This window comes from Pseudoalteromonas sp. T1lg24, assembly GCF_002964745.1.
Lineage (GTDB): Bacteria > Pseudomonadota > Gammaproteobacteria > Enterobacterales > Alteromonadaceae > Pseudoalteromonas > Pseudoalteromonas spongiae.
Window position 1 is genome coordinate 870887 of sequence record NZ_PQCB01000033.1, and the last position, 57671, is coordinate 928557.

Annotated in this window: 63 protein-coding genes and 1 pseudogene (2 of these 64 running past the window's edge); 13 read left to right on the forward strand and 51 right to left on the reverse strand. The window is 39.8% G+C overall.

The window, feature by feature from the left end:
• Both C2M30_RS16110 and C2M30_RS16115 read right to left on the reverse strand, forming a co-directional pair.
• Positions 1–688: the 5' portion of a hypothetical protein gene (locus tag C2M30_RS16110; RefSeq protein ID WP_105172419.1), read on the reverse strand. It extends 929 nt beyond the left edge of the window; 688 of the gene's 1617 nt are visible here — the first part of the coding sequence; its start codon is at positions 686–688; its stop codon lies beyond the left edge, outside the window.
• 227 nt (positions 689–915) lie between these two features.
• The gene (locus tag C2M30_RS16115; protein ID WP_105172420.1) at positions 916–1284 is read right to left on the reverse strand and encodes a hypothetical protein; all 369 of its coding nucleotides are present in this window, start codon (positions 1282–1284) and stop codon (positions 916–918) included.
• A gap of 181 nt (positions 1285–1465) precedes the next feature.
• Between C2M30_RS16115 and C2M30_RS22080 the strand changes: the two genes are divergently transcribed.
• The 4 genes from C2M30_RS22080 to C2M30_RS16140 all read left to right on the forward strand — a co-directional run bounded on the left by C2M30_RS22080 (position 1466) and on the right by C2M30_RS16140 (position 4739).
• Positions 1466–2248, forward strand: a complete 783-nt coding sequence (locus C2M30_RS22080) for a LexA family protein (RefSeq protein ID WP_325050773.1) — start codon at positions 1466–1468, stop codon at positions 2246–2248.
• Positions 2236–3492 (forward strand): Y-family DNA polymerase, encoded by a 1257-nt coding sequence (locus C2M30_RS16130; protein WP_105172421.1) that lies wholly within the window; start codon positions 2236–2238, stop codon positions 3490–3492. The genes C2M30_RS22080 and C2M30_RS16130 overlap by 13 nt, the downstream gene beginning before the upstream one ends.
• Before the next feature lie 113 nt (positions 3493–3605).
• Positions 3606–4388, forward strand: coding sequence for an endonuclease (locus C2M30_RS16135; protein ID WP_105172985.1), 783 nt, complete (start codon positions 3606–3608; stop codon positions 4386–4388).
• Positions 4389–4460: 72 nt separating this feature from the next.
• Positions 4461–4739: a hypothetical protein gene (locus C2M30_RS16140; RefSeq protein ID WP_105172422.1), complete on the forward strand. Its 279-nt coding sequence runs from the start codon at positions 4461–4463 to the stop codon at positions 4737–4739.
• A 98-nt stretch (positions 4740–4837) separates the two neighbouring features.
• Here C2M30_RS16140 and C2M30_RS16145 read toward each other — a convergent pair whose 3' ends face one another.
• The 5 genes from C2M30_RS16145 to C2M30_RS16165 form a co-directional block, all read right to left on the reverse strand.
• On the reverse strand, positions 4838–5152 hold the full coding sequence (locus C2M30_RS16145) for a 3'-5' exonuclease (RefSeq protein ID WP_325050774.1): 315 nt from the start codon (positions 5150–5152) through the stop codon (positions 4838–4840).
• Between the two features lie 146 nt (positions 5153–5298).
• On the reverse strand, positions 5299–7047 hold the full coding sequence (locus tag C2M30_RS16150) for a hypothetical protein (RefSeq protein ID WP_199775899.1): 1749 nt from the start codon (positions 7045–7047) through the stop codon (positions 5299–5301).
• 287 nt (positions 7048–7334) lie between these two features.
• Complete coding sequence (locus C2M30_RS16155) at positions 7335–8102, reverse strand: DUF1883 domain-containing protein (protein WP_105172424.1); 768 nt, start codon at positions 8100–8102, stop codon at positions 7335–7337.
• Between the two features lie 70 nt (positions 8103–8172).
• Positions 8173–8859, reverse strand: a complete 687-nt coding sequence (locus tag C2M30_RS16160; protein WP_105172425.1) for a hypothetical protein — start codon at positions 8857–8859, stop codon at positions 8173–8175.
• Between the two features lie 474 nt (positions 8860–9333).
• Positions 9334–10224: a bacteriophage abortive infection AbiH family protein gene (locus C2M30_RS16165; RefSeq protein ID WP_105172426.1), complete on the reverse strand. Its 891-nt coding sequence runs from the start codon at positions 10222–10224 to the stop codon at positions 9334–9336.
• 893 nt (positions 10225–11117) lie between these two features.
• On the opposite strand from C2M30_RS16165, the gene C2M30_RS16170 reads away from it, so the two are divergent.
• On the forward strand, positions 11118–12170 hold the full coding sequence (locus tag C2M30_RS16170) for a flavin reductase family protein (protein WP_234004757.1): 1053 nt from the start codon (positions 11118–11120) through the stop codon (positions 12168–12170).
• A 65-nt stretch (positions 12171–12235) separates the two neighbouring features.
• A complete protein-coding gene (locus C2M30_RS16175) occupies positions 12236–13228 on the forward strand; it encodes a fatty acid desaturase family protein (protein WP_105172988.1) in 993 nt (330 codons plus the stop codon).
• A 216-nt stretch (positions 13229–13444) separates the two neighbouring features.
• On the opposite strand, the pseudogene C2M30_RS16180 reads toward C2M30_RS16175, so the two are convergent.
• Positions 13445–14544 (reverse strand): annotated as a pseudogene (locus C2M30_RS16180) (alkene reductase).
• A gap of 13 nt (positions 14545–14557) precedes the next feature.
• Positions 14558–14974: a VOC family protein gene (locus C2M30_RS16185; RefSeq protein ID WP_105172427.1), complete on the reverse strand. Its 417-nt coding sequence runs from the start codon at positions 14972–14974 to the stop codon at positions 14558–14560.
• A 97-nt stretch (positions 14975–15071) separates the two neighbouring features.
• Here C2M30_RS16185 and C2M30_RS16190 point away from each other — a divergent pair, with 97 nt between their 5' ends.
• Positions 15072–15995, forward strand: a complete 924-nt coding sequence (locus C2M30_RS16190; RefSeq protein WP_105172428.1) for a LysR family transcriptional regulator — start codon at positions 15072–15074, stop codon at positions 15993–15995.
• 157 nt (positions 15996–16152) lie between these two features.
• On the opposite strand, the gene C2M30_RS16195 is transcribed toward C2M30_RS16190, so the two are convergent.
• From C2M30_RS16195 to C2M30_RS16210, 4 genes are all read right to left on the reverse strand, one after another.
• Positions 16153–16344: a hypothetical protein gene (locus C2M30_RS16195; protein ID WP_105172429.1), complete on the reverse strand. Its 192-nt coding sequence runs from the start codon at positions 16342–16344 to the stop codon at positions 16153–16155.
• Positions 16345–16394: 50 nt separating this feature from the next.
• Positions 16395–16565 (reverse strand): DUF1328 domain-containing protein, encoded by a 171-nt coding sequence (locus C2M30_RS16200; protein WP_082428442.1) that lies wholly within the window; start codon positions 16563–16565, stop codon positions 16395–16397.
• A gap of 34 nt (positions 16566–16599) precedes the next feature.
• A complete protein-coding gene (locus C2M30_RS16205) occupies positions 16600–17046 on the reverse strand; it encodes a ferritin-like domain-containing protein (protein ID WP_010558577.1) in 447 nt (148 codons plus the stop codon).
• A gap of 139 nt (positions 17047–17185) precedes the next feature.
• Complete coding sequence (locus C2M30_RS16210; protein ID WP_234004758.1) at positions 17186–18079, reverse strand: mechanosensitive ion channel family protein; 894 nt, start codon at positions 18077–18079, stop codon at positions 17186–17188.
• Positions 18080–18352: 273 nt separating this feature from the next.
• Here C2M30_RS16210 and C2M30_RS16215 point away from each other — a divergent pair, with 273 nt between their 5' ends.
• From C2M30_RS16215 to C2M30_RS16225, 3 genes are all read left to right on the forward strand, one after another.
• Positions 18353–18922, forward strand: a complete 570-nt coding sequence (locus C2M30_RS16215) for a BON domain-containing protein (RefSeq protein ID WP_054977894.1) — start codon at positions 18353–18355, stop codon at positions 18920–18922.
• 161 nt (positions 18923–19083) lie between these two features.
• Positions 19084–19503, forward strand: coding sequence for a hypothetical protein (locus tag C2M30_RS16220; protein WP_105172430.1), 420 nt, complete (start codon positions 19084–19086; stop codon positions 19501–19503).
• Between the two features lie 212 nt (positions 19504–19715).
• Entirely contained in the window at positions 19716–20153 is a 438-nt protein-coding gene (locus C2M30_RS16225) for a GNAT family N-acetyltransferase (protein WP_105172431.1), read from the forward strand.
• 80 nt (positions 20154–20233) lie between these two features.
• Here the strand turns inward: C2M30_RS16225 and C2M30_RS16230 are convergent, their stop codons facing one another.
• The 6 genes from C2M30_RS16230 to C2M30_RS16255 are packed head-to-tail and all read right to left on the reverse strand — an operon-like array spanning position 20234 to position 27386.
• A complete protein-coding gene (locus C2M30_RS16230) occupies positions 20234–22183 on the reverse strand; it encodes a response regulator (protein WP_234004759.1) in 1950 nt (649 codons plus the stop codon).
• Between the two features lie 8 nt (positions 22184–22191).
• Positions 22192–22638, reverse strand: a complete 447-nt coding sequence (locus C2M30_RS16235; RefSeq protein WP_105172433.1) for a response regulator — start codon at positions 22636–22638, stop codon at positions 22192–22194.
• The gene (locus C2M30_RS16240) at positions 22625–24121 is read right to left on the reverse strand and encodes a sensor histidine kinase (RefSeq protein WP_105172434.1); all 1497 of its coding nucleotides are present in this window, start codon (positions 24119–24121) and stop codon (positions 22625–22627) included. The genes C2M30_RS16235 and C2M30_RS16240 overlap by 14 nt, the downstream gene beginning before the upstream one ends.
• Before the next feature lie 5 nt (positions 24122–24126).
• Positions 24127–24333 carry a hypothetical protein gene (locus C2M30_RS16245; protein ID WP_010558585.1) on the reverse strand — a complete coding sequence of 69 codons (207 nt, stop codon included), beginning with the start codon at positions 24331–24333 and terminating at the stop codon, positions 24127–24129.
• A 20-nt stretch (positions 24334–24353) separates the two neighbouring features.
• Complete coding sequence (locus tag C2M30_RS16250; RefSeq protein ID WP_105172435.1) at positions 24354–25736, reverse strand: sigma-54-dependent transcriptional regulator; 1383 nt, start codon at positions 25734–25736, stop codon at positions 24354–24356.
• A gap of 36 nt (positions 25737–25772) precedes the next feature.
• On the reverse strand, positions 25773–27386 hold the full coding sequence (locus tag C2M30_RS16255) for a diacylglycerol kinase family protein (protein WP_105172436.1): 1614 nt from the start codon (positions 27384–27386) through the stop codon (positions 25773–25775).
• Between the two features lie 215 nt (positions 27387–27601).
• On the opposite strand from C2M30_RS16255, the gene C2M30_RS16260 reads away from it, so the two are divergent.
• Positions 27602–28321, forward strand: a complete 720-nt coding sequence (locus C2M30_RS16260) for a hypothetical protein (RefSeq protein WP_105172437.1) — start codon at positions 27602–27604, stop codon at positions 28319–28321.
• A gap of 118 nt (positions 28322–28439) precedes the next feature.
• Here the strand turns inward: C2M30_RS16260 and C2M30_RS16265 are convergent, their stop codons facing one another.
• The 16 genes from C2M30_RS16265 to C2M30_RS16340 all read right to left on the reverse strand — a co-directional run bounded on the left by C2M30_RS16265 (position 28440) and on the right by C2M30_RS16340 (position 44500).
• Positions 28440–30623 (reverse strand): OsmC domain/YcaO domain-containing protein, encoded by a 2184-nt coding sequence (locus C2M30_RS16265; RefSeq protein WP_105172438.1) that lies wholly within the window; start codon positions 30621–30623, stop codon positions 28440–28442.
• A 327-nt stretch (positions 30624–30950) separates the two neighbouring features.
• Positions 30951–33167, reverse strand: a complete 2217-nt coding sequence (locus C2M30_RS16270) for a hypothetical protein (protein WP_105172439.1) — start codon at positions 33165–33167, stop codon at positions 30951–30953.
• 14 nt (positions 33168–33181) lie between these two features.
• Positions 33182–34186 (reverse strand): phosphatidylinositol-specific phospholipase C domain-containing protein, encoded by a 1005-nt coding sequence (locus C2M30_RS16275; RefSeq protein WP_158683501.1) that lies wholly within the window; start codon positions 34184–34186, stop codon positions 33182–33184.
• Positions 34187–34217: 31 nt separating this feature from the next.
• Positions 34218–34574 carry a hypothetical protein gene (locus tag C2M30_RS16280; RefSeq protein ID WP_105172441.1) on the reverse strand — a complete coding sequence of 119 codons (357 nt, stop codon included), beginning with the start codon at positions 34572–34574 and terminating at the stop codon, positions 34218–34220.
• 229 nt (positions 34575–34803) lie between these two features.
• The gene (locus C2M30_RS16285) at positions 34804–35421 is read right to left on the reverse strand and encodes a class I SAM-dependent methyltransferase (protein ID WP_105172442.1); all 618 of its coding nucleotides are present in this window, start codon (positions 35419–35421) and stop codon (positions 34804–34806) included.
• Between the two features lie 111 nt (positions 35422–35532).
• On the reverse strand, positions 35533–36330 hold the full coding sequence (locus C2M30_RS16290; RefSeq protein WP_199775900.1) for a hypothetical protein: 798 nt from the start codon (positions 36328–36330) through the stop codon (positions 35533–35535).
• Positions 36331–36568: 238 nt separating this feature from the next.
• Positions 36569–37930, reverse strand: a complete 1362-nt coding sequence (locus C2M30_RS16295; protein ID WP_105172444.1) for a nucleotide-binding domain-containing protein — start codon at positions 37928–37930, stop codon at positions 36569–36571.
• 3 nt (positions 37931–37933) lie between these two features.
• The gene (locus C2M30_RS16300; protein ID WP_158683503.1) at positions 37934–38476 is read right to left on the reverse strand and encodes a Pycsar system effector family protein; all 543 of its coding nucleotides are present in this window, start codon (positions 38474–38476) and stop codon (positions 37934–37936) included.
• 383 nt (positions 38477–38859) lie between these two features.
• Complete coding sequence (locus tag C2M30_RS16305) at positions 38860–40296, reverse strand: ankyrin repeat domain-containing protein (protein WP_105172446.1); 1437 nt, start codon at positions 40294–40296, stop codon at positions 38860–38862.
• A 163-nt stretch (positions 40297–40459) separates the two neighbouring features.
• Positions 40460–40831: a hypothetical protein gene (locus C2M30_RS16310; RefSeq protein ID WP_105172447.1), complete on the reverse strand. Its 372-nt coding sequence runs from the start codon at positions 40829–40831 to the stop codon at positions 40460–40462.
• 56 nt (positions 40832–40887) lie between these two features.
• Positions 40888–41190: a hypothetical protein gene (locus C2M30_RS16315; RefSeq protein WP_158683504.1), complete on the reverse strand. Its 303-nt coding sequence runs from the start codon at positions 41188–41190 to the stop codon at positions 40888–40890.
• Positions 41191–41287: 97 nt separating this feature from the next.
• Positions 41288–41806 carry a YcxB family protein gene (locus C2M30_RS16320; protein WP_105172449.1) on the reverse strand — a complete coding sequence of 173 codons (519 nt, stop codon included), beginning with the start codon at positions 41804–41806 and terminating at the stop codon, positions 41288–41290.
• An 84-nt stretch (positions 41807–41890) separates the two neighbouring features.
• Entirely contained in the window at positions 41891–42247 is a 357-nt protein-coding gene (locus tag C2M30_RS16325) for a hypothetical protein (RefSeq protein WP_105172450.1), read from the reverse strand.
• 304 nt (positions 42248–42551) lie between these two features.
• On the reverse strand, positions 42552–42977 hold the full coding sequence (locus C2M30_RS16330) for a VOC family protein (RefSeq protein ID WP_158683505.1): 426 nt from the start codon (positions 42975–42977) through the stop codon (positions 42552–42554).
• 453 nt (positions 42978–43430) lie between these two features.
• The gene (locus C2M30_RS16335; RefSeq protein ID WP_105172452.1) at positions 43431–43889 is read right to left on the reverse strand and encodes a GNAT family N-acetyltransferase; all 459 of its coding nucleotides are present in this window, start codon (positions 43887–43889) and stop codon (positions 43431–43433) included.
• A 23-nt stretch (positions 43890–43912) separates the two neighbouring features.
• Complete coding sequence (locus C2M30_RS16340; protein ID WP_105172453.1) at positions 43913–44500, reverse strand: MarR family winged helix-turn-helix transcriptional regulator; 588 nt, start codon at positions 44498–44500, stop codon at positions 43913–43915.
• A 169-nt stretch (positions 44501–44669) separates the two neighbouring features.
• On the opposite strand from C2M30_RS16340, the gene C2M30_RS16345 reads away from it, so the two are divergent.
• Positions 44670–45260: a carboxymuconolactone decarboxylase family protein gene (locus tag C2M30_RS16345; RefSeq protein WP_105172454.1), complete on the forward strand. Its 591-nt coding sequence runs from the start codon at positions 44670–44672 to the stop codon at positions 45258–45260.
• Between the two features lie 36 nt (positions 45261–45296).
• Here the strand turns inward: C2M30_RS16345 and C2M30_RS16350 are convergent, their stop codons facing one another.
• The 15 genes from C2M30_RS16350 to C2M30_RS16420 form a co-directional block, all read right to left on the reverse strand.
• Entirely contained in the window at positions 45297–45992 is a 696-nt protein-coding gene (locus tag C2M30_RS16350; RefSeq protein WP_105172455.1) for an aspartate/glutamate racemase family protein, read from the reverse strand.
• A 3-nt stretch (positions 45993–45995) separates the two neighbouring features.
• Positions 45996–46283: a GNAT family N-acetyltransferase gene (locus tag C2M30_RS16355; RefSeq protein WP_105172456.1), complete on the reverse strand. Its 288-nt coding sequence runs from the start codon at positions 46281–46283 to the stop codon at positions 45996–45998.
• Positions 46284–46294: 11 nt separating this feature from the next.
• On the reverse strand, positions 46295–46537 hold the full coding sequence (locus tag C2M30_RS16360; protein ID WP_105172457.1) for a hypothetical protein: 243 nt from the start codon (positions 46535–46537) through the stop codon (positions 46295–46297).
• Position 46538: 1 nt separating this feature from the next.
• On the reverse strand, positions 46539–47012 hold the full coding sequence (locus C2M30_RS16365) for a hypothetical protein (RefSeq protein WP_010558603.1): 474 nt from the start codon (positions 47010–47012) through the stop codon (positions 46539–46541).
• Positions 47013–47039: 27 nt separating this feature from the next.
• Positions 47040–48161, reverse strand: coding sequence for an alkene reductase (locus C2M30_RS16370; RefSeq protein ID WP_105172458.1), 1122 nt, complete (start codon positions 48159–48161; stop codon positions 47040–47042).
• Positions 48158–48592 (reverse strand): YtoQ family protein, encoded by a 435-nt coding sequence (locus C2M30_RS16375; RefSeq protein WP_010558605.1) that lies wholly within the window; start codon positions 48590–48592, stop codon positions 48158–48160. The genes C2M30_RS16370 and C2M30_RS16375 overlap by 4 nt, the downstream gene beginning before the upstream one ends.
• Positions 48593–48662: 70 nt before the next feature.
• On the reverse strand, positions 48663–49124 hold the full coding sequence (locus C2M30_RS16380; protein WP_105172459.1) for a hypothetical protein: 462 nt from the start codon (positions 49122–49124) through the stop codon (positions 48663–48665).
• A 1-nt stretch (position 49125) separates the two neighbouring features.
• The gene (locus C2M30_RS16385; protein ID WP_105172460.1) at positions 49126–51822 is read right to left on the reverse strand and encodes an Ig-like domain-containing protein; all 2697 of its coding nucleotides are present in this window, start codon (positions 51820–51822) and stop codon (positions 49126–49128) included.
• Between the two features lie 120 nt (positions 51823–51942).
• A complete protein-coding gene (locus C2M30_RS16390) occupies positions 51943–52170 on the reverse strand; it encodes a DUF2798 domain-containing protein (protein ID WP_010558608.1) in 228 nt (75 codons plus the stop codon).
• A gap of 118 nt (positions 52171–52288) precedes the next feature.
• Positions 52289–52828 (reverse strand): isochorismatase family protein, encoded by a 540-nt coding sequence (locus C2M30_RS16395; protein WP_105172461.1) that lies wholly within the window; start codon positions 52826–52828, stop codon positions 52289–52291.
• Positions 52829–52857: 29 nt separating this feature from the next.
• On the reverse strand, positions 52858–53259 hold the full coding sequence (locus C2M30_RS16400) for a hypothetical protein (protein ID WP_010558610.1): 402 nt from the start codon (positions 53257–53259) through the stop codon (positions 52858–52860).
• Positions 53260–53290: 31 nt separating this feature from the next.
• Positions 53291–53596 carry a Fis family transcriptional regulator gene (locus tag C2M30_RS16405; RefSeq protein ID WP_105172462.1) on the reverse strand — a complete coding sequence of 102 codons (306 nt, stop codon included), beginning with the start codon at positions 53594–53596 and terminating at the stop codon, positions 53291–53293.
• 133 nt (positions 53597–53729) lie between these two features.
• A complete protein-coding gene (locus C2M30_RS16410; protein WP_105172463.1) occupies positions 53730–54458 on the reverse strand; it encodes an SIMPL domain-containing protein in 729 nt (242 codons plus the stop codon).
• A gap of 79 nt (positions 54459–54537) precedes the next feature.
• On the reverse strand, positions 54538–56061 hold the full coding sequence (locus C2M30_RS16415; RefSeq protein ID WP_105172464.1) for a carotenoid oxygenase family protein: 1524 nt from the start codon (positions 56059–56061) through the stop codon (positions 54538–54540).
• 11 nt (positions 56062–56072) lie between these two features.
• Entirely contained in the window at positions 56073–56492 is a 420-nt protein-coding gene (locus tag C2M30_RS16420; protein ID WP_105172465.1) for a DUF2141 domain-containing protein, read from the reverse strand.
• Between the two features lie 60 nt (positions 56493–56552).
• On the opposite strand from C2M30_RS16420, the gene C2M30_RS16425 reads away from it, so the two are divergent.
• Positions 56553–57488 (forward strand): LytTR family DNA-binding domain-containing protein, encoded by a 936-nt coding sequence (locus tag C2M30_RS16425; RefSeq protein WP_105172466.1) that lies wholly within the window; start codon positions 56553–56555, stop codon positions 57486–57488.
• A 4-nt stretch (positions 57489–57492) separates the two neighbouring features.
• Here C2M30_RS16425 and C2M30_RS16430 read toward each other — a convergent pair whose 3' ends face one another.
• Positions 57493–57671, reverse strand: partial view of a sensor histidine kinase gene (locus tag C2M30_RS16430; RefSeq protein WP_105172467.1) — the end only. The gene runs 1087 nt beyond the window's last position; the window shows 179 of its 1266 coding nt (coding positions 1088–1266); the start codon falls outside the window, past its right edge; it ends in the stop codon at positions 57493–57495.

Here is a 57671-nt window from a genome sequence, read left to right on the forward strand (position 1 = left end):
GGCTACCGTCGCTAAGTTCTCTTAATTCATTTATTAAGGAGTCCGAAGTGAGTTTTGTGTCTTCAGAAATGTCACTCACATAATCTAAGATTTCATTTCTCGCTTCATCAGAAAGTTGGAGTCGAGTTCTTAAAAGCAATATTTCGGACAGTTCGGTGGCGTCAATATTCTTATCATCTTCATAAGTCATGTTAACAATAATTTTCAGATAGGCTTTTTTGAATTCATCGGACATTTCTGTCAAAACAAGGATTTGTAGTTCTTCCTTAAAATCTGAAAAGTTGGTAACAATTTGATTTAGGAACTGGGCTAGTTTTTTTTCATTGATCCCATGCATTGATTTTAATGTATGGGTACTAGAAGAAGTTTGTATCACTAAAGATTTTTTAGTTGATTCAATACCAAAACTATTATCAGTTTCTTCTTGGAAAGTAACTTTTTGAATATCTGAATACATAAACTCACCATGTTTATGATGGATCATTCTTTCCCCAGTAAAAATAAAGCCTTCATCACCTTTACCGAATCTGGTGCCATCTTGAATCGCGATAATCGAATTAACTAGAGATTCGCATTTCATTGCTACAGTAGCGTTGTTCAGTTTTTTTTCTGGTATATCAGGAGCTAGGTGAACGTAATCACCTATAGACTCAACATTTTCTCTGATGAAGCTATTAATACTGCTCATGTAGTTTTTCCTTATTTTTAATTGAAAAGACCTGTTGTTGGGAAGTTCCAATTTCTATGATTTTAGATCTATTTAAATATCTAATCTTTTATATGCTCTTCTTTAATTTTTCGATTTCACTTGAAAATAGTTCTGACACAGTGACTTCCTTTCTTAATTTAATATTAGATTAAACTAGAGTTTGAGATATGATCTATTACAAGTTATTTCATGTTGTTGCATGGTTTTTAATCAAAAATTCTGTTTAAAAGTCTTGATATAATCTGAATAAAGCTTTGTTCATCTCTATTTGGTATTGTTTGGAAATATTTATAGATAGCAACTAACGCGCTTGCTATGAATGAAGTTTGACCAATCCAAGTGAAGATGTTTTTCAACCTCTCAAACCTTGCTTCCATAATTTCATGAAATTGAGACCCAGCTTGAGATGCTATTTGGTGTTCTATGAATCCGTGTAAGAGTGTGGCGAACAGAACATAAGTAAATGACCCAACTAAGAGGGCCCCCCACCAAGGTAATTTAGATGAGATTTGAATGACATCACTAATAACGGTGAATAAGCTTTCACTTTTCTTTCTACGATATCGTCTGCCCATAATAAATAACCTCCTTGTTGGATAGGACTTTATAGTAATTAAATTAATTGGTTAGTTAAAGTGTGTGAAATGTCACCTGTAAAGGAACTTTACACCCCCTTATATCAATCAGCAGAAGGTACTATTAAAACTAGAAAAATAAATTAAACTGTATAAATATACAGTTTAATTTATCGCAGTAATGAACGTTATACCTATTAAAGCCGAAGCCGGTATCACTGGTTTTGAATCACCCGCAGCAGAGTATCAAGAACTAGGTCTGTCTCTAGATGAGTTTCTAGTTGCGCATCCAGCGGCAACGCTTATCGGTAATACCGCAGGGGATTCCATGGTCGGAGTTGGAATTTTTAATGATGATCTACTAATTGTCGATAGCGCTGTGGAGGTATTAGATGGCGATGTAGTTATTGCCAATTACAATGATAGCTTTATTTGTAAAATCCTCGATAAAGAACGAGGGTTACTCCTTTCAGCATCTCAATCTTACCCGCCTATAGTTATTAATGAATTGGATACACTTCAGCTGGAAGGTGTCGTTGTAGAGTCAATACGTCAACATCGTAAACGGATTAAGGGGTTTTCATGTGCAGGCATTGAGTCGCTAGGGACAGAGTATCAAGAATTAGGTCTGTCTTTAGATGAGCTACTTATTGAACACCCAACCGCAACTTTTATTGGTATTGCATCGGGGGAGTCAATGGTTGGGGTTGGAATCTTTAGTGGTGATTTATTAATTGTTGATAGAGCTCTAGAAGTGCGTCACGGTGATATTATTGTTGCGAATTATAATGGGAGTTTTACCTGTAAAATTCTCGATAAAGAACGTGGACTACTCCTTTCAGCGTCTCAGTATCACCCCCCCGTTGCTATTAAAGAATTAGACACATTTCAGTTAGAGGGCATTGTTAGCCGCTCAGTACGTTTACACCGTAAACGCAAAGAGGTGTTTTCATGTTTGCGTTAGTGGATGCTGTAGCTTTCTACGCAAGCGCAGAGAAGGTATTTGACCCTACGATAAGGAATAAACCTGTCGTTGTGCTGACCAACAACGACGGCTGTATTTGCGCAGTTTGCCCGATTGCGAGAAAGTTAAAAATCCCTAAGTTTGAACCTTACTTCAAATTAAAGGAGTTCCTCGAAAAACACAATGTAGTCGTGCGTTCGTCTAATTATGAACTCTATGCAGATTTGAGCACGCGCATGATGACTGAGATAAATCGATATAGTGATAATCAATACATCTACTCTATTGATGAGTCTTTTTTACACTTTGAAGGCTTTAATAGCATTGTTAAGGATTGGCATGCATATGGCCATGAAATTAGGCGAAGTGTGTGGCGTAAAACTAAGATACCCGTTGGTGTTGGTTTTGGTCCAACAGCAACATTGTCAAAAGCAGCAAATCATGCCGCAAAAAAACTACTAGGTTTCGATGGGGTTGCAGTGATTGATAATGAAGCATCACGCAAACATATTCTTGGCATGATGGATGTTGGCGATGTCTGGGGGATAGGTAGACGTATCAGTAAAAAGCTGAAAATAATGGGCATTCACACCGCACTCGACTTAGCTAATCAACCAGCAAGGAGAATGCGTAAACAATTTAGCGTTGTATTGGAAAGGACCATAAATGAGTTAAATGGCACCACATGTTTATCTTGGGATGAAGTAAAGCAAAAGAAAAAAGAAGTGTATTCAACACGTTCATTTGGAGAGCGCATTACTGACATACATTCACTCAAATCAGCGTTAGCAGCACATTGCTCTATTGTATCCCGCAAGCTAAGAAAACAAGGTTCTTTAGCAAAGCGGTTAGTGGTTTTTGCGCATAGCTCACCACATGAAAACAATTACTATAAACGTGCATTTATCCATGAGTTTCCGGTCGCATCAAGTGATGCTACTGTTTTCGCTAACGCTGTAAAAAACGTCATAGTGTCGATATATGAACCTGGTGTCCGTTTTTATAAATGTGGCATTGGTGCCATAGAACTTGAAGACGGAATGCATCATCAAGGAGATTTGTTTAATCAATCTCAAGATAAACCAGAGCTAATGAAGTGCTTAGACGAAATAAACAACCGCTTTGGGAGTCATACGCTCAAAATCGCAAGTGAAAAGCAAACTTCATTTTGGAAAATGCGACGAGACTTTTTGTCGCCACGTTACACGACACGTTGGTCTGATATTCCAGTTATTCATTGCTAATCACATTGTAAACAGCAGGAGTGTAAAAACCTTAACGATAGCTGATAGACTCAACTTGTTGCGTTTGTATAATGAATTTTAAATTAGTCCTACACAAAAAAAGGGATTTAGACATGAAAAAACTGCTGACAGCATTGCTACTTTTAGTATGTAGTAATGTTTATGCTGGTTATCCAACTAGTTTTTCAAATGCTAAGACAAAAGCAGAAAAGGAAGTTTACTTTGACCGCTCGACAACATTTTACTGCCAATGTGATTTTGTATTCGATGATGTAAAGGATGTAGACAATGATGGCAACATCACTGAAACCAAAATAGACCCGAAAGCATGTGGATATGAACCACGAAACCCCATCACCAAAAAAGGAAAAGAAAATAAGCGTGTGTCTCGCATAGAGTGGGAGCATATCATGACTGCAAATATGATTGGTGGTCATCTAGACCAGTGGAAAAACTATAAAAACTACCAAATATGTAAAGACAAGAATTACAAGACTAGAGAGTGTGCTTATTATCTAGTGCCTGAATTTAAACGTGCTCATGATGATATGAACAATCTTGTACCTGCTGTGGGAGAATTAAACGGAGACCGTTCCAACTTTCGTTTTGCGAATATCGAGGGTGAGAAACGAGCATATGGACAGTGCGATTTTGAAGTTGATTTTGAAGCTGATACAGCAGAGCCTGCAGATAATGTGAAAGGTAATATTGGGCGCGTTTATCTACATATGATTAAAGAGCATAAGGTTTTGTTACCAGAAGAGACTATAAAAATGATGATGGAATGGTCTGATTTAGATCCAGTTGATGCATGGGAGTGTGAGCGCAATGAGCGTATTAAGAAGTCTCAAGGCCTCGGTAATAGCTTTGTAGAAGCAGCCTGCGGGAAACGCTGATAACAAGATAATATTTGAAATTCGTGCAATCTTGTCAATACTTTAAGTATCAACAGGACGTTGGAGAGCAGCATGGAATTCAAAATCGCAGAATTAGTAACAGCGACAATATCAGGTATGACGCTTTGGACTTTCAACAAAGTCCAAAAATCAAACATTCAAGCTCATCACCTAAAAGCCAATCAAGAATATGCAAAGCTTTTCAACTACCTTAAAAGTATGCCCGAAAACATGGAGTCAATTAAAACAACTTGTGAGAAGTTAAATTGGTCCCAAAATCAATTGAAAAGAGTAGTTAAGCGAACGCCATTTCGATTCTGTATTAAAGGAAAGTGTATTAGGGTTGATTAGAATGAGCCTAAACTAAATCTGTAAGTTATGATGTAAGGCTTTGGTCAAATTTGACCAGTCGGATATGTGTCAAGCTCGGCCGTTGGTAACGCCTTGGCTTAAAGTTGATTAGTAGGTGAGTAAGGTGCTCCATTAGTCGTTTTGTGCCCACTTTCAGAAATAAGATACAAGTGCTTTCTCGCTCTAGACGAAATCACATAAAGTAATCTGCTCGCAACATAGTTCTGATGTGACCTACTGCAATCGAAAATATCATTCCAATGCGGGACTTTACCGTTAAGAAGGCCTGTACAGATAACAACATCATATTCGTCGCCTTTCGTTGAATGGCATGTAGTAATTTTTACTCCATTCGAAGATGAAAAGAATCTTCTCAAGTCTGACGCCTTGTAATCCATCCCATACTTAGTCATTCGCTCCGTAGTAGCATTTAGTATGCTTTGTTTAGCTTTATAAGCTTCAGTTGTCTCATAAAGATCAATCTCTAGATTTTGTTAGCTTAGCAATAGTACATCACAACGCAAAACATAGGAGGCCAAACTCCCCACTGAAGCAATAACTATTGATTTACCGGCTCTTCTTTTTTAGGTAGTAAAACTTTAGTCCATTCTATTGGGTGGTTATCTAGCTTAAAATCAATCTCAAACTGTCTAAGAGAGGTGTGTTCTGGGTAGTTCTCTACTGCCATTTCAACCAAATCAATTGAGGTAGAGTAATCCCCAGATGAGCGATAGCGCTCTGCCAATTGAAGTATGATTCCCGCTTCAAATAACTTGGGACAGCGGAATTTTAGTTTGTTATCCCTCTCTCTGAAATACTTTTCTAAACATTCATAGTGAGTTGTCATTTCCCAAGCTGGAACAACATTTAAAATAAGGTTCACGATTAACGCTTCAGCACTTGGGTCTGATAATAGCTCCTCATGGGCGGAAATGAAATTATCAGAATTCTCCATTCGCTGGGATTCTGAAATTAAGCCATTATAAATAATATAAAGAGCTATGAACGACAATTTGTCATCTTTTTTAAGCTCATTTATTTTCCCCTCAACTACCGTTAACAACTCAGTTAAATCTGTAACCACACCTTTAGGATCTATGGCCATTCGGTGAGATAGTTGAGACAAAAATCCTTCTAGTTTCATGCTACCTGCGCCTTGATATAGGTTAGCTCTTCCAACCCAATATTGAGGTGCCATCGGCATTTGTACTATTCCAGACCTCTCAAGAGAATAATCATATACTTCACTTTCAACCGTGGGTTGCTGCATAATAAACTCTGTTATTACGTGCCTTGCAAGCCTTGATAGTCCTTGGATAGTAAGCCAAGTCTTTTTATTAATTCTGCATGTCTCTGTATACGAATCCGTTGTGATTAATTGGTCTGGAAGTTTTCGTAAATTATGAATATATTGCGACCGAGCTTGGTAAGCATTTGATAAGGCTTTAGCTAAGTCATTTCTCGATATAGGGTTAATAACACCAACTGTTTCTTCTCGATAGTAAGAAGGTCTAATGTTTTCTAGAGAAAAATCCCTAAATCGACGGCTCAGAGATGTATGCTCAATATCTAGAAGCGCTGCCCTCACTTTCTCAGAGGTGGTTTCATCTGCATCAACTAAAGCTGAATCAATAAGCCTTCTTTTTCTCTGATCATAATCCAACCACGACGCTTTATGACCGTCGAAGTTTTGTGCAAGGGATTCTATAGAAGCAACCAATAACGTATAGGCTAATTCGAAATCATCAGCTATACGCTGCATTCCCGTAACATAGGTTCGAATGGAACTCATTACTCCGAGGTAGGTATTCCTTTTTAAACCTATTAGTTGTTTTATAAATGCGAGTAAGTGTTCTTCGTCTTTCTCATTAAAGAAAACATCTTTGTCAAACACCCGCTTGACGATTTGCTTTGGTGTTGAATGTGTAGAAATACCATGTTGCTCGCCAAGCAGCCTATCAGTAAGAGTATAGCTAGGTGAGGCTGTACAGTTCAAAACAAATGAAATGATGGCAGAAAAGTCCAGTATATATGGGCCAATCCCATGTGAGACGAGCACTCCAGCAATATGACCGTTGCCTTCAATTAGCTCTTCTAGTTCGTAAACAATAGTATTTGATTGTCCTAAGTTTGACGTGGACAACAGGGAGCCAGCATCAGTTTCCAGTTTTTTATCTCGGTTAAGCCGTAAATTTGTATAAAGTACACCCCGTAGATTATTTCTATACTCTATTCCCCTTTGAAACATTTTCCCTGAACATATTTGTAGCATTACAAAACCTTTGAACCAATACTCAACCAAAGACATATTCATACATTAGAAAATTTAGGTCAATAGCAGAGAGAGGCATACTGTATCTAGTTGACCGCCAAGCAAACATGGGGGCATAGATCAGTCAACAAGTAAGGATTTCTTATCTATTGCTAACACGTTATAGGGCAGAGGCTAGTAATATTTAAAACCCGCCTATGTACAAAAATGAGTTAGATCCTAACGAAGGTTTTGTGCCAACTACAGCCATTCGAGTGTTTAGCCTTCGATATTTAAGAGCATAAAAACGGACGTACAGTAACGTCCCAGTCATAGTTGCCTTGTTATGCCTTACACTCAAGTAATTCACTTATTTCCTGAGCAATTTCATCAATCGTATGAGTTGCAGTACTACGCGCAACTTTATCAGCTAAAGAAGGGCTGAAATCAACCACTTCTTGTTTGGTAATATTGTGCCATATAGGTAGGAGAACTTGTTCTCCAGATACGGTTCTTGTGACAATTCCATCAAGTTCGTAGTTAGTCCATCCTTTTTTTATAAAGGATGGTGACAAAACCACTAAACCAACACGGCTATTAGCTAGCCCTTTATCTATTTTTTGTCTCAAACTGTCACCAATTCTAAGTGTCATTTCATCGAACCACACATTTAAACCTAAGGCAATCAATGCATTTGCTAACGGTCGAACTAGGTCACCTTTATCTTCTGATGCATGTGAAATGAATACATCATGAGTTTCACAACCAGACTCTGTCGGAGGAGGGATGTTATCTCTAACTAAACTAGGCACTTCTGATAATGGGCGCTCTTGTATTTCAGGTAACATGCCAGGAAGAATTCTTACGGAAGCTTTGGTAGAGCCTTGTAGACCTTGCATATCAACAGCAACATACCATCGGCCAGAGCTAGTTGCCTGTAACCTAATTGGTGAACGTTTGGCTAGCCCACCGATATAGCGATGTCTTCTTCCATTTTTATAATTATTAAACTCTGAACTTGTCATCAACCTAACGTTAGCGCCACGAGTAAGCGTAACTTCGACGATATCACCTCTTTTAATGTTTCCTAAGTCAAACTGTAAAAAATTCATTAATATCCTTATTCAATTATAGAAATGAAAAACTTTGCTGGTAGATGGATCGAGGCATAACACCCGCATGTTAGGCATAGGCTTCCACCTCTTTATGGAGGCCGTGATACTTCTTATATCTATAGTCCCTTGAATCTCTGAAACATGGAGGCAACCCCTCAGGAAAACGCTCCTCACCGAGAAACCCTAAGACATCCGATAAATAGTTGGTTACTCTTATCCAAGCATTGCGGAATGACTCAATTATCTCTTCATCAAAGCCTTCAATATGCCACTCTCTAATTAGAGCTAAAGCTTGTATGTCATCTGGCGCCAAAGTCTGCATTAAAATTGGATCTTTCTTCGAATTTTCAATAAATCTGTTGATCGCCATGTCACTATCTTCAAATGGATCTATATAGAAGCCAAATTGCATCTTGATCGTATAACCCCTGATAGATGCGACGAAAGCCTTACTTTCTGGCTTTAACATTGACTTGTGAACGATATGGCGACGATGCTGGATTATTTTTGAAAACAGAGGGTCGTTTAACTCCAATTCCCTTCTAATTGGTCTATGCCAATTAGGAAAATGCTCATGATTTTGTAGCGCCATTGTAATCATGTCGGGTATTTCCCGTAAAGAACGAATAAACGCATTCATGGAATACCTAAGAGCATCGGAATCATGATAGTGACCTTCGATTTGATGAAGATACCAGTGGCTTTCTTGCCATCTATCAAGTGCGGCTTCGATTTTTTCGTGTACACAAGTCATGTTTATGCCTAACAATCTAATATCTAACCAAAAGGGCGTTTTTATACCGAGACACAGCTCGTTTATATACTTGTACCAGTTCTAGCACACAATATAAGTGATTGCGATATATTGAAGATTTGTTAGAGCAAAAGAGCTTAGTTGTGACATGATACACCCATAGGGTTGTTTTCCTCACTATGCGAGCAAATCAGTTTAAAAGTCCGTTATTGAGAAAAGCATTTCTAACCATCGCATTTTTGTATGTCTCAAATTCGCTCATTACTGCCGGATACATGATTAAATTCAGAGGGTTACTTACGCTTTGTGCCATTTTGAGTCGTTCGATTTAAACTTAAGGTCATAATGACAACGGACATTACCATAACTGATTTCTGAACATTTCTAAGTGAGGACATACAAACACTCTAACTTTTAACAATGCTCAAAGTATGACAAACAAGCGTCCAGCTTATTTGTGACAAAGCAAACTTTCTAAATAACAACAGCCTCTTTCAGTGGATATTGTTTAACAAGCTGCTCATAGGTCCCTATACTTAAGTTATTTGCTGGAACGCCAATTTGTTCCAGTATAGATCTGTGTGCAATTGCCTCGCCTTGGCTGTATGAGTAACACTGCCAGCGAGCATCTGGATACTGATGCACAATACGTGAAAAATAAGGAATGTCTATTTTATTGAGTGAATGGCCAATTACGGTAATCACTGATACATCCTCACTATTTTTTAGCAAAGAGTTCAGCCTGTTTCTTATAATATCATCGACGGGTTTTTGAAGAGCTTCCAATACCTTCCGACCATTATTTATTGCTTCCGTATAATAACTATCTTCTTCAGCCCTTGCATGAGTCACGGCTTCTGTGTGACCAAAAATCAATGGACTCGCTTGCCCTACGCTACCGTGAATATGATAAACGTTCTTTTCTGGAATTTTGTAAAGCTGTTGTAATGTAGAGGTATAGTTGAAGCTAATGAATTGAGCTGTATCTGGGAACGTTATTTTCTGAACCGAATTCTCTAGGTTTATGCTCTTGATCCATCCAGTAAAGTTATGTGTTATTTCTTGGACAATTTCGATGCTAAAATTATCTACTGCGTCTTCAAGTCCATACATCTCCTTCGTTGGAAAATCATCCCCAGAGAAATCCATAAAATCGTTTTCACTTACCAAAATAGATTCATCAAATTGACCTAGCACATTTTCAAAGTCACTCCAAAGCTCTTCTTCTTCCAAACGACTTGGGAAGTAGTGCTCGATTTGATCTAGATATACTCTGTATTGCTTGTAAAAATCTTTGTAACTTGTAGGCATTTTATGCCACAAGTCAAAGCCATTGCCGATAATGAATAAATGATTGGATCTCACAAAATATCTCTTTTTTATCAAAAAATGTATCTTACGGCAGTACAGATAATCAATAGTTTTTTTGCGTGTGCGCTAAATTTATCACTTTAGCAAAAATAAGGTGCTAATAAGTGAGGAATCCAAGCGTTTTAACATAAAAAGGGACAGGAAATAGTTTATTAAGTGTCTGCGTAGTAGAATTTAATTATATACCTTAAAATCTGCTGATTGTCTCTAATTCGCTCTTTTGCGGCATTTTCATAAAACGTTTTGTGGGAAAACGTATTAGTTGAACGTCTGTTTTTGATAACTTGGTTAATAGCGATAGATGACCATCTTTTGAACGCTCAAAACCGTTATTCTTACAAAATCCAATCCTCAAAAAAACTGAAAAAATAATCGTTAAAAATTACGCTAATTTAGAAAAAAAACTGCCATTTTTTCGGTTTAATTAGCCTAACCAGCTGTTTTAATGAAATTAATCTAAGTTCAGATTCTGGAGTTAGCTGAGTTTATACAAACCGGATCAAGCGTGTTTTTTATCGCCATGAAATCGTCATAATTTGAAGTGGTGATGAGATAGTGCATGTTGTCTCTCCAACAATCAGATAGTTATTTGCAATACGATGGGAGTATACATTTGGTTCTTTTTTATACTGCTTGGTTGTTTTATTAAAAAATTTATACGTTTTAAAAAAGTGATTTAAATTTCTAATATTCAGTTAAATGAAAATGTAAGTTGCTGTTTTTAATTATTAAAATTTATTTCTAGGTGCTGTAAAGAGAGTGTTGGTAAGTGAAAACTTCACTCTCTCATTAAAGTAATAACTCTATTTAAACTGATGCGGGGGTTGAATCGCTAAACTGTTCAGCTTACACTTGTACGCTGACTGGGCGTACACATGTAAGTTTAAATGAGTTTAATATTCAATCCCTTAACAAATTGGTTTAGTAAACAGTTTTTCCATCATAGTTCGATGGCAGGTTATTTTGAGCCTGTAATTCAAATATTTAAGCCAAGTTGGCGCGATGGTTATTACCGTGCAAATGTGCAGTCGGTAACATACATTGCTAACAAAACAGTTTCGATAGAGCTCAAAGTTGAGTCTCGTTGGCCTACCCATAAAGCTGGGCAACATATTGAGCTAACAATAGAAATTAACGGCCGCTTAGTAACGCGCGTATTTACCATTGCCTCTAGCCCAAATCAGGCAATGCATGAAGGCGTGATCCGTTTAGTGATAAAGCAGCATGATGTTGGTGCATTTACGCCGTTTTTATCCCGTTTATCTGTGAATTCATGGGTTAATATTTCAAAACCTAAAGGCACATTTTTATTGCCACAGTCTAACGCTGTGACTTTTTTTGCTGCAGGTTCTGGTATTACGCCGTTTATTTCGATGTTGCATCAAGCATTACATGACGAAATCCCGCCAATTCATTTGGTGTATTATGCAAAACCAAATGAGCATTTGCTGGTGGCCGAGCTTGCCAGTTTGCGCAACCGCTTAGCAAATTTCACATTTACGTTACTTAGCCGAAGTACTAGCGGGGATGTTGCTGCAAAATTGCCAGAATTACTTGGTTCACAGTGGCTGGTATGTGGGCCGCAAGATTTTTATAAAACCATCAAAAACTATGCAGATACGCATCAGCAATCAATTGAAAGTGAGCATTTCTCGCTAGTAGATTTGCACACACACGGTGACGAAAAAGCGCATTTTCAGGTGGATCATGGTGGCATTAAATTTAAAGCCGACAATCAACAGCCGCTTTTAGCGCAGTTTCAAGCAAATAAAATTAACGTGCCTTACGGCTGTGGCATGGGCATTTGCCATCAATGCCAATGCGTAAAGAAAAAAGGCGTAGTGCGAGATATCCGCACCGGTAAATTATCAGATTACGGTGAAGAGTTAATTCAATTATGTGTATCGCAAGTGGTGTCGGATGTGGAGTTTAAAGCGTGAACACAGTAGCAGAACCAAATTATGATTTATTAGCCGAGCAGCTAAACGAAATTCAATCAACAACGATGGCAAAAGTAGGTGAGCAAGACGCAAACTATATTCGCGGTGTGATTGTAACGCAGCGCATTTTAGAATGGTCGGGCCGTATTTTATTGGTGCTTGGCTTTGTTACGCCGTGGCTTTGGCTTATCGGTGTGCTTGCGCTTGCAACGGCTAAAATACTCGACAATATGGAAATCGGCCACAATGTTATGCACGGCCAGTACGACTGGATGAACGACAAGCATATTAACTCTAAAGCGTACGAGTGGGATATCGCCTGCGACGGTAAAAGCTGGAACCGCGTACATAACTTTGAGCATCACACTTATACCAATATTATCGGTAAAGATCGGGACTTTGGTTATGGTTTATTACGCTTATCAAACGATTTTCGCTGGCGAGTAAAAAACCTTTGGCAATTTATCACTTACCTAAATTTAAGTGTGTTATTTCAGTGGGGCGTGTCGTATCACGAGCTTGCCGCTGAGCGTGTGTTTTTTGGTAAGAAAAAAGAGAACCGCGATTATAAAGTGCCACACAGCGAACTAAAAACACGGTTTTTTAGTAAAGGCGCGCGCCAATTAATTAAAGACTATCTAATTTTCCCACTGTTAGCAGGGCCATTCTTTTTATGGGTATTAGTGGGTAATCTAATTGCCAATTTGCTACGTAACTTATGGACATCAACTATTATATTTTGTGGTCATTTTACTGGCGATGTAAAAACATTCAGTGAAAAAGAATGCGAAAACGAGACAAAAGGGCAGTGGTATTACCGTCAAGCATTGGGTTCATCAAATATTAAAGGTAGTAAGTGGTTCCATGTTCTAACTGGGCACTTAAGCTTTCAAATAGAGCACCATTTATTTCCAGATATGCCTGCAAAACGTTACCGTGAAATTGCACCTAAAGTGCAACAGGTATTTCGTGAACACGGTATTCAATACAACACAGGTAGTTTTTTCAAACAATATGGCTCGGTAGTTAAACGCATTTTGCGTTATTCGTTGCCATAACTGGTTAAATCAGTTCCTTAACATAATGTGCCCGGTTATTGTCTGCCAACAATAGCATGGGTGCATTATTTTCTAATCTAGTTACATAAGCTTAGGTTTCCTTTTTAACACGTCTTACTATTCACTACAGCTTGTGATAATAAATAGCGACGTTCAAACTTGCTTATACAAAACTGAAGGTTAAGTTCAACCTTCAGTCCGATTATAGTTGAATGCTTATTGCTCGCCGTAAATAGGGTAATCGGTGTACCCACGTTCATCACCACCAAACAAAGTGCTTGGATCTGAAATTTCGTTTAACGGTAGGTTGTTCTCTAAGCGATAAGGCAAATCGGGGTTTGCTAGAAATTTCCGACCAAACGCAACGTAATCAACTAAAGATCGTTTATAAGTTCGTTTGCTTTTTCGGGCGTGTAATTACCGGCGACAACAATTGCACCAGAAAAATTTTTACGAAGTTGCTGGCGAAACGTGTCTGTAACAGTCGGGGCATCATCCCAATCAGCCTCGGCAAGGTGAATATAAGCAATGCCCAATTCATCAAAATACTTTGCTAACAATAAAATAGCATCGATTGCTTTTGGGTCGTTCATGCCTCTTTGGGTTATAAATGGCGCTAACCTTATCGCTGTGCGCTCAGCACCTATTTCGTTGCTAATTGCTTTAATGATCTCTAATGCAAAGCGAATACGATTTTCTAAGCTGCCACCATATTCGTCATCACGTTTATTAGAGGTAGCGCGTAAAAACTGGTCAATTAAATAACCGTTTCCTGCATGCACTTCTACACCGTTAAATCCTGCTTCTATAGCGTTTGCTGCCGCTTGGCGGTAGTCGGCAACAATGTCTTTAATTTCTTGCGTGGATAATGCGCGTGGAGTAGGGCAGTCAAGCATACGGCCAACGCCATCATCACCGACTATCCATACTTGTGCATCAGGTGCTAAGGCGCTTGGAGCTACGGGTAATCCATCTGGATGAAACACCGAATGTGACATGCGGCCTACATGCCACAGCTGAGAAAAAATAATGCCTCCGTTGTTATGTACTGCATGGGTTACTTTTTTCCAACCGTCGATCTGGGCTTGTGTAAAAATACCGGGCGTAAAAGAATATCCTTTGCCTTGTGCAGAAATTTGGGTGGCCTCCGATACGATAAAGCCTGCACTTGCCCGTTGTGCATAGTAAGTTGCCATTAAGTCTGTAGGAATGTCACCAGGTTGCGCGGTACGAGAACGCGTCATAGGTGCCATCACCACTTTATTATTGGTATTAAGGTTGCCAAGTTTACCGGTGTTAAATAATGCGTTTTTCATATTCTTAACCTTATTAGTGAATGTCATTGCTCGAAAATAGAATTTCGATTTTTAGGCCATCAGGACCTTTAATAAATACTTGATGTTCGTTTGCTTCAGGGATTTCTCGTTCAACAAATGGCATGTTTAACCTTGTTAAACGTTCTTTTATTCTGTGGTAGTCATTTGAGGTGAACGCTAAATGGTCTACCGTTGGCAAGCTCGGTATTAAACTGTGCTTTTCGTCATGCCCTAAATAAAAAGATTGCTCAGGGTTAATGTCATCTCTTTTTGCAATGTGGATACAAGGCACATTGAGTTCGTCATACAACCAAACACCTGCAAAACCAAATGGCGGACGTCGTCCTTTTTTCAAACCAAGTGCTCGTATTAAAAACTGAGACATTTCATCTAAATCCGATGCTAGCAATAGTGCGTGATTCAATTGCATATCAACCTCCTTAAAGCGATGTATTCAGTTTAACTATTTTGACTAAATTGATAATTGCTCGTAGAGTTAAATCACTATTCAGAATAACTGAAGAATCATGGCTAAAATTGATGATATGGCGTTGTTTGTTCACGTTGTAAAAGCGGGGGGATTGGCGGCAGCTGGACGAAAATTAGGGCTTTCACCCGCAAGCATGACAGCACGCATTAACCAACTTGAAATGCGGTACGGCACGAGATTATTGACGCGAAATACACGAAGTATCTCGTTAACTGATGTTGGTGAGCGTTTTTATGCTGGCTGTTTACGTGTAATTGAAGAGGTAGAAAATACGGAAAACATGCTTCAAGAATCGCAAAACACCTTGCGAGGACATTTACGAATATCGGCAACATCTGATTTCGGCCGACAATATGTCGCCCCCGCCCTTGCAGAATTTAGCAGTATTCACCCAGATGTCTCACCTCATTTAATGTTAACTGACAGCTTAATTAACATCATCGATGAAGGGGTAGATATCGCTTTTAGATTTGGTAATTTACCAGACAGTAACCTAATTAGTAGGCCGTTAGCTAAAAATCGACGAGTACTATGCGCCTCGCCCGATTACATAAAAAATTATGGATTACCGCAACACCCGAAAGAGTTATTAAAGCATCGATGTTTGATTTTAGAGCGCTCAGGACAGCCACTAAACGAGTGGTATTTTGAAATTAATAACAAACGGCAGCTAATAAAGGTAGCGCCGCATTTATCGTGCTCTGATGGTGAAGTAATTAGGCATTGGGCAGTTCAAGGTCATGGCATAGCATTTAAATCGTTGATCGACATAAGAGAAGATCTCTCCAATAACAAGCTTGTATTGCTATTAGATGAATACGTACGAGGGTTTAGCCACAGCGATACTGAAGTAGTGGGCGTACAAGCCATTTACGCAAGCAGACAATACTTACCAAAGCAGGTAAAAGTATTTTTAACTTATTTTGAACAGTGGTTGAATCATAAATCTATTAAAGTATGAAATATCAGAGAGTTATTTTTTAGATGTTATGACTTGACGAGGTGGTGTGGTTTAAATTTTAAAATAAAAAAAGCGACTATCTGGGGATAATGATAGTCGCTTAGGCCTACTCGTTGGGGTTTAAATCAGATTAATAAACTCTGTGGTTGCAAAGCTATTAGCAGTTTTGTTCTTCGCTGCCGATCTCTTCTTTCGCTTTTTCACACAGGTCTTCGGCTTTGTTTTGCGCGTCGGTGATGGCTTCATCAATACGCTCGCCTGCATCTTCTGCTGGGCCTTCAGAACAACCCGTTAGTGTAAATACGGCACCAAGTGCAATTACTTTTGTCATTGTCATTAATGTTTTCATGATATTTTTCCTTATAAAATTAATTGAGTAATAGCGGTTTTACGGCCCGCTTAGGCCTTGGGCGCCCTTATTTTGGGTAAAATTAGCGACAGAACTAATAGAGCGACAAATACAAAGAACAAAATCTTCGCGATACTCGCTGCGGCGCCTGCAATGCCACCAAATCCTAAAAGTGCGGCAACAATTGCTAAAACAATAAATGTAAGTGACCAACCAAGCATACATCCTCCTTAATTATTGGGGTTAGGTTAACTATTAAGCGGTTACTTCTTGCAATGCTTTCATCTCGTCATGACACGCTTGCATGCTGTTTTGAATCAGTTTTAACGTACTGAAGTAAGGCGCTGGCAATGGCTCTTCAAGCGCTGCTTCAATTTTATCAAGTACGCGGTCTTCAACTTCTTCAAGCTGGGCAATGTAAGTATGTTCTTTATCAGTACTTACTACCGACAACACCTTAGTGTATGTTTCGCGCATTGATACAACTAAGTCGCTGTCCGTTTCAACTTCACCTTCATCAAGCACTACTAATGGTTGCAATTCAGCCGCGGCACGCTCTTTCTCAGAAATCATGCGGTCGAAGATGATTTCAAGACTTTGGCTAGAGACTTTTGTTTTGGCTTCTTTATAAAATTCGATACCGCCATTTAAAACTTTCACAAGCTCTTTTACCGGGGTTAAGTTGTAATTCGAGTTTGACATAAATGCTCCTTTTCAATTTTCTTAACGGTTCAAACTATTAATGCATGGCGTGTGCCAAAAATAAAATCAATATAAATCAGTGGCTTGGGTGTTTTTGTGAAAAAGTGCCTGCGACACATTTACAGGCACTATGAAGTTTTTACTTATCTTGACTCTGTATATCTTGCAAAGAGTGGCCACCCTTTGCGTTAAAGTCCAAAGTACGGATTGGGAACGGAATAAGAATGTCGTTTTGCTCAAGTGTTTTATGAATAGTGGCAACCGCTTTGTGGCGCATTTCCATAAAGCCAATCTCGCCTGGGTAGTCTATCCAAAACCATACAAGCAGGTTTACTGAGCTGTCAGCAAACTCGCTGGCATACACTGCAGTTTCAGATTGTTTAATTACGCCATCAAGATCATTAATAGCATCGGTTAGCACGTCTCGTGCTTTATCTACATCGTCTGCGTAAGAAATCCCCACAGATACTTCTATACGACGTTTACGTAGGCGCGAGTAATTTAATAGCTCGTTTTTAAACAGGATTTTGTTGGGCACTATGGCCATTTGACCATAAAAGTTCTCTATTAAGGTATTGCGAAGATTAATGCGCTCTACCGTGCCAAAGGTATCGCCGGCTTCTATAATATCGCCAACGCGAAAGGGTTTTCGAATACCCATTACAATACCTGCAATTAGGTTTTCGGTCATATCTTGAAAAGCAAAGCCAATGGCAAGGCCAATAATGCCTGCACCCGCAAGTAATGATGCCACCGCTTTTGACAGCCCCATAATGTCGAGTGCGAAAAAGAAACCAATAACAATAATCACCATGCGACAAATGCCTGTAATAAGGCCGGCTATTTGTGATGACTCAAAAATACGGTTAAGTAATTTTTTTATCCAACCCGATATCCATTTAGATAAAGCTAAAAATATAATGAAGATAACAAGCGCAATTACCATGTTGGGCAAATTCTTTATGGTTATTTCAAGCCAGTGAGTGAGCTTTTCATTTATAAGAGACCAAAACTTCTCCAATGTAATCGACATAACTGCTCCTTTAAAAATGTAATGACGTTACCTGGGGTTACGCAGTTTATATGCCAGCGCAGCTAAATTGAGTAAGGCTAAGGTGTTGTGAGGCGTTTGTAATAATGAGGCAGTGTATTTGTGTAAAACGTACAGGGATATTTTTCACACTGGTTGTGTAAATGCTACATTGGTAAATTCCTGCTTTTCCATAAGTTGTTGATATTTAAAGTTAAAAATTCTGGTATGTGAAATGCATTAAGTAAATCGAACTCAGCAAAAAGGAAATTTATTATGAATCGTACATTTAATACACTTGCACTAGTTACTGTTTTATCTACAACTGCTCTTTCAGTAAATGCGAAAGACAACCAGTGGGAAAAAGAAGCAAGCGACGCTTGGATTGATGGTAAAGCTGAAGCAACTTTACTTTTCAATACACAGCTAAATTCGTTTGATATTAACACCGATGTGGATAAAGGTGTGGTAACGCTAACGGGTAAAGTAAATCACGATGTTGATAAAAAGCTGGCACAAGAGTTAGTGATTGGTATCGACGGCGTTAAAGAGGTTGAAAACCGCTTAACAGTGCTACCAGATAGCAAAAACAAGTCAGAAAAAGACGACAGTCAAATTGAATCTGACTTTGTAGACGCAAAAATTGCAACGGTAATCAAAACACGCTTATTGTTCGATACAGATATTAGCGGTACGAGCATTGACGTTGATGTTGAAGGCCAAAACGTTACCTTAACAGGTGAAGTTGAATCAGAAGCTGAAAAGCAATTAGCAATTACCATTGCTAAAAATGCAGACGACGTTGAAAACGTAGAAGATAACCTTCGCGTTGTAAAACAGTCTTAATCCTGTCCCAATTACTGCACTACAAAAAAGCACCGAAAGGTGCTTTTTTTATGCGTATTAATTACACGTATATCAATTGGGAAATATTATATATAGCAATAGCTTGAGTGTTGTTTTATGCTACAAAAAAGATAATTAATATTTAGACAAGGAATAGAATAATGGACGAAGGATTGTTCTCAAGCTTAGGGGCCGTATCTGTTGTTGTTTTAGCCGCGGCTGATGCCGTTAGAAATGACAAAAATTTGAAAGATGATTGGACTAGAAGGTTTAAGAAAGGCATTGGTTGGGCTGTATTATTTTCTTTTATTCCCTGCATTTTATTGTATGCAGCGAATAACAGTAATGCGAAGAAAGGTGAGCCAGCATATACTGTTTTGCAATGGGTGGTGAGTTTGCCTTTAACGGCCTTAATTTCTATCACAATTTTTACTTTGTTATTTGTTTTACGCCCGCACCCTGAAAGAAATTCGTTCAAACCTCTCAAAGTATTTACGTTAATTTTTTGGGCTGGCGCAATCGCATTTATTTTTTATGCCAGCATCTTTCTTGTAAATCAATTTGCGCTTTTATTCGTGTAACTATCAAATGCCAGTAACCAACATCTAAGTTACTGGCACCCATCATTAATGGTTAAAGCAGTTAACATGTGTCGCCAAGCAGCTGTATTGAACTCTTTATTAATCCGTGTGGTCTACTAACTTCTTGTTTTATTTAACCTGAACTCGCGTTTAGGTTATTTTGAAATTTACCTAGAGTCTATTTTTCTCTAGGTATATCAGTTAGAGAATATATGGACGTAGTACTTAAAGAAATAACCAGTTCAAATTATGAGTTAGTGTGTGATTTAGATGTAACAGAAGATCAGCAAGATTACGTGGCGTGTAATATGTGGTCGCTGGTTGAATCGCATTACAACTCTGGCTATACCTGCAAAGCAATTTATTGTGATAACCAAGCTGTTGGCTTTTTTATGTGGGTGCAAGAATCATCAGAAAAAGTGTCTATTTGGCGGTTTATGATAGATCACAAATATCAAAATAAAGGCATTGGCAGAATCGCATTAAATCAAGCACTTGACGCGATTAAGTTAACACCGGGGTTGTGTGAGATTGAAATATGCTATAACCCTAAAAATCCTGTCGCGAAAGACTTTTACTCAAGTTTTGGCTTTCAAGAAGTGGGTATGGATGAAGACAACGAAGACATGCTCGCGATAGTATCGCTATAGTTTGCAATAATACTAAAAAGGGGCGGTTTTTAGTGAAAACTTGCCCCATTTTAGTTAGCGCATCACCTAAAGCTGGCGTGTTAAATCACTTGTTTTAAGTCTGCTAACGACACAGGCTTTAAGATCACATGTTCAATTTGGTGTTTGGCAAGCGCTTCCGCGGGTGGTTCGCTACCGCTAACAATAACCAGGTTGGCATCACACTCTCTTGCCTTTATTTCACTTGCAAGGGTTAAACCTGAGCCATCAGCCAGGTTTAAATCGAGGCAAATCGTATCAAACGCGGTGTCGTTGTCTAATAAGGCACAACATTCGCTAAAACCGCTTACACTGTGACTTTCACAGCCAAGTGAATCAAACAGCAAACACATTAAATCGCGGGTGTTCTTATCATCTTCTACCACTAAAATACGCTGTTTAGTTGCGTTTTCATTAGCGGAAGATGCGGGTTTTTCGCTGGTGCATGGTTTTGCTTGTAAATGCGCTTCAAGCGACTGGTAAAGCAATTCGGTATTTATTGGCTTGGTAATAATGCCATCAAAACCAAGGGCAAGCAGGGTATCGATATTGTCTTTTTGTGCAGCTGCGGTGAGGGCAATAATTGGTGTGTTAATACCTTGCTTTCTGAGCGTAACAATGGCTTCTCTGCCGCCCATTTCGGGCATATGCAAATCCATAAAAATAAGATCAAACGCCTGCTCGCCTAAGCACACTAAGTTAACGGCATCGAGCCCGTTATTTGCACAGGCTACTTTTGCGCCAGTGTTACTAATTAGGTTTTTTAATAGGGTTTGGATTTCTGGCAAGTCTTCAACAATTAATACATCACCTTTAAGTGATAATGGGCAAAGCTGGCTTTCATCACTTTTGCTTGCTGCTAAGCTAAGAGGCTGGCATTCACCAATGTCGGTGCCTAAGTCAATATCAAAACAAAAGGTGCTACCAACACCTACTTCGGATTCGAGCGTAATTTTTCCGCCAAACAATTCAACTAAAGCGGCACTAATTGCCAGCCCCAAACCTGCGCCTTCTGATGTGCGGGTTATGGTGTCTTGTAATTGCTCAAACGGCTTAAATATTTGCTTTTGTTTTTCTTTAGCAATGCCAACGCCGGTATCTTGTACTGCCACATTTAAGCAATAGTGGTGATTTTGCTGCACCAGCTTAAACATCACTTCAACTTTGCCTTCGGGGGTAAACTTTATGGCGTTGTAAACAAGGTTAATTAAGATCTGCTTTAGCCTTTTGGCATCGGTCATAATTACTGTTGGCAGGTCGCCTTTTGCTACTATGCTAAGCGCAATGCCTTTTTTCTTTGTTTCCATTGAAAACAAACTTTGCAGATCGGCAATTAACGGGCCTAGCTCAGTTGGTGATTTTTCAATGTTTAAACTGCTGGCATTAATTTTTGATAAATCGAGTACGTCGTTTAGCAAGTTAAGTAAATGCTGACTGTTGTTATGAATAATATCCAATTCGGGCTTAATATTGCTAAGTTGACGGTTGTCGCGCAGCAGTTCAGTGTAACCAATAATTGAGGTAAGTGGTGTACGTAACTCATGGCTTAAATGCGCCATAAAACGGTCTTTTGCGCGGCTATCCGCCTCGGCTTTGTAGCGCTCTAGGCGCTCGTTTTCCAAGTCGCGTCGTGATAGTGCATATAAAATCGCCCGATTAAAGCGTGGGCTGCTTATTTCAGATTTTAATAAAAAGTCATCTGCGCCGTGGGCAAGGGCTTCTTTATCAAGCCGATCGTCAGATTGACCAGTCAGCATAATAAACGTAGTACTAAGTTTAAGTGATTTGGCGGCCTCTAAAATAGATAACCCCGTATGAGCGCCTAAGTGATAGTCTAAAAAGCACAAATCCACTGGCTGTTGTTTAAGTTGGTCGAGTACACTTTGGTAGTCACTTAACCAAGTTACATCAAATTGGTAGTTAGGAATTTGCTCAAGGTAATCTACCGTTAGCAAATAATCATCCTCATCGTCTTCTACCAATAAAACACTTACACGCTCAATACTTGTCATATTAATCCCTATGGCAGTTCAACAATTTCAATCCAATATTTACCAAGCTGTTTCATCAGTTCAACTAAGCCTTCAAAAGTAACGGGTTTAGTAATGTACGATGCTGCGCCAAGATCATAACCACGCAATTTGTCTTCTTCTTGCTTTGAAGTAGTCAGAATAACCACCGGAATAGAGCGCAGTGCAGTATTTTCTTTAATCAGCTTTAGCGCTTCGCGGCCATCCATACGTGGCATATTTAAATCGAGCAAAATAATATTAGGGCGCGGGTATTTTTGTTTATCTTCAAACGGCGCTTGATTGTTTAAATACGCCAACAGTTCAACGCCGTCATTTACAAAATATAAATTGTTGATTACTCGGCTTTCTTCAAGTGCGTCTTGGGTTAGCAAACGATCATCTTCGTCATCGTCGGCCATTAAAATGTTAATTCGTTTTACTTCAGCTTCCAGCATTACTATTTTCCTCTAAATGAAATGATGATGCTGCAATCGGCAGTATCATGGTAAACGTTGTACCTTGGCCAACTTCGCTGTGTGCAGTTATTTGGCCGCCATGGCGCTCTACAATACGTCTGCAAACCGACAAGCCAATGCCTGTGCCTTTGTAAGCGGTGCGACTGTGCAAACGTTGAAATGGAGTGAAAATTTTATCGCTGTAATCTTGTTCAAAGCCTATGCCGTTATCGCACACATCGATTTGTATCCATTCGCTGGTAATATCATCTAAATGTTGTGCTGGGGCGCTAGTCTCTGACACGGTTACATTGATTTCGGGCGCTTTATCGGCTTGTCTGAACTTAAGCGCATTCGATAACAGATTTAAAAATAACTGTTGTAGTTGGCTTTCGTCACCCTCAATTTTTGGCATGCTTGTCAGCGTTATGGTGGCGTTTGATTCGTTAATAGCGATTTCAAGGTCGTCTAACACGCCTTCAAGTACGGTGTTTAGGTCTACTTCAACAAAGGCTTTCCCTTTTGTCGTTACCCGTGAAAGCGCTAGTAAGTCTGATATTAACAACGACATACGCGCAGCAGCATTATCCATGCGCGATAAGTAATCTTTGCCTTTATCGTCAATTGCGCTGGCATAAAGCTCAGTAATACGCGCTGAAAATGCGCGAATTTTACGCAGCGGCTCTTGCAGATCGTGTGATGCAATAAACGCAAAATCTTCTAACTCGCGGTTACTGCGACCAAGCTCTTCGGCGTAAAGTTCCAGCGCTTGGGTGCGTTCTTGTACTTTTTCTTCAAGTAATTCGTTACTTTTTTCAAGCTCTAACGCGTTTTGTTTAACATTGCGCAGGTGTTTAATAAGCAATATTAAAAACAGGCTACTCATCACAATACAAATGGTGGCAAACCAAATTAGGTTTGCTTCAGAAGTTTTACGTGCGTTACTTAAGCGGGTAAGTAAGTGATTACGAATAATGGTTTCGTTTTCTATGATCTCTTGATAAATGGTGCGTAAGTCTAGGTCAGATATCTGCACATCTTTTAAAAGGCGCTTAGGCGAGCGCTCAGAGTTTGTTTGTACGTGACGAATACCAGCGCCTACTAAGGCAAACTTTGCTTCGGCGTAGCGCACAAAGTTGTCGATACGTTTTTGCTGAATATCGCTTTCAGAGCGAATTTCGCGGGCTTGCGTAATACTCTCAGAAAATTGATCTAACGCTTTTTTGTAAGGTGCTAAATCGTCTTCTTGCAGCGTAATTAAATAAGCGCGCTGGCTTGATTCGGCGTTGAGTAAGTCGATGTGCAAACGGTCAATCGCCAGCATCACCTTTGATGTGTTTTGAAAACTTTGCTGAATTTGCGCAATACTTTGGGTGTTTTGTAACCCAATAAACGTAATGGTGCTAATGCCCAATACAATAATGAAAAATGCGCACCATGCAAAGGCAATACTGTGAATGGCACGATCGAAAAATGCTTTCATTATATTCACTTAGCGTTTTCAGCGATTTGTTGTAACAGCTCGCTGCAGGCTTTACTTGCGGCGATTATTTTATTCGCCGCATCGCTAATCTCGCTGTTTTTCGCTGCATCTTCACTTAAAATTTTAATGATTTCAGCATGCATTGAAATATGATTTAGTGGCTTTCGTGCATCGTGAACTAAGGTATTAAGTTGTTCATTGTTGTCAGTCATGTTTCCTCGCAAATCATGTTTTACAGTGATTCTTCGTAAGCGTTTAATCGGTTATAGAGCGTTTTAGTACTGATGCCAAGTAGCTTAGCGGCCAGTGTTTTATTACCCGAAACCGACTCAAGCGTTTTGTAAATGAGCTCTTTTTCTACCGCTTCAATGGTTTTTCCTACATCAACTTCTGGCGCATCGAAGGTAGCCGTTGGCGTACTTGGCGTAATTGCTTGCTGAACAACCGCTGGTTGATTGTTCGCTGGTGGCTGTGCAAAAGGCGATGGCTCTATTTGTTCAATATCGATTGTTTGGCTATTTGGATCAGCCATAATAAACGCGCGGTGAATACTGTGCTTTAACTCACGGATATTGCCAGGCCAATGATGGGCAAATAGCACCTGTTTACTGGTGGGTGAAAATTGATACTGAGTTTTATATTCACGGTTTAGGTCATCTAAAAAATACTCGCTTAATAGCTCGATATCTTCTTTTCGTTCACGCAATGGCGGTATTTCAATTGGAAAAACCGCAAGGCGAAAATAAATATCTTCACGCAGTACTTTCTTTTCGGCAATCTCACTCATGGTGCGGTTAGTGGCCGACACCACGCGGCAATTTACTGGAATTTGTTTGTTACCACCAACGCGTGTGACATGTTGGGTTTCTAATACGCGCAGTAAATTAGGCTGCATATCGATTGGCATTTCGGTTACTTCGTCTAAAAATAACGTGCCGTTTTCAGCTTGTTCAAATACACCTTGCTTTTGTGCAACCGCGCCAGTAAATGCGCCTTTTTCATGACCAAATAATTCGCTGCCGATTAAATCTTTGGTGATAGCGCCGCAGTTAACCGACACTTGCTCGCCTTGGCATTTGCTGGCGTTATGAATGGCTTTTGCCACAACTTCTTTACCAACACCGCTTTCACCAATTAATAATACATTTGCGTTGGTTTTTGCCACGCGCTCTATCATGGTGATTAGGTGCTGCGCCGCTTTTGATTTACCAATTAAACAGCCAAAGTGACGCTCTATTTTCGTTGTGCTTTTGCTAGTAACCGCAGGCTCTTTAAACAATACGCGCTTTACGTCGTCGGCTTGAATGGGTTTGGTTAAGTAGTCGATTTGATCATCGCACAGTGAAGCAATGGCGGTTTTTACCGACGGATGCCCGGTAATTAAGGTGATATTGACGTTAATACCTTGCGCGCGAATAAAATCGATTAGGTGAATACCGCTGCCATCGGGCAACATAAAATCTAAAAAAACATGGTCAAAGCGCGTGTTTGCAAGCCACTCTTTGGCCTCCGCAATGCTTTCAGCGGTGTACACTTCGCAGCCGATATATTCAAAAATACGCGCGCCTAATTCGTTAAATTCAGAGTCGTCATCGACCAATAACACTGTTTTCATAATGTCCTCAATGTACTGCACTACAAAGTAAACAAATTACTTTGTCATAATCCATAATGATTTTTCTTTTATTTCAATGGTTAGTGTTTCGCACGTTTTTATTTCGCCATCAATACTATACCTTACTGTGTCGCCGTGTTGGTGTAAACAAACACGCTTACAAAGCGCATGATTTACGTTGTTTTCGCTGTGTTTTTTCTTACCTTCTAGGCCATTAAACACAAGTTGCGCAAGGCTAAACGCTGCGCTGCTGTTTTCATCGTGTTCGATTAAGGTGATATCGAGCTGCCCATCTTGGTAGTTAGGCTCGCCACCGCCTTGTGCTAACACGGTAGAAAACGGCGCGGCATTGGCAATCACTAAACTGTTTACGTTCAACTCTTTGGGGTTTTGTTCATCAACTGCAATACACACTTTTTGTGATTTGCTTTCAGATACCGCATTAATAAAGCCGCTAATGTAAGCAAATTGACCACCTTGATTTTTCTCTTCGCGATTAGCAAAGCTGATCATTTGCTCTTCAAAGCCAAATGCAATTAGCAACAAAGCGGTGTGTTCATTGCATTGAATGGTGTCAATTTGCTGTGTTTTACCTTTTACAATTGCTTCGCATGCAAGTGTTATGGGTTCTAACTTAGTTTGCACACCAAGCAATACGTGTGCGAGCGCGTTAGCAGTACCCAGCGGAATAAAACCTAAATGGCAGTCGCTGTTAACAAGCGCATGGGCTACGGCTGTTACGGTGCCATCGCCACCACAGGCAACCACTTTATTATGATTACGTTTCAAACGCAGGGCGAGCGCACTTACATTGGTGTCTTTTTCGGTAAAGTGAAATTCAAGCAAAAAGCGCTGGGTTAAATAACCAATCACTTGGTTATCGTATTGATACCATTTACCGCTACCTGAAACTGGGTTTATCACCAGCGGTAGGGTTTCGGTTTTTGCGAGTAAATCAACGTGTGCAATGGCATTTAAGCGTTTTTTTTGCGAACGATTTAAACGCGCGGTTTGGCGTAATTCTTTTACTTTATCAAGCGCACCTTGAGTACTGAGCTTATGTTTATAAAGTAAATAAGCACATAATAAAAATACCGAACGACCACGGCCAAGCGCACAGTGGATCACCACTTTTTTGTTAAGCGTGTGCATTGCCTCAATCCAACGTAATGCATGGAGGATTTGCGCGCGAGTAGGCGATTGGTGATCAAGCACCGGTAAATTTAAGTAGTACAACCCTTCTTGCTCAGCCGACCAATTTAAGCCGTCAAATTCCGCAGTTACGTCTAAAATCGCGTCAATTTTATTGGCTTTTAACATAGGAATATCGCTTGGGAATAAACGACACGCGATAAACATTTGGTCTTCAACTTGTTGTAACGCAGGTACGGAGTCTTTGTAGCGCTGCCATGCGTTGTAAAGTTGCGCGCACAGTAAATAAGGTAACAATACCAGTTTAATAATTACTGGAATTTGCCCTGTTGCGCGTTTGCGAAAGAAGTTTGGTTTTTCAAATAGGTAAGCGCTAAACACTATTAGCACTGAAAGCAGAATCCAGCTACTGGCAAAAATAAATAACGGGTGTTTAGACACATAAACAAGACCGGATGCCGCAACAACCAGCAATAAATAAATGAAAGTTACATTCATACTATCAACACCTCAAAACTAAATAACATAAGGTTACAAGAATCGTACCTAAGGCTTTTTGTATGTATTTCAATGTGATAGTGGTTTTTAGGGCGTGTAATTACTACCCGTTTGAAAAAATTACAAAGGGTATAAAGTAAAGGTGTGTAAAAATTACATACCTTTATAAATATGCTAGCCTAGCATTATTTTATTAAGCAAATTAAAGGGATGTTATGCGTTTTTCCCGCTATTTTAATGTAAGTATTTTAGCACTTATGTTGATCATCGTTGGTTGCGGTGAGAGTTACCAAGCATTACGTGATCGCGAGGCAAAGGAGCAGCAAAGCTGGCCTAAATGGCCTGAGTTTGAAGCCGCTGTGCCAAAACCCGATTGGTGGCATTCAGTACCAATTAAGTACATTGATCCTATGAATTTTACATCGGAAGAGATGACAGCCTATTACGAGAAAAATACGGGCGATGATAAATATAAACGTGATTTTAAAGTAATTTATGCGCGAATGCTTAAGCATCAAAACAATGCCCAAGAGATTGCAGGCTTTTTAGGTCGTGGCACGGTAAGCGAGTTTAAACCATTTTACGAATTCTATATCACACACTTTTTAGATGAGACATGGCAAAGCGAGTATTGCAAGCAATGTAACGACGCTAACTCTGCCATTAATATAGGAACCCAATGGCTTTATTATTTAATCGAGGGCGGCGAGTATGAACGAGCGCAAAAAATTATCGATCAGTTGTTAGAGTCGAAATACCCTCGGGCGATCCCGATGCAGCGTTTTTATTTAATTCGCTCTTACCGACACTTACTAGCCAAAACGGTTACCGAAAAAGAAATATACAACCAATTAGAACCGTACATTGTCGAAAACTATAAGTTGGCTGAACAAAAGCAAGACTACAAATTAATGCAGCGATGGTTAGATTTATAACGCGGTTTGCCACAGTACAAATTGAGCGAGCAAGGATTTATCAGTTGCTAGTCAGTAAGCCTTGAAAGAACGCATTAAAAAGCCCGAATAAATCGGGCTTTTTTAATGTTAGTGCGGTTTATTTACCCGCTAATTTTGCGCGTGCGCTGTGCAGCTTTTTGTAGCTTTCGATTAAGCGTAGGTGCTTATCTAGGCCTTCTAGCTGTGAGTTAGTTGGTGTTAAACCATAAAAACGCACATCGCCATTAATTGAGCCAATAATCGCGTTCATTACTTCCTCGCCAAACATGCGCGTGAAGTTATGGTGGTAGTCTTCAAACTCAAGCTCGTCATCAAGTGCTACTTGCAGTGTCGCGTGCAGCGCTTGGTAGAATAGGCCGCGTTCAACGGTGTTATCGTTGTACTGTAAGAAGCTTTCAACGAGGTTATTCACTTCTTCTAAATCGCCTAACGCTAAGTAAATTAATAGCTTAAGCTCTAGAATAGTAAGCTGACCCCACACTGTGTTTTCATCAAACTCAATACCAATTAGGGTAATGATATCAATGTAGTTATCAAGCTCGCTCTCTTCCAAACGATTAACTAAATCAGCTAGCTCGTCGTCTGACAGTGAATGCAGGTTTAAAATATCGTCGCGGTATAAAAGTGCTTTATTGGTGTTATCCCAAATTAAGTCTTCTGCTGGGTAAACTTCAGAATAACCCGGTACCAAAATACGGCATGCTGTACCAAGGCCAGTAAATTCAGCAACATATGCTTCTTTACCGATGTCTTCTAAAATACCGAATAGGGCATCGCACTCTTCTTGGTTAGTGCCAGAGAAATCCCATTCAACAAACTCGTAATCGTGCTTAGCACTAAAGAAACGCCAAGAAATAGTACCTGTTGAATCAATAAAGTGCTCAACAAAGTTTTCTGGCTCTTGTACTGCCATTGAGTTAAAGGTTGGCTTAGGTACATCGTTTAAGCCTTCAAAACTGCGGCCTTGTAATAGCTCAGTAAGGCTTCGCTCAAGCGCTACTTCAAAGCTTGGGTGCGCACCAAATGAGGCAAACACGCCACCCGTTTTCGGGTTCATTAAGGTAACACACATTACTGGGAACTGACCGCCAAGTGAGGCATCTTTAATAACGACAGGGAAGCCTTGCTCTTCAAGCCCTTTAATACCCGCAACAATGCTTGGGTATTTGTTCAGTACGTCTTCTGGTACATCTGGCAATACAATTTCTTGCTCGATGATTTGGCGTTTTACCGCGCGCTCAAAGATTTCCGATAAACACTGTACTTTGGCCTCTGCAAGGTTGTTACCCGCACTCATACCATTACTTAAAAATAAGTTTTCAATCAGGTTTGACGGGAAGTAAACCGTTTCGCCATCTGAATGACGGGTGTACGGAATTGAACAAATACCGCGCTCAACATTACCTGAGTTAGTGTCGATTAGGTTAGAACCACGTAGCTCTTGCTCTGGGTCGTAAATATCCAGCGTGTAGTCGTCTAAAATCTCGTTTGGTAGCTCATCTTCTGGGCCTGGTTTAAACCATTTTTCATTTGGGTAATGAACAAACTCGCTGTTGGCGATTTCTTCACCAAAGAACTGATCGTTATAGAAAAAGTTACAGTTTAAACGCTCAATAAATTCGCCAAGAGCCGAGCACAGCGCGCTTTCTTTGCTTGCGCCTTTACCATTGGTGAAACACATTGGCGATGCTGCATCGCGAATATGAAGCGACCATACGTTTGGCACAATGTTACGCCACGATGAGATTTCAATTTTCATACCCAAGTCTTCTAAAATCTTGGTCATGTTTTGAATGGTTTGCTCAAGCGGTAAGTCTTTACCTAAAATCATGGTATTGGCGTCGCCCTCAGGCTGACCCATTAACATGGCTTGCGCGTCTTCATCAAGGTTTTCAACCGCTTCTACTACAAACTCTGGGCCTGTTTGAATTACCTTTTTAACGGTACAACGGTCGATAGAGCGCAAAATACCTTCACGGTCTTTGTCAGAAATGCTCTCTGGCAGCTCAACTTGAATTTTAAATATTTGGTTGTAACGGTTTTCTGGGTCAACAATGTTATTTTGCGACAGGCGAATATCGTTCGTTGGAATATCGCGCGCGTTACAGTACACCTTTACAAAATACGCCGCACACAGCGCAGATGAGGCAAGAAAATAATCGAATGGACCAGGTGCGCTACCATCGCCTTTATAGCGAATAGGCTGATCGGCAATAACGTTAAAGTCGTCAAACAGCGCTTCTAAGCGCAAGTTATCAAGATAATTTACTTTGATTTCCATGAATTAGGTTCCAAGTGTGTCGCCGCGAATAGGTGGTTGCAGCAAGGCAAACATAATGGCTGTAATTATCCGCTTTTTTAGCGCTTAATTCACTAAAATCGGAAAATAAATACGTTTTCCCAAGTTCAGCTTATCTATTGTCACATTTGGTGACTTATTTAAGGGAGTAAATTAAGCAACTACGGTGGGAAAATGTTTAGGGTTAATGCGGATACTAAAAGCTATCGAAATATATGTTCAGTTATTACAAGTCATGTATAAGAAAAGTGACTTACTTCTAGAAAAACCAAAAGTAAGCCACATTCTAGAGAAAATACATGTTAGTAATTAAATTACATTACTAATCTCATCAATCAGTCCAATATAATGCTTCTTAACTTTTTTCTGGACATAGTAACTTTCGCCATTCCAGGATTTATCCCAGTTGTCGCTACTGAAAGACCATTCTTTTAGTCCACTCAGTTGTGTATCCATTTGTGCAAGGCTCCCCGTTAAACTCTTTTCCGCTCTGATATTAGTGCTCAATGATATACCTTTCCATGCTACATGTTCACCAGCAGCAGCAGAGTACGGAATAGGGTAGAGTGTAATGTTAAAATCTCTATTGGTTAAGGTTTTAGTGTCTTTATTCGCTTCAAATTTTATAAATTTTGCCAAGCTTGGTTTAGAAAATGTAATTTCATGATCATAAATAGAAACAAGGCCCCCCTTCTCGGGACCAAATGCCCATAATTCTTTGTCAGGAGTAATTAAAGGTAATACTTTCAGGGTGCTTGCGAATTGCTCGTAATTTCCTGAAGCGGCTTCAAACAAATTGGATACTAACTTGTATGACTTACTATCAGCACTTTCATTGCTTGATACATCGCTGACTGATTTTGTTACGAGTTGACCATTTTCTTTGACCTCATGAATTAAACCTAGAGCTAATTCAGCATTTCTTAGGAAGGTATTCTCATTCCAGAATTTATAAATATCACCAATAATTGTTCCCAAGCTTTGTATGATAGAGCTCAAAATATTGTCTTTATGGTAATTATTTTGTAACTCGCCAGCAGCATTGGAGAAGCCATTGGCAATATCATAAGTTTTCACATCAGGTAAAGAACGATTTAGCCGTTTTATTTTTTTGATACCCGACGCATCAGCTGTTAAATATAGACGTGCCAGTGTTTGAAGATCTTGTAGCAATACACGCTTTCGGATTTCTTCAGAGCCCTCGATATATTCAACATTATTCAGATATCCCTGTGCCATCCAAGGAAAAATATCAGCCCAATTGCTTATCCAGACACCTAAAGGTACGTAGTCAGCCAAGTTGGCATTTGTACTAACGTTTTGGCTCAATAAACGTTCGGATTTTGAAGCCAATAGTAAATTTTGGTGAAGTTCGTCGTTTGGCTCTAATACATTGATGTTATTGTCATTAACATCATCCTGAAGCTCCTCGAGAGCATCAATGTTAGCGGGTTGTTCGGACTCAGCTATAAATTCTTTCAAGGTCAATTTAGGGTTTAGTTTTTTAGCTTGGTCAAATGCGGATGCCGTCGCAAATGCTTTCAAACCATCTAGGTCTTTGATTTCGCCAACTTTACTAGAAATTCCCTCGCTAGGCTTTGGCTTAACGAAATCAGGTATAGTTGGAGGTCCTTGATTAATAGTCATATTAGGGGCGACAGCCATTACTTTAACATCAGCAAGTTGCTCAAAAGTTTTATTACTAACTTGTTCAAACCATTTATCAATTTGTGTGGTTAGCACGCTGCCACTTACATAACTATTACAGGATACTGTTACATTCGCATAATTATTAGAAGTTCCCCCGTCATACGTACTCTTGACAGCGACAGAAGAACCTACACTGGCATAAGAGAAATCTGCTTTCCCCCCATATTTCCATGTTTCGGACTCACTACCTGATGTCATCTCCATAATGATCCCGCCCATAGCACCCCAAGTAACCCCTACAACTATACCGTCACCAAAGTTGGTGCAAAAGCGTTGAGATAAATCAATCCACTTTTGCAGGTAGGGCTTCAATTCAAAAAATCTACCGTCATTTTCATCAAGTTTATTTAGGTCCAAGTCTAATTTGGCTGTTTCCTTTACTACGTCATTAAATGCATCCAATACCCCTAATGCATTTTGTCGAGTTGCATCATCTAAACTTGCCAAAAAATCACTGGCAGTTAATGACTGAAAATCAATATACTCAACTCCAGCCACAGATTGTGCGTTATAGCTTACAGTAATTGACTTAGTTGCTGTTGCTGATGAATTACCAACATAAGCTGAAAGAGATGACTTCACCTGTGAAACCCCAGAAATACCGTAAGCGCCGCACAATCCAAAAGACCCTTGGTTCATTTTATCGCTATATACATAGCTACTCTCGCCAGACATGCTTTTTTGATGTTCGACCTGACTAACCATTTTGCTAACTGGCTGGGTCAAAACACTGGCTTTAAATTTAGTCGTTCCAGATGTAACTGTTGAACCTATCGTTACTCCAAAAAGAGGATTTAATATTTGTTTCGCGTCCATAATTTGTCCTTAAATTAGTCTAAGAAGTTATATTGAATAATGTTTTTAGCTGTCTGGGCATTCATGTAATCAATATAAACAATGTTGGGAGGCGGCTGATTTTCATCTACAATTTGCTTTTCTAAAGCTGCGGGTAAGGCTTGATTAGCTTTCGATGCCAGAGATTCAATACTGCCACCAAAGAATGTTCCTACATCTGGTGTTAACGTCCAGGACAAAAGGAACATAAAGTTCTGACCCAATCCTCCGAAGCGGTGCCATTTTTCAATCTGATCTTTTTCCATTTTAGAAAGATTAGTGGTGTTGGTGTATTGGTCGCATACCGTCAGGTTCGGGCCTCTGAATTGGCAATCATCATTGTTACTGCCGTTTTCTAGGAATCCGTCGTGATAACGGAATCTACCCTGTTTAGCTGTTGTATTTTCGTCGTAATCAAACGTCAATATCATTTTTCCACGGGTATTCTTTAGCAGTATATTTGATAAATTCACCTTGTAGTCTTGATTGGTATAGAGATATTTACTATAAGTGGGTGTTGATAAGAATTGTTCGATTCTGTCTTTTATTTCGCGCTGTTTATCTCGATTACTTCTTATGTGGGAAAACTTCAGAATCAGTGTTTCACTCGGATAGTTTTTTAAAAACGCTAAGGATTGATTCATTACACTTTCGAGTGACTGACCGTTACAACCCAAGTCGCCGGAACGATGGTAAGTCACTAATTCTCTGTGATCATAATCCACACGTATATCAAAAAAACGTGAACCTGATTCTAATTGTCCCTCAATGTTAAGTTGCTGCGTTTTAACCATTCCAGTATTCAAACTTGAACCCCAGTCACAATGATGTAGTTCCGACATTCCTGCATCGTGACTTCCAGGCATTACTATTCGACTGATCTTTAAATTATCGTCTAGCAGGGACATCCAATTTTCATTTGAAAAATTGACGCCATTAGCAACGGAAAGATTAGGTAAACTCAATAAATAGAGAGACAAAAAACAATTAAGTCGCAACATACGCGTCCTCCATGTACGTTTTAAAAAACAATTAATTAGCATATAGCTCAAAAGTGATATCTTGGTCATGGCCTTTAAAACTGCCTTTAATATCATGAGTTATTGCATCTGAAGGGGTAGGAATAATTCGGTATGAGCTAGTTGCTGTTCCAAGCGGATGATTAAAGTAAAATTCTACGGTAAAACTTTCGTCCGCAGCTTTATAGACGACGGTACCTTCTGGACCAGGTCCAAAAATTGTAACGCAGTCGCACTTCCAGCTCCCTGTTGTCTCTATTGATTGTGGTGGGTCAACTTCAAATTCCCCATGTTCTGCTTTTTTTGATTTAAGCTTAAGTTCTTTATTTGTAAAGTTTTGAACTGTCATTTTCACTGGTCTTACGCTCATAAATTTCTCCTAAAATTTTATTATCTGTCCCTGATAAAGGGCGTAAAAATAGAATAGACGAGTTTTCTTTTTCCGTTATTACGAGTTATTACATGGTTGAAAATGCCTCGGGTAAGTAATCAGGCATGTCCAAAATTAAAAATAAATACATAAGAAAAGGGGGAGTGTAAGAATGTAGAATCCAAAAGATAGAAATCTTAAGGGTTAGATGCTGAGTAACGATGCGTTGCTAAACTTGTTTTACAAAGTGACAAAATACAAATTGTTGGGTTGTATCAAAGGGGGTTTTATGAGTTTCATGGCGTTGATCTTTAAGCACAAAATGCTCACCAAATTCTTCTTGTAAGCTTTCTGCACTGTAGCGCACAATAGGCAAGCCGCTGCACTTTTCTGGGCCGTCTTCTGCAAAAGTAGCAATAATAATGTGGCCATGTGGTTTTAGCGCATGCATTACGTTTTTAATGTAAGCGCTGCGCTCTTTAGGCGTTGTTAAAAAGTGAAACACCGCGCGATCATGCCATACATCAAATTGCTGTTTTGGCAGTGTTACGTTTGTTATATCCGCTTCAATCCACTTTACATTTGCTGAATTTTCGCCAATGCGCTTTTTAGCCGTTTCAATCGCAGCACCAGATAGATCAAGAACCGATAACTGCGTGTGCTCATTTAACAGCAAGTCATCAACCAAAGTGGACGTGCCACCACCCACATCAATAATGGCAGCACTTTTTTCACAATTTAAACGGTTTATAAACTCTAACGAGGTAACCGCATGCGGCTGAAACCAACTCACCGCATTTGATGCTTTTGTTGTGTAAACCGTTTCCCAATGTGATTTCTTGTGCATAGTGTTTCCTGAGTTGGTTTGGTGGTGCTGTATTAAATAGCTAAAAAGTATCTTAAAGTAAATAGAGAGAGCGCGAACTTAGTGTTTTGCGTTTATTGTTTAATTTACTTGTTATACATTTTGTTCCCGCGCCAAACGTCCTTTAGGCTTGTACTCTTGGAGTAGTTCACGAACCATAAACTGATAATCAGGATGCTTTTTAAAACTGTAAGAAATGAAAAACGCTTTTGTAGCTTCCGCCGAACTCAAGTGTTTAATTTCTCCGACATTTTCACCTACAACCAAGCTAAATTTAACACCTGGAATGTAAAATATATGATGGTGATAACCTAATTTTTTGGATGAAGTGGGGAAAGACACTTTTGGCATAATATCTTCATCGGTATCTACGTAAACCGCTAAATACGCGTTCGAAGGAAATCCTTGCTCCCCAAGGAGGTAACGGCGGAATTCTTCTTGGTAACGTGAGCCCAGTGACCTTTGATTAGAGTTTTTTGCCATTGGCCAAGCTGAAGCGCGCCAAACGATACTTGCTGCAAAATATAGATAGCAGTCAATCTTAGGGAAGTCGTTCTGGATTGGGTTAAACCAACGCTCTCCTCTGATACTTGCAAATTGCTTTGCACTTTTGAGGCGCTCGAGAAGCGGGAACTTGTCAGTGCCAGCATGGCACTCTGACACAACAGCATTTTCCCCTAAGCGAGAAAAGCGCAATTCACACTCAGAACAAAGAAAATGTGAAGTAACTTGAAAATCAGAATAGAGTGATGATTTGTCATGGCTTTGATTTAAAACTAGATCATCACCATCGAAAGCTCCTTTCAATTTTTTGTAAAGTGCCTTTGGCATAAGATGACTATTTCTTAACTCTTTGTGTTCTAGACAAAGACCGCATTGATCTAATCTCAAAGTTACACCTTTTATAAAATGTAAAACGCTTGCCTAACCGGCATGAAATAGCAGGCTAAAACTTTCGAAGAAGCAATCAACGGGGTCTGAGTCGTTGATTTGTTGGATTGAAACCATGAAGCCAAAATCAACAACTCTGACCTCATTGGTTTGCTTTCAATATTAATCACTGCTGATTTCGCAAATTATATTACTCCCTGCACAAAAGCGTAGCACCTTTGGTGCAGATTGTTACATTCTACTTAATCATTACACCTATCCAATCCCGAAATAGTAATCGACCTTCACAATCAAATATTTCACATTTCATTGTATGTAATCCGCGATACAAAGTTGCCTCGCTAAGTTCCACCTTGGAAATAGGCGGGATGTTTTTGTTAAATTTGCTAATAGGTTTTTTATGAATATATTCATTTTGACCAGGTTGTTCTATATCTCGTTCAGCTTCTGGTGTGTCTTGACCATGATTAGTTTTCCTAAACGTTACCTTAAGAGGAAACCTTAGCCTATTAGTAGTACGAGCCGTTACTTCAAAAATTAACGGAATATTTGGGTTTAGAAACCTCGAAGCTGAAATATATTCACTCTTACTCTCGTCTATCACTGTAAAGCATTTGAAATCAAGTTCAGTATTGTTTTTTACATTACTACCACTAATTTTTTCTCTAAAGCTTCGAGGGAGCGCACTAAACTGTAAGCTCTTAGAGTAAGCTAGTTGTCGCATATCGTAATTTATTGGATTTCCAAAATTATCGGTAATATTTGGTATAACTACTGGAAGATTTTCAGGTATGCCGTTTATTTCTTTGGACTTTATATCTGAGTATTTTTCAGGCCAATTTACAAAATCCAACAACCCTTTACCTAACATTGTTTGATTTTTGCTTGCAAGGCTTTGAAGTTTAGAAGCCATGTCTACGGGTAAACCAGTTGCGGAAACTTCTCCAACATTTTGATATCCGAAGCTTCCCCATAAAACTTCATGATCATCACCAAAATCACAACCGACTCTAAAACCAAAGTCTTTCGCGTCAAGGCCTTGACGTTCCATCCAAGGCTTAATACTTTCTTCTAAAATAGCCCTTAAAGTAATAGAACAATTGATAGCATCAGCAACAGCATCTTCTTTTTCAATATCACTCCCGCCAAAAAAGGCCATTACAGCATCCCCCATTAATCGGTGAACATGACCATCAAATGATCGAATAACCTCTACACAAGTTTGTATGACTGCATTTTTAAACGTAAAAACAAAATCTAATGGGTAAAGTAGAGAAAGTCGAGTTGAGCCTTTAATATCAGCAAATAGAGTGCAAGTGTAATGGTTTACTGTATTTCCAGTGCCTTCAAGGTCGATAAAGTCTGGATGTGTTCCGATTGGAGATTCATTTACCCCCTTTTTTCCAAAATGGGGGCGTATTTGCGTTTGTAATAGAAACTCTTCTTGAGGCCCTGCCTGCAGGTCTTGCAACGACTCCTTCAACGGACATGGTTCTGCAGCTTCCATTGTCAATGACTTTGACTTATTTACAGTCATTAAATCTGAGCGACTTTTAACAGAATCGTAAAAGTCTTCAAACATCCTCTCAAAATTAGCCATTTTCTATATAACTCCTTCTAATATAAGTAACAATAATGAAATTGCTAATAGCGGAATGACGCCATAACTTATCATTCTTACTGAGGTTTTTAGTAATCTGAATTTTCCGTCAATAATTCCAGCAACTACATAAGTTTGTTTAGATAGGTCTTTGAGAAGATCTGCGCTAGTTACTTCCTCTATTTTTTTTATATAACCATCAGCTCCATTTTCCGTATTTTTAACATCTCCAAAGAAAATCAGTGATTTATAATCACTGCTGGTTGTTGTGTTTGGAAAAACAACTCTTAAAAGGTTTATTGCTGAACAAAGTGAAAAAGTAATAGTTAATATAGAAAAGATAATTGCAGAATAGTATAAGTAGTTACAACTTCCAGCTTCAGGAACTAGAGACATAACGCGAATTGTTAGACCAAGTATAATTGCCCCAATAAATGACATCATTAGTCCAACTTTGAAGTTTGTTGTTGCAACGTAATGATCATACCTTTTTAAGACATCAAACAAAAACGCTGATTTATTTATCAAATTATCGCTGTCGCTCAAAACCTTCTCCTTTATTTCTGGATAGCATCGGGGAGCTAATAGATAATTAGTACGCATTTTGATTTAAGGGAGTTACCCATATCCTAAAACTTGCATACTAATAAGTAGTTTTATTTAATATTTTCAGTTGATTATTAGCATGGTCTCACACTAATAATGTAAAACTAGGTTGGTATTAACGCACTATTATTTAATAGCACTCTATCATCATAAAATAGCGCCTTAAAAGGCACCTTTAGTATTATATGGAGTTAAATTTATTTAACTATAACAAGGTATTACAACCACCAGTTAGATGAACGCGCCAAGTGTGGTGCCACACAATTTGCCTTGTTTATCAAAATGCTCAACGTATCGAGCTTGCTTATATAAAATGTGTTTTACTACTGCTGCAACTCAGCACTTAATAATGCAATCGCCAATTTATTATTTTTACGTTTAGCAACGTCTAACGCGGTGTTGCCGCGCTTATTTTTGCGTGATGTATCGGCACCGTTTTTAAGTAAATAACGCAAATTTTCAATTTTGCCTAAGTACGCCGCATCAATGGCGGGTGTGTCGCCGTTATTATTCGCGATATTTACATCGGCACCGTGTGATACTAGTAATTTTACTAATTCAAAATTGTTGGTGCTCCAGCCTGCAAGTATTAATGCGGTATCGCCAGCCTTTGTTTGGGCATTTAGGTTTGCGCTTTGTTGTATTAGTAGCTTCGCTCCTTCCAATAAATAAGGGTCTTTACGAAAGCTTGTTATAAATAATGGCAGAACGGTGCTGTTTGAATTATGCAGCTGGGTTTTGTTGCCTGCGGCATTTTGTAGCATGCGAAAATAGTCGTGCTTGTTGTTGATTAACGCAAATGCAAACAATGAATCTTTATTGATGATGATATTTTCAAATTTAGCGCCATGGTCTATTAGGACTTTTGCCATTTGAACACGGTTTAGTATTACCGATTGATAAAAAGCCTCGCAGATTACGGTTTGTTGATTGAGTGTAGATTCAGTAATTGTGTTATTTAGTGCGCTTAAATCATTATTTTTCACCGAATCTATTAGCGGGTGATTTGGTACTAAAGCGGGTGCTGTATTGTCGATAACGCCTTGTAGCCAAGGGTAAATAGACGACACTCGGGTGTAATATTCGCCAACGCCGTAGCGCCCCTCGGGAGTGCCATTGCTAACCTGATACGAGCTTATGCCAATCACAACCTGTGTGTTATCAACAATAACAAATGCAGGGCCGCCACTGTCACCGCGTGAGCTAATGCCTTCAAGCTGGGTAGCCGTTTCGGGTTTATTAAAAGTAAATCCAATCACATGCTCATTGGCACTTGCTACGGTATTTGTTGCGCCTCGTTGCTTAGCATCATCTCGAATAAGGCCATCTTGCCCGTTACCAAAGGTGCCTCTGCCAACAAAAATAACCTGTTGCCCAACTTCATTTTTTTGCTGATTTAGCGTCGCTGGTTTCGCGTTTTTTAGGGGATCTTTCAATTGAACCAGCGCCGCATCGTAAAATTCGTCATTTGCGCGTTTAAATTTGGGGTGGGTGACAATTTTTTCGACGCGGTATTGGCTGTTGATATGTCGCGCAGTAAAAATGTTACTTTCTTTACCTGCTACGCAGTGCGCTGCGGTTAATAGCCAGTTGTTATTAATTACGGTAGCGGCGCAACCAGCAACATAAGCAACAGACGGTGAATACTGCTCGCCAAGTGCTAGGTACTTTTTATCGTCTACATCGTGTCTGATGACAATGGCATTAACCGCAGTTGTAGCAAAAAGTAGTGCGAGCGAAATAACAGTATTCAATGTCAAAACGTATATCCCTATGTTGAGTTTGCAAGTGAGCGACTTTCCGCTTTTGTGTTCGAGTCACAGCGCTTTTATACCTAAAAAGCGCAAAATAGTGTTACTACAATAAGTGAGGCAGGGATAAAAGCCAACAGTATTTTCTAAGCTAAACAGATTGTTAGCTTTGTTAAGCACCTATAAGCATTTTTGTGTAAATACAGCCCATACCAACGGCTATAAAACCAAAAAAGCAGAGACTGAAAGTGCGTTCAGGTATTGCATGAAAGGCTAACGACGGCATTTGTTTTAAAATTGATAGTGGCGGAATAACTAACACGGAATGGCGTTCGAATTTTTTATATTTACTCGCGAGCTTGGCAAAAAACAATTTAAAGCCAGCCACATACATTAATACAAAAGTTGAAGCACCAAGTAACTCAACCATCGCCATGAGCTCTATGCTCATCATGATTTCTGGCCCAGCTACAAGCACAACAATTATTGCAGCTAATGAATGCCAACTTCCTTTTGCTATTAATTTTTTGAACGAGTTAAACAAAAACCTCTCCTTTTATAGCTAACTAATTAGTTAAGTGGCGTAGCTTAAGCACCTTGTTAGACTGAAATAAACGCATATAACCATGAGAAAAAGAAATACAAGGGTACCGCTATAAAACACGAAGGGACTAGCGGTAACATAAGCACGACTAGGTTGTATGCGACAAATGTGTTTACTGTTTGATCTTTAGAGCCATTAGCATGAATAAAGTCATCTGTTGCATCTCTATTTTTAACTTCTTTATAACCACTATCGAAATCAGGCGCGTTAGTAACAACAGCTTTGTACATGTACTTAAATAATGGTGAGCAGATTAAAGCGCCTGCTATCACTGAAATTAGCGCTATTCCTGTATTCAATGTTCACTCCTTGAAACTTAATAGTGTTGATAATACTTGGTAAAAATTAGTGACAAAGGAGCTTCAACCAAGGTTTTTACCTTTGTTTAATGTCTTGTTATACATACTTCTCGATCACTGCCCTGAATTCTTCAGCTTGGATGTTATTAGAAAAAGCTGAATTTGGAATGATAATCGCGTACATATTATCTAGGAACAGATAATAGTCGCCATCATTTACACTAACTGACTCAATTGCTTCCCAGCTGAAAAAAGAGGTAGCGCAATCTTTTAATACCCGTAGGCCATCATCTTTGATTTCTATCGTGCTCTCGGAAAGCAAAAAGCCATTGTCTGTCGGTAATGTGTTTCTTTGAATTTTTAAGATCTCGGTAAAATAAATACCAATTCCAACTAGAAACGGTAGTAAAACAATAACAGCAGTAGGAATGTCAAAGTCGAAGCTTTTTTTACCTACGACTTGGAATATGAGCATGAAAACAATTGTCACTAAAAACCAAATCATAAAACTTGCTATAAGAGACTTTTTTTCGCTTGTTTTATTAGAAGCTCGCTTTAATGCAAACTTGGAGAACTTTTTGTAATCATCTTGTTGAATTCGAAAAGTGATCAACATCCTGTGACTCTACCTCTAGTATGTGTAACGCCTACTTAAACAAAATGGCTAAAGTGAGTGATGTAACGCCGATTCAGGGGCTTGTTATGTTGCATTGAACCCTAAATTATTTATTTTTGCTCCACAATAAAAGCAATTTGTACGACGCTTTGAAATTCTGTGACCACAATCAGAACACTCAGTTGGTTGTGCTAATTTGCCATCGGCTTTACCATCTCGAAGATCTATTTCTTCAATTTTCTCCATAATTTGTTTTTCAGATATACCCAATTCATTTAATAGCTCTAACGCTGCCAAGTTCATAATATAAAGTTGGTCTATTTTTTCGGAAAGAGTGTCAACATGCGCTTCATTTTGATACGAACGAATTTTTGTTTGACTACCTTCAACAGAATTTTTAGATATTCGAAGATCTTGAAACATATTGGTTAGAAATTGCATCCGTTCTCCTTGGAAACATAACAGCGTATTAGTGTGCATAACGATTTAAGCGCGTTATCTCGACTTTAAAATTTGCAGATTAATTATTTTTTATTTAATTATTTCAGTAGATTATCAGTATCGTTTTAGGCGTATAACGTGAAGCTTGGCAAGTATTAAAATTGCCTCACTTAATCGCGTCTAAATTTGTATCGATATTGGTATAGACTTCTTCCTGAATTTTCACGTTTTATCTCAGGCGTTTTCATTAATCAGTTTGATTGGCGTGACATTCCCTGTTTGGACATTAAGCCTTGTTATACTTTTACACCACGGATTTATCGTAACACACTAACTCTATAACGTTATTCTCAGGGTCTTTTACGTAAATTGAGCGCCACTGACACCATTGATGTTCGGCGGTTATTACTTCGCAACCGGCATTTTCTAGCCTTGTTTTCTCGCTTAAGTAATCTTCTGATGAAATTTCTAATGCAAAATGATGCAGGCTTGAACAAGCTGGTTCAATGGTTGAAATGTTGTCATTGACAAATGCTCTCGGTAACTCTTCGGCAAATAAACCGATTACTTGTGTATGACCACCAAAGCCCTCTGCAATTTTAAAAAATGCGACTTTGGGAAATTCTTTAATCAGTTTAAGACCAATAATGTTGGCGTAGAACGCTTTCATACTGTCCAGATCGCGCACTCTAAGTACTGTTTCGCCTAATCCTTTAATTGCAGGGTTCATCTCTTTCTCCTTAAAACATAATACCAATTCACTTAAGTAGCTGATCATCCTAGCGGACTAAATATTATGCTAACTGCGTTAGAATTTATCAATGTAGAACAAGTACATAAGAAAAATTCCGCCTTGTTACCATTTCATTTATCCAGCGCTATCCCTGATCACATACTTAACAGAATTGGTATAACAGCGTATTAGTGTGCGTAACGATTTAAGCGTGTTATCAAGACCTTAAAACCTTGCAGACTAATTATTTCAGTAGATTATCAGTATAGCTTTAGGCTTACAACGTTAAGTTTGGCAAGTGTATTTATGGCTTACTTAATGGCGCTAGACGTTGGATTACGTAAGTCAGCGGTTTTATTTAAATACGAGAAAAGTCTAAAAGTTTGCTTAGTGCAGTGTGTTTCCAGCTAAGTAAAGGGTTTAAATTGTGCTCTTTGATAAGCGATCTGATTAATTATTTTGCGCTGCAATATTGGGTGCTTTAATAACAAAGCCGCGTTCTCTGTCGCCGTCGAATCCGACTGCGCTATACACTTTATGGGCACCATTTAGCTTTGCGCCCGACAGCAGCATGACTTTATAGCAGTTTAACTGCCATGCTAAATCAATTGCATAACTGAGCACTTGCTGGCTTAACCCTTGGCGGCGAAAATCGCGGCGCGTTACAACATGTTCAATTAAACCAAACGGGCGTGCGCCAACGGCAATACTTAAATTGATACTGAGCGCGCAGGTGGCTGCAAGCGTGCCATTAATATCAGCAACCACTATATGGGTTCTGTCGTCATTGATTATTTGTTGCCAGCGCTCAATGGCAAGTGTGGGTGGCAGTGAAGGGTCGTTTGGTCGCAATTCGTTATAGAGTTTTAATACACCAACTAAATCATCCTTGTTAGCGAGTCGGATCATGGTATTTCCCTTGTTTGGCTACGTTATTGCGATTGCTTTTGAGTACGTTTAAACCAACGAATTTGTTCACTTTGGTCGCGCGTGGGGGTGCCGCCTTGCTTCGCAACTGTGTCGGCATTGCTTGCCAGCATTTTTTCGGTATTGAGCTCTATTTTTTCTAACAACATCATTAGCGTTGCTTGTTCCGTTTTGCTAATGCCTGCTAATACAGCATCGCAGCGCTTAGCCATATAGTCTGAAATTTTTTGGTAAATTGGTTTGCCGTTGTCACTGATTTCAACCAGTTTACTGCGGCTTTTTTGATGGTCGTTCGATGCTAAAATTAGCCCTTTTTTTAGCAAGCCGTTAATAGCGCGGGTTACCGAGTAGGGGTCTAAGCGTGTTTGATAGGCAATATCGGCCGCATTAATTGGCCCATAAGAGCCAACATTTAACAGTACGCGAATTGCTCGAGTGTCTAAGTCGGTAATTTGTTTTACATAAGCGTCTCTATCAAGTACCAGTAAATTACTGGCGGTTGCAATGCGGTAGGGAACCTGCTGATAGAGATCAAGCGCGTCATTGGTTTTACTGCTTAATGAAAAAGACGTTTGGCGTTTGTTTGTTGTCATAGCGCGTTATTGATTTTTATATTTAGGCACGGTACTGGCTGCAAAATAGCATATTTAACCGATGTGAAACACTGAGAAATAAGTATGTATAAAAACTAGACATGGTTTAGTGGCTTGATTATATTTATGTTGCATATGCAACATAAATATAATCAACAGGAGAAATAGCATGGCGTTAGTAACCCCTTTATCACCCGATCACGATAGCGAAGTGGCAGAACTAGCAAAGTTTTTTAACGAAACCTTAGGCTTTTGCCCAAATAGTGTATTAACCATGCAAATCCGTCCAGAAATTGCCCGCGCATTTATTAATTTAAACAAAGCGGTAATGGCAAATAATGGGCGCGTAACAGCGGAGCAAAAGCGTTTAATTGGTTACATCACCAGCGCAAATACCGGATGCCGTTACTGCGAAGCACATACAATTTTAGCGGCTGAGCGTTATGGCGGTAGCGGTGAGCGTTTAAAGCATATTTGGCAATTTAGATCATCCGATTTATACACTGATGCTGAAAAAGCAGCGTTTGAATTTGCCCTCGCAGCATCAAGCGTGCCTAATGCGGTTGATGATGCGATTTCGGCAAATTTAAAAGAACATTGGGATGATGGCGAAGTGGTTGAAATTTTGGGTGTTATATCACTGTTTGGTTATTTAAATCGCTGGAACGATAGCATGGGTACCACCATGGAAGCAGGCGCTGTTGCCGCAGGAAAAGAACACCTAACACACAATGGTTGGCAGGTTGGTAAACACCAATAAGTGAATTATTGAAAAACTGAATATTGCACTTAAAAGTTATTTTTTAAGTGCAAACTTCACGGCGGCATCGGCATGAATGCCTGTGGTGTCGTAAAGGGGAATCTCCGTATCGTTTTGTGATACTAATAATGCGATTTCAGTACAACCAAGAATTATCGCTTGCGCACCTTGGCGGTGAAGTTTATTGATTATGGCAAGGTAACGTTCTTTTGACTCTGGGTTAATTTCGCCAAGGCAGAGTTCATTGTAAATAACGCTATGTACACAGTCACGATCTTCTTGGTTGGGTACAATAACATCAATACCAAACTTTTCTGTTAGGCGGTTTTTATAAAAGCCTTGTTCCATGGTAAATGCGGTGCCAAGTAAACCAACGCGCGATATATCGTCTTGTATTAATTGTGCTGCGGTGGCGTCGGCAATATGCAGTAGCGGAATCGAAATATTCTCTTCAATTTGGTGCGCTACTTTATGCATGGTGTTGGTGCAAATAAGTAGGCAGTGCGCACCTGCTGCTTCTAAATCTTGCGCGGATTTTGCTAGCATGTCGCCCATTTTTTGCCATTCGCCTGCCCGCTGTAGTTTTTCAATATGATCAAAGTTAACGCTATAAAGTAAAATTTCTGCGCTATTAAGCCCGCCAAGCGCGGCTTTTACACCTTGGTTAATGGCTTTGTAGTAATTGAGCGTAGACTCCCAACTCATGCCACCTAAAAGACCTATTGTTTTCATAAATTACCAATAACACGCCTGATTAAGAGGCAATACGCAACGTACTTCGCCAGTTAGTTCGCTAAGTGGTTTATCGCCAAGTGCAACCGCTTGCCAACCATGAGGGTACGATAGTGAAAAGGGCGGAATTAACTGAGTATCGGCCACCGCTTGAAACCCCGTTTTACTATAAAAATTAGGGTCGCCATAGGTCACAACAAAATCCACGTTGTGTGTTTTTAAATACGTAAGCGCGTGGTTTATGAGTGCTTGCCCTATGCCTTTGCCTTGTTGCGAAGATGCCACCGCCATTGGCGAGAGGATCACAGCGGTAAGATTTGGCTGGTTGCTAATCCATAATTTACTAAACAGTACAGCGGCAAAAAGCGTATCGTCTCTTTAGCAACAAAGCCAATCAGTTCCTCGCTTGTGCAGTCATTCAGCATGCGTTCGGTGAGTTCGCCGATTTGTAACCCTGCTTTTGCGCCGTCAGCGTCGCTAAAAACATGGGTAAAGAGCGCGGTGATATCGGCCGCTGCATGATGAGAAATGGATTCAAATTGCATGTTAAACAGTTCCTTGCTTACATTGATTAATAAGTTTAGTGCTGTTTGCAATATTGTTGCGAGTTAATTTAGCAGTAATCACTTCTGATTTTGCGCTAAGTGTATTGATGTCTTGCAACCAAATTGAAATCGACTCATCGTGAATGGTGTGTGCGAGTTGATAGTTTCCGCCAGCTGGCAATGTGAGGTTGAAATTGGCAAATGCAACTTGGTACGAGTTGTGGTTATTTGCCTCTTGGTAAGTCGCTTTTACCCAAATATTGTGTTTACCCGCAGGGTATTGCCTTGCCGTAACCCAAGTGGCGGGTTTGTGCTTATGGCACATTAGGTAAACGTATTCTTTTCTACCTTGGCTATTATCGTAGCTGGTATTTTCAATACGAAAATGTCCTTGTTTAATGTCGTTATTAAAAGGCGACATAGCACAGGCAAACAGGTTACTTAATAAGAGTAAAATAATGAGGTGTTTAGTCATCATAATTCCATTTTGATGAGAGACGCGCTAGCGTACGGATTTTTGTGCAAAACTGCAACTGGTTGGGTAGTCGGTATAGCCTTTTTCACCGCCACCATAAAACGTACTGTGCGCATTATTGTCTAATTGCGTTAGTGGCATATTGCCCTTCATGCGCTCAACTAAATCGGGGTTACAAATATATGCTGTACCAAAGGCAAATAAATCTGCCATGCCTTTATTTAAAAAGCAGTTAGCAAGCTCTTGCGTTAAACCGCCCGCCAACATTATTGGGTGTGGGTAAAGTGAGCGCATTTTTTTGCGATACGTATCGGTGATTGGCTGATAATTACCAATATTTTCAGATAGGTGCAAATAAGCGAGCTTGATTGGTGCGAGCGCCTTTAAAAGTGCTAGGGTTAAGGTTGGCATGTCGCTGTCATGTTGTTGAAAGCTGCTAGAAACAAATGGCGAAATACGTAGCCCCACTTTGTCGCTGCCAATTGCATTAGCCACAGCTTGGCACACATCAATTGTTAATCGAATACGGTTTTCAATTGAGCCACCGTATTTATCATCGCGTGTGTTGGCATAACGGCGCATAAATTGATCTAGCAAGTAACCGTGTGCGCCGTGAATTTCTACTCCATCGAATCCCGCTCGCATGGCGTTTTTCGCAGCAGTAACAAAGTCATTCACCGTGTTTTGAATATCGCTTAAATCTATGGCTTTTGGCATTGTGGTGTCTATCATGCCTAGTTCGCCATTTGGTAGCGGGCCGTAAACTTTGTCTGGCTCTTTTATTGCTGATGGTGCCAGTGGTTGTAGCCCTTCGATAGCTGTACTTGAACGCCTGCCAACGTGCCACAACTGAGCAAAAATCTTGCCGCCACGCTTGTGTACTGCATGAGTAATTTTGCGCCAACCTGCAACCTGATGTTCAGTGTAAATACCCGGCGTAAGTGAATAGCCGCGCGCAACCGCTGAAATAGGCGTTCCTTCGCTAATAATTAAACCCGCAGTTGCACGCTGTGCATAATAGGTTGCCATTAGGTCGTTAGGAATGTTGCCCGGTTGTGACGCCCGCGAACGCGTCATAGGCGCCATAACAATACGATTTTTGAGAGTTACTGATCCTAACTGGATTGGATCAAACAGGCTTAAATTCATGAATTAAGCGTGTACGCTAAAATTTCGACAATTTGTGATGGTGATGTGGCCCACGCTTGCGCGCTGCCGTCTACTTCTTTTAATGCATGAACAATTTCTTCGCTATGCAGTGTAATGTAGGGCTTGCCAAGGGCGGCGCAGTAACCTGCATCAAATGCGGCGTTCCACTGTTTGTATTTATCACCAAAGCGAATAATCGCTAAATCACATGATTTAATGGCATTTTGAATACGTATTGCATTTACTTTTGCTGACTTGTGGTCGCGCCAAAATGAGTTAGTTTCTTCGCCTAGGCAATCGCCAGCAGCATCGCTTGATTCGTGATCTGTGTTTGGTGAGACAAACTGAATATCGAGATTTTTAGCTTGGCAGCCAGCAATAATTTGTTCGCGCCAATCACTGTGGATTTCACCTGATAAATAAACTTTCATTAAATGCCCCTTACTTATATGTTGTGTGTTGTTGGCTAATTTCATACTAACTAGCCAACTCAACCCTAACCTATTGCTTCAGCCAAATATAGTTTATGCGTTGCTTAGAGAGTTTCAGCGGTAAAATGACGTAATTAGTACCATACACGGTAATATTGGTGACTTCACCTTCGCTAAGTGCAAAGCTGTTGCTTTCACTTTCTAATTGCCACGTGCTGTTTTTAGCCAACACCTTAAACACGGTGCGCCCCGCATCGTTTGGAATTTTGACCTCTAACTGTGCGTTGTCTCCGTAAGCGGCAACTAACGCATCTTTTTGGTAGAGGCCGGTAAATTTAACCGCGCCTTGAGGCGAGTGCTGAGATGTATTTTTTAATCTGCAGCCACTGCAATTTGCCACTGTTTGCCCGTTAAAATTTACCGCAACGTTTTGGTAACTTAAGCCGGTGTTAGTCAATTGCCAATCTGGCGAGCTGCTATCAAAGCAGCCCACCAAGAGTAACAACAAGATTACAATCGTTACTCTTTTCATGTTATTTACCAGCAGTAGAAATCATTTTTAACAGCTCCTTAGACGGCGCTTGCTCAACAATAATTTCTTGTAGATCAGAGTTCATAACGTTTTGTGGCTTTTGCTGTTCATTCGCGGTAAGCGTAGCGCCACCGTTTGCACCACTCCAGTAACGCGTGAAGGTCAGCATTAAGTTGCCCCATTCGTTAAAGTCGTTTAGCTCGGCACTAAGTTCGCCATCAAAGTTTAAGTCGTAGTTAGTTAATACGTCGCTGCTGTTGCCGTTACAATCAAAATCAACCGCAACAGAATTTGCATTAACTAAACCAAGAGATTCATCGATTTGAGCTTCGTTAATTGTGCCGTTAACACCGTGCGAGTAGCTGATTTTGAAATCTGCTGGTGCAGAGGTGAAACCATTCGTTAGTTGCGTGCCTTCTGGGAAACAGTTGTTGTTACCAGAGAAGAAACGACGATGGTAACGGTCGCCTTCGCTTTCACCGATAGTTGATAAACCACTTAATTGATACAAGTAGTTCATTACGCTGTGGTGATTAGGTTTATTATTGGTGTGGTTGTTACCGCCATGACCAAGGCCTAAGTTGTGACCTAGCTCATGCATAATCGTGCCTGCTTGCATGTTGTAAACAACATTGCGGTCTATTTCGGTTTCTAGGCTAAAGCCCCAGTTACCCATAGAAATAATAAAGTCATTACCGTTGATTTCAGCAAGGCCAGAAGAACCTGCTGAGCCATCTTCGTTTTGACTATTTGCCATTAGCATGTAGTGGAAAATAGGACGACGTTTGATGTCGAAGTTTTTCACTTTATGGTCAAGAATACTTGGTGCTTCAGCTGAACCTGCAAAGTTAGTTTGCGCGTAAAACTCAACTTGGTTACCGCCGCCTAAGTCATAATCGGCTGGCGAAGTACCTTCTGCTTGGTGGTATAAATCACCTGCATCAAAATGCATTGCAATATTTTGCGCTGCAAATGCCGCTTTAACTGAATCTAATGCTTGGCGATGCAATTGAATACCTGGGTCATTACTTTCCATGTAGTCGACTTCGATAAAGATGTCTCTTACACCTGCGCGAGCACCCCATTCATAAAGTGGTAGGCCTGCAAAGGTTGCGCCTTCTTGTTCGGCGCAATCTGGAATGCCGTCGTTGTCGTCATCAGCATTACAGGTTACGTCATTTTGTCCGCCTGGTGTCATGTAATAGCTTACTTGCCAGTCTTGCGCTGAGTTTGTATCGCTATCAAGCGCTGTGCGAACAACACTCATACCTAGGTTTTCTTCCATTGGCGCGGCATTATTACCTGCTTGCCATTGGCTTTCGTCAGTTGGCAGGTAGGCATTTTCGCCAAAGCTAACAAAATCTACCGTTGTACCAGAGACTGTTTGTAATTCAACAAAACCGCCTGAGTAGTACCATTCAGGGTGAATATTTGATTCGTCTGAAATTAACATTAGCTGTTCTGATTCAGCGACACTTTGTTGCCAGTAGCCATTACCGTGCTTTGCTTGCAGCACAATAAATTCACCCGGTGCGAGCGTTTTGTCTGAAAGTGCAAAAGATCTTACGCCGGTATCACTCCAATCGGTATAGTTAATGCTTTCGGCAACAATTTGGTAGCCTGCTAGTGAAACCGGGCTGGCAGTACCGTTATAAACTTCTACCCAACGATTATCATCCCAGTATTTTGACGATGACACTTCTGAAATAAGCAGATCGCTGTTTTCAGTTTTAAATGTAAAGCTTTGTTCAACAAGCGACGTGCCGTGGAAGTTGGCAACATCACCCGTTACTTTTACAACGTAATCACTTGATGCAGAAAGGCTTTGAGCTGGATCTAAGGTTAAAACAGTTGGGTTAGCATCAGTTGTTGCCGAGCTTAAAGTAAGCGCAACACATGTAACAAAGTTATCGTTACTTACCTGAATGCTGCCGCTACATTGCGCATCTGAATTAGTGGTAACGCTGGCTGCGTCTAATACATCGTCGAATGAAATTGTTATGTTGCTATCAACTGCGACTAAACGTGCGTTTGATTCGGGTGTTTTGGTCACAATTACAGGGGCACTTGTATCAACTAATTGAATGCTGACTAGCTGCGATGTTTCAAGGTCGCCATCGCTTAAGGTGATTTCAAACTCTTGGTCTTCAGCGTTGTTGAGGCTGGGCGTATACGAAAATACGTTGTTTTCAAGTAATGTTAACTCACCTTGTTGCGGCGCAGTTTTAATTGCAACTTGTACCGTGTCGCCATCAGGATCTGAAATGCCTAAATCAAACTCTAGCACTTGGTTAAATTCAACCTGTACTTGAGATGCATCGGTAATCGGTGCGCGGTTTACATCGGTAATAGTGGTGCTGATGTTAAGCGTTGATTGTGCACCGTCGTTGTCGCTTGCGGTTACGGTAAAACCGACAGCGCTATCGCTGGTAACTTCTGGCGCAGTAAAGCTTAAACTGCCATTAGCATATGCGAACTCGACCGTTGGACCGCTACTTTGCACTACGTTTGACGACTTAATGCTACCGTCACTGTCTGAAAGTGTAATGGCAATAGCAACATCACCACGCTCAGGGTAGGCACTGGCAATATTGCTTGAAATAGTGGGTGCTTTGTTCGGTTTGTCGTCGGAACCACATGCCGTGAGTAAGAGAATGCTCGATGCAATTAGGCTCGCTTTAAATACTGGCGCTTGCATTTTAGTCCTTTATTTTTATTGTTAAGAATTTGAAATAATGGCGTAAATGAAAGCGCAAGTCTAGCGATTGTGATGGATTGTAATATTATGTTTTTAAATGACTTAATTAAATTTCGTTTATCAATCTTGTGCGACAAAAAGGCGGGTGAGTTTATTTACAACAGGTGCAACTAAGGTAACCGTTGGAAACGCAACAACAAATGCAAAACCCCAAGCTTTTAACCAAAGCGAGATTAAATTATCAACAAAGCCAACGTTGAATAAGGTGATAACAAACGACATTAAAAATGACATTAACAGTGCCATAAAAAATGAAAAGACAAAACGTTGGTATTTGCTCGGGATCATTGCAGGGGACAACTTTATTTGTAAAACACGCGCCAAGTTTACCATAGTAGCGCGTGTTTCAGGCAAGTCATGCGATTAAACAACACGAAACATTAATATTATTTAACCTAAGCTCAGCTTATTTAATTAAATTTAATATCGCTTTAAAGTGCTCGTCGCGGCAATCTTTCACTAATTCAAACAGGCTCATTTCAAGCCCCGTAATATGTGCACCCAATTGCTGTAGTTTAGTGATGGCAAGCTGTTTATTGTCAGCGTTACGAGATGCAATACAGTCACCCACCAAGTGTACTTGGTAATTGTTGAGCAGCAAACTTGAGCAGGTTTGATAAACACAAATATGTGCTTCAATACCACAGACCAGCCAATGAGCCTTGCTTTCGTGTTCAATTGTTTGCATAAACACGGGCTCGCGAAAGGCATCAAAGGTGTATTTTGTGATGGGCGTAATGTCGGCCAGTAAGTTTGCTATTTTAGGATGTGTTTCGCCTAACTTTTCAGGGTTTTGTTCAAGCCAAATGATCGGAAGATTAAGAATTTTAGCGCCAGAGATAAGCGCGCAACAATGTTCAATATAGGCATCACCGCCTGCCATTAGGCTTGCTAGTTTTCCTTGAATATCAACAACAATTAAGCCTGCATTATTACGTGTAATCATGTTATTTGCCTCGATTGTTCGCCTTGAGTTTAGCCTTTAGTGCGAGAATAAACGGTTAATAATGGAAAATGACTTTCACCAAATTGAATGGTGAGCGATAAGGTTTCATCGTCTTTAAACATTTGCTCAAATGCTAATGGGCGAATACGCGCACCATTGCTAACTTGTGCCATTAAATGTTTATGATTGAGCGTACGCGAGCCATTAGCAAGGTTTTGAATGGTCACTACGGCGAAACGCTCACCATTTTCGTTGCTCATTAACACAAAGTTTTTTACATGGAAGTCGCTTAATTCAGGTTCGATGTTGCGCTCATTTGGAAATGCCAGTTCAAAACTATGTGGTACGACGCGATCAACACTAATCACATTTTGATTAGCAAATAAGGTAAGTGGCGAAAATGCGATAAGGCAAAATAATAATCTAATCATAAAAACTCCATTTAATAGGTATAAACAGGCGCTAAGGTGCATCCTGTTTGGTTACGAAAGTAACACACTCTTTGATAGCAGCAGTATTAATATTTAGTTGTTTAAGCGTTTGTGTTATTTGCGAACGGACTGAGTGCAAGTGCTCGCTATTGGTAAAATTGGACAAGGTATTTGTGTCTTCAAAAACGCATGTAATCTGTAAACTTTGCGGAAATTTTTGAAAGTTAACTGTGTGCGTAACCCAGCAAAACCCTGCTAAGTCTTTAAGGGTTTCTTCGCAAAGTGCAGTGAGCGCAATGCGGATTTGGTTATCTAATTTTTTATCGGATTTACGCATGTAATTTAAAAACCTTGGGCAGCGATTATTCGCTGCCCACTATAACTAACCTAAGCGTTAGATAACACATTATTTTCTAGCAACTATTGCTGTATTAGATGTGTTCGCAATAGGTTCGTTATTAACCCACTAATTAGTTTTTACCTTTTAAATCAAACACTACATTAATTGTCGCCTTAAAGGTGAGATCATCTTGTAAATAGGTACCGGGCGAAACCGATCCCATGTCAGCACTCATCATGCGTGCATTACCCATTTTTTCCATTGTTCCGTAATGCTTAATTTGGTCGTAATTTTGCGCGTTAATACTGTAAACCTTGCCAAGTGCTGCGCCAAATGAATTGGCGAGGGCTGCACCATTGGTTTTCGCATTTTCAATGGCAAGTTCCACCGCTTTTTGCTGGAGCTGTTCTTCTTTTGACGAAGCCATTTCAACACGTTGAATTTGGTTTACTTCAACGCTTAACGCTAAATCCATCACATCACTAAGCATGGTTAAATCGTTCACGGTTACTTGAATTGAGCGACTTGCAGAGTAGCCAACATGCAGTTGTTTGCGCTCTTGCTGCGAATACTCGTATCGCGGTGATACAGCAATGCGTGATGCAACAATGTCTTTTTCGCTAATATTGTATTTTTTAAGACCTTTTAACAGGGTATTAAAGCGTTTATCGACTTCAGCTTTGGCCTCTGCGCTTCTTTTATCTATATGCTCTACCGAAAAATGTAAAATGGCGATATCGGGTTTTACTGAAGTTTCGCCGTAGCCGGTAATGGCAATATGGCGGTGATTTGGTAAATGGCTGTTCGCGGATACTAAACTTGAAAGCGCTAACAGTGATAAATAAAACAATGGCTTCATGGTGCGTCCTTTTTAAATAAGTCTCTGTTTTGAGTTATGAATTATAGATAAGTTCACCATAAAGCATTGTCAAGAATTGTTAAACCGCAACAAAATTACCATGAAAGCCAAGCGGTAACGCTTGCCCTAACCAAGCGCGGCAAATGGGTCCATCACTAATATGACCTATTTTAAAAATATTAACGCAGGTGCGTTTTGACGGAACATGAAGCGCTGTGCCGACTAAATAGCCGTTTCCTTCTTGTTGTGACTTATCAACAATCACATGCTCTTCAACTAAAAAATCTTCGCCATAAACAAAGGTGTCTTGCTTGCCATTATTTACATTAACCACGCGCACACTGTCGCTCCACACATCACTTTTTACTGATGATAAGGTCACCAGTAAATTATTTTGTAACCCTGTTAAGTGGTCGTACACGCGTGGGAATTCACTAATACCCGCAATGGTTTGTTTATGAGTACTGCCGTTTTTATAAAGCGTGAACAACACGGTGTTTGCAGGCGTTGCATTGGACGTTTTACCGCGCATCAAATCGCTCATGTGATGTAAATTTTCACAATTTGGATAAAGGCTGGCATCAAAGCGAATCGTACCATCGGTGTCTTCCCACGCATTACCAAAATGAAAGGCAAAGCCTGCATCTAACTGGTATTCGCGTTTTAAAGTAAGCGTGTTTTTATCAACTACCAATACGCGCATTGGTTGCTGTTTATTAAAGCGAATTGCGCTGAACAAGCGCTCATCGGTTTTATCTCTATCAAGTGACGGTAAGATGATCAGTATATTATTCTGCGTGATTAAAAAGTCATGTAACATACCGCCACGGTAATTGGTTTTAAGTAGATTTACTTTTTGCATTATTCCGCGGTTATTAAGATGGTAAAGTACTATGTCGCCAGTAATGGTACTGCCAAAATTCCAAATCGTGCCGTCCGCTTCAATTTTTGGGTGTGCTGAAAAGGCGAGTCCTTTTAAACTATTGCCATAACGTGTGTTTTCGCCAAGGTTGACAAGACCTTTTGCGTCTAAACTACTTGTATCTATTGCGGTTGCAGAACCCGCTTCCCAAAGTGCCCACAACTCACCATTTACCGGAATAATATTGGTATTTGCAGCATTAATAATGTCGGTTTTATTGACAGGTAAACTGCCGGGTAACTTGCTATTTGGTCCAGAGAATAAAAATTTATCTGCGGCTTGCTCTTGAGTGTACTTGTTGGTTTTTACAAATTTAGCACGGTGCTGAATGCCAGTATCAGTAAAGTTAAAATGTTGGATCATGCCATCACCTTCAAACAGATGAGTGTAGCGTTGTCCATTGCGCTGATGCACCGCAGGCCCATTACGATAAAAATTGCCGCGAAGCGCTTTTGGTAATTTCCCTTCAATGATTAAGTTTTGCCAAGGAATATCACCAGACATGCTTTTTAAACCAATTAAGTTAGGGTTATTAAGAGCGGCCTTGTCAAAACTGGTTGCAAACTGCGCCATGATATCTTCATTTGCGTTCGCCAAATTTGCGAGCGCAGGGAAGGGGCTACAAGCAGCTGCAGCAACAGATAAACCGAGCATGCTTTTTAAGGCTTCACGTCTTTGCATTACTTCGCTCCTTAGTAGTTAACAGTTGATGAATTAATAACGGCAACATCCGATACTATGAAGGTCATTTGCTGGTAGCTTGGCGGACCAAAATTTACCGGCGCATTATTTGAGAAACCATAACCTTCGATCGGCATACCAAACATGTTGTTGTCGAAGTCTCGGTTATTGTTTTCATCATGGAAGTAGCGAATGGCATAGTTACCGGATTCAACATCATTGAAAGTCACTGTTAGTTTCCCTTTTTTTGCATTCACGATTGCTACATTGTGTGCTTCACCTTTTTTAAAGTTGTTTTCGCCTTTGAATAATTGGATGTATAACTTCCCTTTATCGTGTTGAATACCTTCAATATTAAATTGCACGGTTTGTGCAGATACAGGTAATATAAAAAGGCTTAACGAAAGCGTAGATAGTGTTAAAAAGTTCATTGAATCTCCTTAATTAAATTGTTTTTTAATGAGCGTTATTTTGCTCGTTGGAATCACAATATGACGATTTTTTTCAGTGCTCAATCGACCTTTCGTAAAGTGAGTTCATTACTTCGTGAAATAATAAAAAAACAGGATGTACAATTGGCGAATCGTGAAATTAACTTTAATAATCAATCGATAAGAGAGTTTTTAGAGGCGCGAGATTTAGCGACTGATACCGTTGTTGTCGCTATTTTTGTGTTGTTTTTAACGTTTCTTCGTCCGTTTGGTATGCACCAAATTGACATGTTTTATGCAGGGTTTTTCTGGAGTGTGATGTGCTTTACTGGCTATGTAATTTACTCGCCAACAATGTTCTTTTTGTCAAAACTACTCGATAGAAATTTGCCCGAGCGGATAAACAACAAAGCCGTTCGACTTGTACTTTCAACATTAGTAGCAAGTGTTTTAATGGGGTTGTTAGCGCCCTTTATTATTGCCCAATTTTTTGACTATTTTGATAACAGCTATTTGCAATCATTACCTATGTCGATTTTATATTGCACGGTTATTGGTGGCATTATTGCAGGTGTAAGCTCAATCAAATCGTTAATGTTGCAACAACAGCAACTGCTTAAACAAAGTGCCGAAGAACTGGCCCTTGAATCTGAAAAAGTCGATACCATTCAAAGCCAGCCAATCGAATCATTGATTAATGAGCTGCCTATTGCCAAACGCGGCAGGTTAATTTGTTTGCAAATGGACGACCACTACTTAAATGTAATAACAGACAAAGGCGAGCATTTGTTATTAATGCGCTTTAAAGATGCGCTCGAGAAACTTGAGCATTATGACGGCTTTCAAACACATCGCTCTTGGTGGGTTGCCAAAGACGCGGTGGTAGATACCAAAAAAGATGGGCGCAAGCTTATTCTTGTTTTGCAAAATGGCACCGAAGTGCCAGTGTCGCAAACCTATTTAGCCAATACCAAAGCGGTATTAGATCTTAAATAAACCATTAATTTTGAAATTTTATAAGTGCAATCGCACCTGGTTTTTCGGTTTTGTTGGTAAGTGTTAACTCACCGTTTTGGTTCCGTATTAACTCGCGGCTTAATACTAAGCCAATGCCTGAACCTTCAGGTTTGGTAGAGTAAAACGGCACAAATAAGTTGTCGTTTAAATCAACGCCAATAC

Bases quoted from the DNA above. Each gene is read 5' to 3' on its own strand.
- C2M30_RS16335 (WP_105172452.1), bottom strand. From the start codon at position 43,889: ATGATCCGACTCGCTAACAAGGATGATTTAGTTGGTGTATTAAAACTC.
- C2M30_RS16415 (WP_105172464.1), bottom strand. From the start codon at position 56,061: ATGCAAAGACGTGAAGCCTTAAAAAGCATGCTCGGTTTATCTGTTGCT.
- C2M30_RS16250 (WP_105172435.1), bottom strand. From the start codon at position 25,736: ATGAAAACAGTGTTATTGGTCGATGACGACTCTGAATTTAACGAATTA.
- C2M30_RS16390 (WP_010558608.1), bottom strand. From the start codon at position 52,170: ATGATCCCGAGCAAATACCAACGTTTTGTCTTTTCATTTTTTATGGCA.
- C2M30_RS16410 (WP_105172463.1), bottom strand. From the start codon at position 54,458: ATGAAGCCATTGTTTTATTTATCACTGTTAGCGCTTTCAAGTTTAGTA.
- C2M30_RS16355 (WP_105172456.1), bottom strand. From the start codon at position 46,283: ATGGCGGTGGCATCTTCGCAACAAGGCAAAGGCATAGGGCAAGCACTC.
- C2M30_RS16320 (WP_105172449.1), bottom strand. From the start codon at position 41,806: ATGTTGATCACTTTTCGAATTCAACAAGATGATTACAAAAAGTTCTCC.
- C2M30_RS16220 (WP_105172430.1), top strand. From the start codon at position 19,084: ATGGACGAAGGATTGTTCTCAAGCTTAGGGGCCGTATCTGTTGTTGTT.
- C2M30_RS16270 (WP_105172439.1), bottom strand. From the start codon at position 33,167: ATGGACGCGAAACAAATATTAAATCCTCTTTTTGGAGTAACGATAGGT.
- C2M30_RS16340 (WP_105172453.1), bottom strand. From the start codon at position 44,500: ATGACAACAAACAAACGCCAAACGTCTTTTTCATTAAGCAGTAAAACC.
- C2M30_RS16115 (WP_105172420.1), bottom strand. From the start codon at position 1,284: ATGGGCAGACGATATCGTAGAAAGAAAAGTGAAAGCTTATTCACCGTT.
- C2M30_RS16190 (WP_105172428.1), top strand. From the start codon at position 15,072: ATGGCTAAAATTGATGATATGGCGTTGTTTGTTCACGTTGTAAAAGCG.
- C2M30_RS16130 (WP_105172421.1), top strand. From the start codon at position 2,236: ATGTTTGCGTTAGTGGATGCTGTAGCTTTCTACGCAAGCGCAGAGAAG.
- C2M30_RS16275 (WP_158683501.1), bottom strand. From the start codon at position 34,186: ATGTTGCGACTTAATTGTTTTTTGTCTCTCTATTTATTGAGTTTACCT.
- C2M30_RS16330 (WP_158683505.1), bottom strand. From the start codon at position 42,977: ATGAACCCTGCAATTAAAGGATTAGGCGAAACAGTACTTAGAGTGCGC.
- C2M30_RS16395 (WP_105172461.1), bottom strand. From the start codon at position 52,828: ATGATTACACGTAATAATGCAGGCTTAATTGTTGTTGATATTCAAGGA.
- C2M30_RS16185 (WP_105172427.1), bottom strand. From the start codon at position 14,974: ATGCAATTGAATCACGCACTATTGCTAGCATCGGATTTAGATGAAATG.
- C2M30_RS16255 (WP_105172436.1), bottom strand. From the start codon at position 27,386: ATGAATGTAACTTTCATTTATTTATTGCTGGTTGTTGCGGCATCCGGT.
- C2M30_RS16140 (WP_105172422.1), top strand. From the start codon at position 4,461: ATGGAATTCAAAATCGCAGAATTAGTAACAGCGACAATATCAGGTATG.
- C2M30_RS16160 (WP_105172425.1), bottom strand. From the start codon at position 8,859: ATGACTTGTGTACACGAAAAAATCGAAGCCGCACTTGATAGATGGCAA.
- C2M30_RS16210 (WP_234004758.1), bottom strand. From the start codon at position 18,079: ATGTCGATTACATTGGAGAAGTTTTGGTCTCTTATAAATGAAAAGCTC.
- C2M30_RS16260 (WP_105172437.1), top strand. From the start codon at position 27,602: ATGCGTTTTTCCCGCTATTTTAATGTAAGTATTTTAGCACTTATGTTG.
- C2M30_RS16175 (WP_105172988.1), top strand. From the start codon at position 12,236: ATGGCAAAAGTAGGTGAGCAAGACGCAAACTATATTCGCGGTGTGATT.
- C2M30_RS16420 (WP_105172465.1), bottom strand. From the start codon at position 56,492: ATGAACTTTTTAACACTATCTACGCTTTCGTTAAGCCTTTTTATATTA.
- C2M30_RS16195 (WP_105172429.1), bottom strand. From the start codon at position 16,344: ATGAAAACATTAATGACAATGACAAAAGTAATTGCACTTGGTGCCGTA.
- C2M30_RS16145 (WP_325050774.1), bottom strand. From the start codon at position 5,152: ATGACTAAGTATGGGATGGATTACAAGGCGTCAGACTTGAGAAGATTC.
- C2M30_RS16170 (WP_234004757.1), top strand. From the start codon at position 11,118: ATGAGTTTAATATTCAATCCCTTAACAAATTGGTTTAGTAAACAGTTT.
- C2M30_RS16155 (WP_105172424.1), bottom strand. From the start codon at position 8,102: ATGAATTTTTTACAGTTTGACTTAGGAAACATTAAAAGAGGTGATATC.
- C2M30_RS16295 (WP_105172444.1), bottom strand. From the start codon at position 37,930: ATGGCTAATTTTGAGAGGATGTTTGAAGACTTTTACGATTCTGTTAAA.
- C2M30_RS16240 (WP_105172434.1), bottom strand. From the start codon at position 24,121: ATGAAAGCATTTTTCGATCGTGCCATTCACAGTATTGCCTTTGCATGG.
- C2M30_RS16405 (WP_105172462.1), bottom strand. From the start codon at position 53,596: ATGCGTAAATCCGATAAAAAATTAGATAACCAAATCCGCATTGCGCTC.
- C2M30_RS16205 (WP_010558577.1), bottom strand. From the start codon at position 17,046: ATGTCAAACTCGAATTACAACTTAACCCCGGTAAAAGAGCTTGTGAAA.
- C2M30_RS16375 (WP_010558605.1), bottom strand. From the start codon at position 48,592: ATGAAAGTTTATTTATCAGGTGAAATCCACAGTGATTGGCGCGAACAA.
- C2M30_RS16345 (WP_105172454.1), top strand. From the start codon at position 44,670: ATGGCGTTAGTAACCCCTTTATCACCCGATCACGATAGCGAAGTGGCA.
- C2M30_RS16150 (WP_199775899.1), bottom strand. From the start codon at position 7,047: ATGTCTTTGGTTGAGTATTGGTTCAAAGGTTTTGTAATGCTACAAATA.
- C2M30_RS16370 (WP_105172458.1), bottom strand. From the start codon at position 48,161: ATGAATTTAAGCCTGTTTGATCCAATCCAGTTAGGATCAGTAACTCTC.
- C2M30_RS16380 (WP_105172459.1), bottom strand. From the start codon at position 49,124: ATGAAAAGAGTAACGATTGTAATCTTGTTGTTACTCTTGGTGGGCTGC.
- C2M30_RS16285 (WP_105172442.1), bottom strand. From the start codon at position 35,421: ATGCACAAGAAATCACATTGGGAAACGGTTTACACAACAAAAGCATCA.
- C2M30_RS16135 (WP_105172985.1), top strand. From the start codon at position 3,606: ATGAAAAAACTGCTGACAGCATTGCTACTTTTAGTATGTAGTAATGTT.
- C2M30_RS16280 (WP_105172441.1), bottom strand. From the start codon at position 34,574: ATGAGCGTAAGACCAGTGAAAATGACAGTTCAAAACTTTACAAATAAA.
- C2M30_RS16200 (WP_082428442.1), bottom strand. From the start codon at position 16,565: ATGCTTGGTTGGTCACTTACATTTATTGTTTTAGCAATTGTTGCCGCA.
- C2M30_RS16235 (WP_105172433.1), bottom strand. From the start codon at position 22,638: ATGCTGGAAGCTGAAGTAAAACGAATTAACATTTTAATGGCCGACGAT.
- C2M30_RS16360 (WP_105172457.1), bottom strand. From the start codon at position 46,537: ATGCAATTTGAATCCATTTCTCATCATGCAGCGGCCGATATCACCGCG.
- C2M30_RS16325 (WP_105172450.1), bottom strand. From the start codon at position 42,247: ATGCAATTTCTAACCAATATGTTTCAAGATCTTCGAATATCTAAAAAT.
- C2M30_RS22080 (WP_325050773.1), top strand. From the start codon at position 1,466: ATGAACGTTATACCTATTAAAGCCGAAGCCGGTATCACTGGTTTTGAA.
- C2M30_RS16425 (WP_105172466.1), top strand. From the start codon at position 56,553: ATGACGATTTTTTTCAGTGCTCAATCGACCTTTCGTAAAGTGAGTTCA.
- C2M30_RS16245 (WP_010558585.1), bottom strand. From the start codon at position 24,333: ATGACTGACAACAATGAACAACTTAATACCTTAGTTCACGATGCACGA.
- C2M30_RS16230 (WP_234004759.1), bottom strand. From the start codon at position 22,183: ATGACAAGTATTGAGCGTGTAAGTGTTTTATTGGTAGAAGACGATGAG.
- C2M30_RS16385 (WP_105172460.1), bottom strand. From the start codon at position 51,822: ATGCAAGCGCCAGTATTTAAAGCGAGCCTAATTGCATCGAGCATTCTC.
- C2M30_RS16365 (WP_010558603.1), bottom strand. From the start codon at position 47,012: ATGACTAAACACCTCATTATTTTACTCTTATTAAGTAACCTGTTTGCC.
- C2M30_RS16225 (WP_105172431.1), top strand. From the start codon at position 19,716: ATGGACGTAGTACTTAAAGAAATAACCAGTTCAAATTATGAGTTAGTG.
- C2M30_RS16215 (WP_054977894.1), top strand. From the start codon at position 18,353: ATGAATCGTACATTTAATACACTTGCACTAGTTACTGTTTTATCTACA.
- C2M30_RS16350 (WP_105172455.1), bottom strand. From the start codon at position 45,992: ATGAAAACAATAGGTCTTTTAGGTGGCATGAGTTGGGAGTCTACGCTC.
- C2M30_RS16400 (WP_010558610.1), bottom strand. From the start codon at position 53,259: ATGATTAGATTATTATTTTGCCTTATCGCATTTTCGCCACTTACCTTA.
- C2M30_RS16265 (WP_105172438.1), bottom strand. From the start codon at position 30,623: ATGGAAATCAAAGTAAATTATCTTGATAACTTGCGCTTAGAAGCGCTG.